Source organism: Streptomyces sp. SA15 (assembly GCF_002291145.1).
Lineage (GTDB): Bacteria > Actinomycetota > Actinomycetes > Streptomycetales > Streptomycetaceae > Streptomyces.
In genome coordinates this window covers 1-55,331 of record NZ_NTGE01000112.1, presented here as the reverse complement: position 1 = coordinate 55,331, position 55,331 = coordinate 1, and the positions used below count along the sequence as shown (strand labels likewise).

Sequence of the window (55,331 nt, the reverse complement as noted above, 5' to 3'; positions counted from 1 at the left end):
GCCGAGACAGAAGTGCGGGCCTCCGCCGCCGAAGCCGAGGTGGGGGTTGGGGTCGCGGGTGATGTCGAAGGCGTCCGGGTTGTCGAAGACCTCCGGGTCGTGGTTGGCGGAGGCGTAGAACAGCCCGACCCGGTCGCCCTTCTTGATCTGCTTGCCGCCCAGTTCCGTGTCCTGGGTGGCGGTGCGCTGGAAGGAGTTGACGGGGGCCGCCCAGCGGACGATCTCCTCCGCCGTCGTCGCCGGGCGCTCCGCCTTGTACAGCTCCCACTGGTCGGGATGGGTGAGGAAGGCGTGCATGCCGTGGGTGATGGCGTTGCGGGTGGTCTCGTTGCCCGCCACGGCCAGCATCAGCACGAAGAAGCCGAACTCGTCCGAGTTGAGGTTCCCCTCGTCCTCTGCCGACACCAGCGTCGTCACGATGTCCTTCGCGGGGCACTGCTTGCGGTCGGCGGCCATGTTCATCGCGTAGGCGATGAGCTCGGTGGCCGATTCCTGGCCGATCTCCTCGGTGATCGCGTACTCCGGATCGTCGTACGAGATCATCTTGTTGGACCAGTCGAAGATCTTGGCCCGGTCTTCCTGCGGGATGCCGATGAGCTCGGCGATGGCCTGGAGGGGCAGTTCGCAGGCGACCTCGGTGACGAAGTCGAAGGAGCCCGAGCGGGCGCGGGCGCTGCTGACGATCGCGTGGGCGCGGGCGCGCAGACGGTCCTCCAGCGCCCGTATGGCGCGCGGCGTGAAGACCCGCTGGACGATCTGGCGGACCCGGGTGTGTTCCGGCGGGTCCATGTTCAGCAGGATCAGCCGCTGCGCGTCGATCGCGTCGCGCTCGATGTGCTCGTTGAAGCGGATGATCGCCGTGTTGAGGTACGAGGAGAACAACTCCGGGTGCGTGGAGACGTACTTGACGTCCGCGTGCCGGGTGACGGCCCAGTACCCCTCGTCCTGGAAGCCGGCGAGATTGGACGGCTGGGGGACCCAGCGGACCGGTTCGGCCCGGCGCAGCTCGGCGAACTCCGGCAGTGGGACACGGTGTTGCAGCAGATCGGGATCGGTGAAGTCGAACCCGTCGGGGAGCGCTGGACAGGGCATCGGCAACTCACTCCAGCCTTCTGACGGTCCATCAGGAACAGAGCTGCCGTGAACGTAGTAACGGGTTCTACAAGTAGCAAGGGATGCAGCGCCCTCAATTGCCCGCACACCTCTTGCGGTTGCGGGTGGCCGGTCAGCAGACTGCATACAGAACTAGAACGCGTACTAGTTCCGAGGGCTGTTCGGAGGAGAGGACCCGCACCCATGGCCGCCGAACCCGTGATCGTCGAAGCCGTACGCACCCCCATCGGCAAGCGCGGCGGCGCGCTCGCCAACCTCCACCCCGCCTATCTCCTGGGCGAGACCTACCGAGAACTCCTCGGCCGCACCGGCATCCCCGCCGACTGCGTCGAACAGATCGTCGGCGGCACGGTCACCCACGCCGGCGAGCAGTCCATGAACCCCGCGCGCACCGCTTGGCTGACGATGGGCCTGCCGTACGAGACCGCCGCGACGACCGTGGACTGTCAGTGCGGGTCCTCGCAGCAGGCCTCCCACATGGTGGCCAACATGGTCGCGGCGGGCGTCATCGACGTGGGGATCTCGTGCGGCGTCGAGGCGATGTCGCGGGTGCCGCTGGGGTCGGGGTCGAAGCACGGGCCGGGAAAGCCGTTCCCCGACGAGTGGAATGTGGACCTGCCGAATCAGTTCGAGGCGGCGGAGCGGATCGCCCGCCATCGCGGGCTGACCCGGGAGAACGTCGACTCGCTGGGGATGATCTCCCAGGAGCGGGCCGCCGTCGCCTGGTCCGAGGAGCGGTTCAAGCGGGAGACCTTCGCCGTCCAGGTGCCGACCACGGAGGACGAGCAGCGCGCCGGGCAGGGCATGTGGCGGCTCGTGGACCGGGACGAGGGTCTGCGCGACACGTCGATGGAAGCGCTGGCGAGGCTCAAGCCGATCATGCCCACGGCCGTGCATACGGCGGGCAACTCGTCGCAGATCAGCGACGGCGCGGCGGCGATCATGTGGGCCTCGAAACGGATGGCCCGGGCGCTGAAGCTGCGGCCTCGGGCACGGATCGTCGCCCAGGCGCTGGTCGGCGCCGACCCGCACTTCCACCTCGACGGGCCGATCGACGCGACGCGCGCCGTGCTCGGCAAGGCCGGCATGTCCCTGAAGGACATCGACATCGTCGAGATCAACGAGGCGTTCGCGTCGGTGGTGTTGAGCTGGGCGCAGGTCTTCGAGCAGGACCTGGCGAAGGTGAATGTGAACGGCGGCGCGATCGCGCTCGGGCACCCCGTCGGAGCGACGGGGGCCCGGCTCATCACAACGGCCCTGCATGAACTGGAGCGCGCGGACAAGGAGTTCGCGCTGGTGACGATGTGCGCCGGTGGCGGCCTGGCCACCGGGACGATCATTCAGCGGCTGTAGCCGACGTCCACGTGACGAAGGTCGTGAACGCGGCGGGGTCGAGGGTGAGGATCGGTCCCGCCGGGTTCTTGGAGTCGCGGACGGCGATGGTGGAGGTGGGGGCTTCGGCGATCTCGACACATTCGCCGCCCTGGTCGCCGCTGTACGACGACTTGCGCCAGGTCAGTGGGCCGAGCGGGGCGCATTCGATGCAGGAGCCGCCCTGGTCGCCGCTGTACGACGACTTACGCCACTGAGTCCTCGTCGGAATCGCGTTGTTCTCCATAGCGTTCCTCCATCACTCGCCGGATCAGCTCCGCCGAGTCCTTGAGGGATAGTGCGGCGGCTCGGAGATGATCGTAACGGAGTGAGCAGTCCTTGACGGTGTCCGGGTTCGCGGTCGGATGTCCGGTGCCGTACCCCTCGGTGTAGACGATGGTCGGGTCGCTCGCGAAGCGGAAGAGGTCGAACGAGCCTTGCAGTCCCGAGTGCACTCCGGCTGTGAAGGGCAGGATCTGGATATTGATCCGGGGATTGTCCTCGAACGACAACAGCTGAGCCAGTTGACCTCGCATGACCTCCCGACCACCGATCTCCTGGCAGAGCGCGGCCTCGCTGATGACAGCCCAGAAGACCGGCGGCTCCTCCTTCTCGAAGATGCGTTGACGGGCCAGCCGTACGGCGGTGCGGTCATCGAGGTCGGCCTGGTTCAGCGCACCCAGCACGGCCCGCGCATACGCCGTTGTCTGCAGAAGACCGTGAACCAGGTGCGTATGGAACGTGCAGATCTCCGTCGCCCGCGCCTCCAACTCCGCGACCTTCTGAAACCAGGCCGGAAGTTGGCTGCGCATCACCAGGTCGACGAGCCGGAACAGCAACCCCCCGGTCCCCAGCGCGGCGTCCACCCGTTGGCTGAACTGCGGCGTCGGCAGTTTCCGTGCTGTCTCGATCTGGCCGATCATCGAGCCGGTGTAGTTGACGATGTCGCCGAGCTGCCGCTGTGTCAGCCCGGCGGCCTCCCGATGTCGCCGCAGCTCGTAGCCGTAGTAGTCGAGCGCCGATGCGCCGGGATCGAGAGCGTGGATGTTGGTCACGCGAGGCCCCCTCTCGGGCAACTCGGTCCACTGCGGAACCAGTTGTGTCCGTTCGGTAGCCCAGAGTAGTCAGGCGAGGTCACGCTCGTCTCGTGAACGCATACATTCCCCCCGTGCATGGGGGACCCGCCCCCGTCCAGTACCGGATGAGCCTCGCCGTGGGCGAACACTCCGCCGGCCACATCCGCAGTATCGTCCGCTCGCTGCTCGGCGAGTGGCGGCTGCCGCAGCTGTCCGCCGCCGCCGAGCTGGGCGTGACCGAGCTGGTCGCGAACGTCGTACGGCATGTCCCCGACCGGCGCTGTGTGCTGGTGGTGCTGCGGCTCGGGGCGGGGGAGGGGGTTCGGGTCGAGGTGGCCGACGGGTCGCCCGAACTGCCCTGTCTGTCGGCCGAGTTGTCGATGGAGGCGGAGGGCGGGCGCGGGCTCGTGCTGTTGGAGGCGGTGGCCGACAAGTGGGGGGTCGAGCCGAGGTCCGGAGGTGGCAAGACGGTGTGGTTCGAGTGTCTGAGGTCCGGAGGGTGACAGGGCGGGCGGCCTGGACGGCGGCGAGGCCCGCGCCGGTGAGGGCGCGGGCCTCCCAGCCCGGTGGTGCGTCCGGCGCTACTCGTTGATGGAGAGGCCGAGCAGGCGGGTGTTGTCCGGGATGCCGTGGGACTCGTTCTTGTCGAAGGACAGGTCCCACACCCGCTCTCCGGTCTGGAGGTGCAGGGAGCCGCGGTTGTTCGCGGTGTGGATCTCCCGGAGCTCGTACTGGTCGTCCTCGTTGGTGGCCCGGCCCGAACCGCTCCAGCAGACGCTGCTGTCGGGGTCAGGGTTGCCGCTCGTGTCGAAGTCGAGGACCAGCGAGCCGTCCGGCGCCTCCGCGCAGACCGGCCACCGGTCGACACTCTGAGGCTGCTGGGCCTCGGCGCCGGCCGGTGCGGCGGTCGCGCCGAGGGCACCGACGGTGGCCACGGCGAGCAGGGCGGCGGATGTCTTGCGACGAATGGCGAATGCCATGTGGGTGTTTCTCCCCGTAGATCGGGTGCATCGGTCGCCATCGAGTCTTGCGCCATCCCCAATGTCCAGGGAAGGGGCTTTTGATCGAAGGCGGGAGTGCATTGATAGCGTCGGAGCTATGGCTGCATCGGGAGGTAGCGCGAAGTTCGCGAGGTATCCGAGCATTCAGCAGTTACAGCTGTTCCTGATCCTTTCCGAGGAGCTGCACTTCGGCCGCGCGGCCCGGCGTGCCTACATGGCCCAGCCGACGTTCTCCCGTCACATCACCACGCTGGAGGAGCGGTTGGGCGTCAACCTGGTGGACCGGACGACGCGCAGGGTCGCACTGAGCGCGGCGGGTGAGACGCTCGTGGCGCGGGCGCGCAGCGTGGTGGAAGCGGCCGACGGGCTGTGCCGGGAGGCCGCGACGCGGGCGAACGCCGCCGCGGGCCGAATGGTGATCGGCTCCTTCGAGGCGATGACCTCGGTCGACCCGATCCCGGCCGTCCTGGACGAACTGCGCAGGACCCGGCCGCGGTTGGACGTCGAGGTGCTGCGCATCGGCTTCGACGCCGCCACGGCGATCCTGCGGGGCGAGGTCGACGCGGCGTTCGTGGCCCTGCCCGTCCCCGACGGCATCCAGACCCTGCCGCTGACCGGCGGGCCGCGCTGCGCGGCGATGTCCAGCGACAACGCGCTTGCCGACAGGGGCCCACTGACGCTGGCCGACCTCGCGCGCAAGCCCCACATCGGCTGGTCGGAGCGGGTGCCGAAGGTCTACCGGGACTTCTGGGCCGTGGACCCGCGACCGGACGGCGAACCGGTCCGGTACACCCCGCACGCGGTCGTCGACTACGAGAGCGCCCTGCCGCTGATCGCCATGGGCGAGGGCATCCAGCTGCCGCCGGACGCCGCCCGGTGGCTCTACCCACGCCCCGGTGTCTCGTACGTCGAGGTCACCGGCCTCCAGCCGTGGACGGCCGCGCTGGCCTGGCTGCCGGGCAAGCGCGACGAGCCGTTCGTGGCGGCGTTGCGGGAGGCGACGCGGGAGGTGTTGCGGCGGGGGCGGGGGTGGTTGATGTACCGGGAGGGCCTGTCCGGCGGATCAGGTCGAATATCGGCGGCGCCCCATTAACGCCGGTGAGCGGGGTCTGGTGCGTGCAGCTGCAAGGCGGAGGAGGGAGTCGACGGGGAGCGTCGGCGAGTGACGACAACGCGGCAGATGTGCGTGCCAGACCCCGCGTCTGCGGCATGATCCGCCGGACAGGCCCTAGATGACGCGGAAGAGGTCGGCGGCGGCGTGGACGTCGGTGAGGTCCTCGATGGAGCGGAGGTTGTCGCACAGGGCGTCCAGGACCGAGTCGGCTTCGGCGACGCGCGGGGCGCCGATGGCCACGCCGAAGACGCGGAAGCCCAGCAGGTGCTTGGCGTCGTTCCAGCCGCGCATCCATTCCTCGGTGACGCCGCAGTCGTCGTCGGTGAGCATCACGATGTCGCCACGCGTGCGGGCGGCGTCGTTGAACTCCTCCTCCAGCAGTTCGCCGGCCGCTGTCAGCGGCGTCTGGTAGCTGGTGCCGCCGCCGAGGAAGGTCTCCGCGAAGTCGAGGGTCCGGTCGATGCCGGCAGGCTGATCGGCCGGGAAGCGGAAGACCTGGAGCGTACATGGAGTGCGAGGTGTCCACGCACGCGATGATGGCGCCCCGGCCGGGTGAACTTCGACAGGAGGATCTCCCAATAGGATGCCCCCTCGACCCTGCCCGTGAGTTCCCGGGCCAGCTCGGACTTCGCCGTACCGGGCGGGCCGAGCACTAACGAGTGCTGTCCGGCCAGCAGCGTCACCACCAGCGTCCGCACCACGTCGGCCCGCTCGTAGAAACGGTCCGACAACTCGTCGCTGATCGCCCGCAGCCGCTGGGCCGTGTCCTGCGGGTCCGGTGCGTCCGGTGCGTCTTGTGCGCCCATATTCAACTCCTTGCCGGCGGCGCCCTGTTGGGCTGACGAGAGGGTGCTTCGCCCGAGCAAGATAACTTGGAGACCCGACCTGATCATCCCGACCGGCAGTCCGTAACGAGCTGCCGCTCAACAGCTACGACGCCGCCCCTCGACGCAGAACCGATTGCCTTCCGGGTCGGCCAGCACCACGTACGGCCGACCACCGGGCGGCAGGGTCTCGGGATAGTGCGGCCAGTCCACGTGCCGCGCCCCGAGCGCCACGAGACGGTCCACTTCCTCATCCAGATCGCGATCCCCCGCGTCCAGATCGAAGTGGATACGTGGATAGTCCTCGGCGGGACTCTCGCTCACGTCCATGGCGATGGCGACACCGGGCTCGCCCGGCCGCGGCTCGAGGACGATCCAGTCATCCCCCTCGAACCGCGGCGGCCGCCGCACGTATCCCAGCGCCCGGCGCCAGAACTCCCCCGCCCGCTCGTCGTCGTCCACACCCAACGAGATCTGCCGGATCGTCGCCATGGGCCACACTGTAGGCCGGGTTTTCTCAGAAGGAGGCGGCTGCCCACCGGACCCGTCCGGCGTCAGTGGGAACGTCTGCGGCGTCGGACGACGATGACCACGCCGCCCAGCAGAGCGGCGCAGCCTGCCGCGGTGGCGATGAGTGTCGTCCGGCCCGCGCCGGTGGCGTCCAGGGTGTCGCCGGACGGTACCGCCGCAGTCGGTGTGGCCGATGTGCCGAAGGCGAAGGTGACGTTGTCGTTGGAGGCGTCGGGGTCGTGGAGGGGGATGCCGGCCGGGCCGGGGCGCACGGTCGCCGTGCCCTTGGCACCGTCGTACGCCTTGGACGTCTTCACCCGCAGTTCGAACAGCTGGCTCTTGCCGGCGGCGACACCGAACGGCACGGTGCACACGTAATGCCGGTGGCCCGCCTCGAAAGGTGCCGTCCTGGTGCTGCCGTCCCGTAGAAGGCAGGGGCCGTACGGGCTGTCCTCCTCCTCATCGAAAATGATGCCGGTCGCGACCGCACCCTTGGGCAGGACGACATCGACCGTGGCGACAGACTTGTCGTCGATCCCGTACGCGGAGGCCGGGCCGTGGTTCAGGGCGCTGATGTCCAGGGCCCATCCGCCTGCACCACGCGGCTCCGTCGTGGCCTCGGCCGCGAGATCCGCGGAGTTGTCGGCCGCGACGGTGAATCGGCCCTCGGCACCCTTCTCGAATCCGCCTCCCGCTCCGGACGCCCGCACCAGGGTGAGCGCCGGCCCGGTGCCCTGGTGGCTGCCGCCGCCGGGCTCGACGCCGGGTCTCAGCAACTCGACCGAGTAGTCGGTCACAGCGGTCAGGACGTGCTCGCTGACCATGGCGGTCAGGGGGCTGCTCAACTCCATGGTGGCTCCCGCGGGCACGGAGTCCGGGCCGACAGGGAAGACGCAGGTGACGGATATCTGGCTGCCGGGGTCGCTGGGCTCATGATTTTCGCCGTACGCGCAGTTGGAGAACTCGCGGTCGAAGACCAGACCGCCCACCGATTCCCAGCGCAGCATGACGCGCCGGTCAGTGGCCAGATCCCCGGTGTTGCGGAGCCGGAGCGGAACATCGACCCGGGAGCCGATCCTGGCGTTGGTCACATCCGGCAGCTTGCCGACGATCAGGTTCGGGATGCCGACGACCACCTTCGCGTTCGCAGTGGTACCGGTGGCATGGTCGGCGCTGACGGTATATGTGATCGTGCCGTCGGCGCCGGGAGCGGCGCCCGCGTCCGCACGCAGGGTGAACTCGACCGAACGTGACTGCGAGGAATCCGTGTTGGCGCAGGTGATGACCTGCTCGTCGTCCTCGCACCTCGGGTCGTCGACCGTGAGGCTCGCGATGCCCGCCAGGTCACGCGCATCGATGACGAGTGTCTCGTTCGTGGGTACGGGGACCTGCGCTCCGTCGTCCCAGAACATCCAGCTCACATGGGCCGACTGCGCCGCCGACCCCACGTTGAGCTGTTTTTCGGCCTCGATCGTCGCGTAGGCCTGCGTCGGCAGGGGGGACGGTGTCGCGGACGGATCGTCGGCCACAGCGGCTGCACTGGGCGTCAGGGCGAGCATCACGGCAGCCGGCACTGCCCCGAACACCGTGCACTTGGACTTCATGCACATGTGATGCGCGCGCGGCCCGGAAGGTTGCCCTCCGGCAATGCGGCATGGAGAACGCTCAGCAACCGGCGCGCGGCAGCATTCGCGTGCGGGCGAGGTTGCCGAGCCAGGCGGCGGAATGTTTGGGGGTGCGTTCGAAGGTGTCGGGGGCGACGGAGATGAGGCCGAAGGTGGGCTTGTAGGAGCCCCATTCGTAGTTGTCGAGTGCACTCCAGTGCAGGTAGCCGCGTACGTCGAGGCCGTCCTCCAGGGCGGCGGAGACTTCCTGGAGGGCTCCGGTGGTGTAGTCGATGCGGCGGCTGTCGTCGTCGGTGGCGATGCCGTTCTCGGTGACGATCAAGGGGACGTCGCCCACTACCTCGGCGGTGTGGCGCAGGGCGTATCCGAGGGCTTGCGGGTAGTACTCCCAGCCGGTGAGGGTGCGTTCGGCGTCGTCGGGGGCGGGGATGGGACCGTCGGCGGTGATCCTGGTGCGGGTGTAGGACTGGACGCCGATCCAGTCGTCGCCTCGTGCGGCTTCGATGAAGACGTCTTCGCGGGGGTGGCTGTAGGCGGCGGTGGCGGCTTCGGCGCCGGGCAGGGCCTGGTAGACCTGGTTGGCGATCGACCAGCCGACCTGGATGTCGGCGGAGATCGCCTTGACGGCGGCCGTGGCGCGGTGGTGGGCCCGGATCAGAGCGTCGGTGGTGGCCTTGTCGGGGAGTGGGAGGCCCGCCGTGGGGGGTGCTTCGGTGCCCAGTTCGCGGATGGCGCCGGCGACCGCGATCATGTTGGGCTCGTTGATGGTGCACACGTGCCGTACGCCGGTGCCGATGACCGGCGCGGTCGCCCGCACGTACCGCTCGAACAGGTCCGCCGCCCCGTCCGCGGTCCAGCCACCGCGCTCGGCGAACCAGCGCGGGACGGTGAAGTGGTGCAGCGTGACCATGGGGCGGAGGCCGCGCTCGATGGCGCCGTCGACCATGCGCCGGTAGTGGGCGATCTCGGCGCGGGAGAAGTGTCCGGCGGCGGGCTCGATGCGGGCCCATTCGATGCTGAAGCGGTAGTCGGTGAAGCCGAGTTCGGCGAGCAGGTCCATGTCCTCGCGCCACCGGTGGTAGCTGTCGGCGGCGTCGAGGCTGGGCTCGGCGATGGAGCCGCCGCTGTGTTCCCTCTGCCACCAGTCGCTGTTGACGTTGTTGCCCTCGATCTGGTGGGCGGCGGTGGAGGCTCCCCACAGGAAGCCGTCGGGGAAGCGCAGACCGTCGGCGGTGACGTTCACGGCGGGCATGGCTGGGCCTTTCCGGAGGGGAGTTCGGGTCAGCGCGGTGACGGGCCGGGCCAGACGGCGGAGGCGTCGTCGCGATGAGGATCGGGCAGCCGGATCGGGCGGACAGGGACGGCGCACGCGTGGCCTTCGGTGACCGCCGTCCACGGGACGGGGTGCCCGGAGTAGCACAGGGTGGTCAGGGCGAAGACGTTGTCGGCGTACACCTCGACGTACTCGCCGATGGTGAGGATGCGCAGGGCGGTGGCGGGTTCGGTCAGGATGGTCTCGCCGAGTGAGATTCCGTCCTGGCCCGTGATCCAGAGGTTCTTGCCGTCGCAGCCGACGGCGAGGGCGGAACGGCCGCCGTCCGGGCCGTCGGTGCGCAGGGTGATGTCGACCGGCCCGGATATGCCGATGTCTCCGACCGCGTGCAGAGCGGGCTGGTCGGTCTCCTCGCCGAGCCAGGCGTCCAGGCCGGGCCACCATTCCAGGCGCGGGGCGGAATCACCTTGCACGACAAGGGCCTTGGGCTGGGCGAGCATGCCGCGGCAGCGCTCCCCGGTGTCGGTGAGGCCGACCTGGCGGGGCGTGGTGTGCAGGACGACGCGGGAGCCGTCGGGGGCGGGGATGACGCGGGGGGCGTACGAGCCGGTCGGCCCGAGAGGGCCGCGGCGCGTCCAGGGACCGCGCAACCGAGGGGCGGTCCACGCCTCGAACCCGCGGGTGGCGCCGATGGACCCGAGCAGCAGCCAGCTGCCGTCGTCGAGGCGTTCCAGGACCGGGCACTCCAGCTCGTCGACGTCGCCGGGGGAGATGAGCGGCGGGTGGACGGTCCAGTGCTCCAGGTCGTCGGAGGTGGCCAGGGCGACGCAGCCGCTGACCTCGACCGGGAGGGAGGCGTCGCTGGCGCAGACGACCATCGCCCATCCGTCCGTCTCGTCGTCGCGTACGACGAAGGGGTCGCGCCAGGCCATCTTCTCGCCGGTGCGGTACCAGCGCGGGTCCGCCTCGACGACCGGCCCGGTGCCGTGCCGCCGCCAGCCGGTGCCGTCGGTGCGGTCGGAGTGGGCGAGGCCGACGGACTGGAGCGGCCAGCCACCCGGCGTCAGCCCGCTCACGCCGGTGTAGAACATCGCCATTCCGGCGCCGTGCCGGACGGGGTGCATGGTCCACACCGCCTGCTGGTCGAAGCGGCCGGGCAGGCCGTTACCGAAGACGGGGCCCTGCGGCTGCCAGTCGACCAGGTCGGTGGACGTGGCCCGGCCGAAAGAGGTCTCCATCCGCAGATGGTCGAACTCGGCCGTCCAGGGCCCCTGCAGATGCAGCACGGCGTACGTACCGTCCTCGTCGCGCAGGAGGGCGAAGTCGTTCACGCAGAGGCCGGGCGGGGCGTATCGCATGTGCGGTTCCTGTCGGCTCACAGCGCCCAAACGCGTGCGCTGACCATCGATCCAAAACGGAGTCTGTTGAGAATCGGCCCAAGTAAATCTGAACGCAAACGCTTGCGCAACAACAGGGTCGGGTTTACGGTCACGTCACCCACAGATCACACCGACGTGAAACCAACGGGAGGAACCGCACCGTGACGGCCAGCATCAACGACGTCGCCCGCGCCGCCGGCGTCTCCGCGTCCACCGTGTCCCGCGCCCTGCGCGGCCGCCCGGGCGTGTCCGAAGAGGTGCGGGACCAGATCAAGGCCGTCGCCGCACAGCTCGGCTACACCGCCTCCCGCTCCGCCTCCAGCCTGGCCAGCGGCCGGACCTACACCATCGGCGTCCTGGTCCCTTACGTGGGCCGCTGGTTCTTCGGCACCGTGCTGGACGCCGCCGAGAAGGTGTTCAGCGCCGCCGGGTACGACGTCCTGCTGTACAACCTGGGCTCACCGGAGACACGCAAGCGTTTCTTCACCAGGCTGCCGGTCCGCAAGCGAGTGGACGCGGTGCTGTCGCTGCTCATCCCCGACGAGGAGGAGTCCGCCGCCCTGCGCTCCCTGGGCGTGCCGCTGGCCACCACGGTCGGCGGCCCCCGGCCCGGCTTCACCGTCGTCGGCATCGACGACCGGGCCGGCACCGAGAGCGCCGTACGGCATCTGGTGAACCTCGGCCACCGCCGCATCGGCATGATCAGCGGAGCCAGCGGGCCGCTGCACTGGACCACACCCATCGAGCGGCGCCAGGCGTACCTGGACGTGCTGGCCGATGCCGGGATCGAACACGACCCGGCCCTGGAGGCGGACGGCGACTACACCGTCGAGGGCGGCGAGCGCGCCATGACCGAACTGCTGGCCGCCTCGCGCCCGCCGACCGCCGTGTTCGCGCAGTCCGACGAGATGGCGATGGGCGCCCTGCGCGCCCTGCGCAGGCACCGGCTGAGGGTCCCGGACGACGTGTCCGTCGTCGGCTTCGACGACCACGAACTCGCCGACGTGGTCGGCCTGACCACCGTCGCCCAGCCCGTCGCCGGCCAGGGCGCCGAGGCCGCCCGGCTGCTGCTGCGTCACCTGGACGAGCCGGACGCCGAGCAGCCCGGCCAGGTGCAGATGCCCATCCGCCTCGTCCTGCGCGAGACGACCGCGCCGCCCAGTCCGCGCGGGCCGCAGTAACCCCCCAACCATCTTGAGCCCAGCCCCTACTACGAACCCTCGCCACAGCACGGAGGCACAGACATGAGCTCGACCAACAGAAGGCTCCGCCGCACAGCCAGTACGGGCCTGGCGCTCGCCCTGCCCCTGGCGGCACTGGCCGCCTGCGGCGGGGGTGGCGGCACCGACGCCTCCGCGGAGGCCGGCAGCGGCAAGGGCACCATCAGCGTCTGGGCCCACCAGGGCCAGAAGAGCGAGGACGCCGCGGTGCAGAACGCGGTGAAGTCGTTCAACTCCTCGCAGAGCGACATCAAGGTCGAGCTGAAGCTGATACCCGGCAACGACTACACCAAGACCATCACCGCGACCGACGCCTCCGAGCTGCCGGACGTGATGGAGTTCGACGGCCCGACCATGGCGAACTTCGTCTACAACAAGAAGCTGGCCCCGATCGACGACTACGTCTCCTCCAAGACGATGGCCAACGCCACCGACGCGAGCAAGTCCCAGGGCGAGATCGACGGCAAGCACTACGGCCTCGGCATGTACGACTCCGGGCTCGGCATCTACGGCAACAAGAAGCTGCTGGACGCGGCCGGCGTGAAGTACCCGACCGGCCTGTCCGACGACTGGACGGCCGACGAGTTCACCGCCGCGCTCAAGGCCCTGAAGGCCAAGGACTCCGACGGCAAGACCCTCGACATCCAGGAGAACAACGGGCTCACCAACGAGTGGGGCACCTACGGCTTCACCCCCGTCGTCTGGTCGGCCGGCGGCTCGCTCCTCAAGGACGGCAAGGCGGAGGGCGCCCTCGACACCCCGGCCGTGGTCTCGGCGCTGAAGACCTTCCAGTCCTGGAAGACGTACGTCGACCCCAACACCGACGGCAACGCCTTCGCCAAGGGCCGCGTCGCCCTGAGCTGGGTCGGCCACTGGATGTACCCCACCTACAGCAAGGCCCTCGGCGGCGACCTCGTCGTCCTGCCCCTGCCCGACTTCGGCAACGGCCCCAAGACCGGCCAGGGCTCCTGGGCGTGGGGCATCGGCGCCGACAGCAAGAACGCCAAGGCGGCGGGAGCCTTCCTCGACTACCTGCTCAACGACACCAACGTCACCGCCATGACGACGGCCAACGGTGCCCCGCCCGCCACCAAGAGCGCGCTCGCCGCGAGTCCCCTGTACAAGCAGGGCGGCCCGCTCCAGCTCTTCTCCGACCAGCTCGCCAAGCCCTGCGGTGACAGCGACATCACCAAGAACTGCGTCGCCGTCACCCGCCCGGTGACCGCCGGATACCCCACCATCACCGCGAAGTTCAGCGAGGCCCTCAACTCCGTCTACGGCGGCGCCGACCCCAAGGCCGCCCTGTCCAAGGCCGCCCGCTCCATCGACCAGGACTTCTCCGACAACGCCGGCTACGAGATCCCGTAGGACCATCGGCCGGGGGCGGGCCCGCTAGGGCCTGTGTCGGAAGTGGCGCCTGCCCCCGCCGGGAAGAGGACCCATCCGTGAAATCCATCGAACCGGCGCACGCCGCGCCGCACGCCCGGGAACAGGCCCCACCCGTGACCGCAGTCGAGCCCGCGCGTCCGGCGCGCGCCGTGCGCTCCGTGCGCAAGAACCGCGACTGGTTGCACGGACTGCTCATGTCCACGCCCGCCGTCGCCGGACTCATCGCCTTCGTCGGCATCCCGTTCGGCTACGCCGTCGTCCTCTCCTTCTACAACGTCCGCCTCGGCTCCCCGCTGGAACCGACCTGGTTCGGGATCGAGCAGTACCGGCGGCTGTTCACCGACCCCGACCTGTCCGGCCCGTTCCTGCGGGCACTGCTGAACAACCTGACCTTCGCCGTGGTCGTCGTCCCGGTGCAGACGGGCCTGGCGCTCGGGCTGGCGATCCTTCTCAACCGCAAGCTCAAGGCGATCGGCCTGTTCCGGTCCTTGTTCTTCATGCCGGTCGTCTTCCCGATGGCGCTGGTCGCCGTGATCTGGCGCCTCATCCTCGCCCGCAGCGACCAGGGCATGCTCAACTCCGCGCTCGACGCGGTGAGTTTCGGCAACTGGGGAGCCTTCGACTGGCTCGGCGACTCCGCCACCGCCATGGCCTCGATCATCGTGCTGTCCGTCTGGCAGGGCGTCGGCTTCCAGATGGTCATCCTGCTCGCCGGCCTCCAGCAGATCCCGGGCGAGCTCTACGAGGCCGCCCAGCTCGACCGAGCCTCCCGCTGGCAGCAGTTCCGCCACGTCACCCTGCCCGGCATCCGCGGCACGCTCGTGTTCGTCGCCCTGCTCACCTCGGTGTTCGCCTTCCGGATCTTCGACCAGGTCTACGTCCTCATCGACGGCGGCGGCCTCAACGAGGACGCCGCCCGCACCGTGATGTACCAGGCCGTCACCACCGCCTTCGACCAGAACAACGTCGGCCAGGCGTCCGCGATCACCGTCGTCTTCTTCCTGATCGTCGTCGCCCTGACCCTCATCCAGCGCCGCGTCGTCCGGCCCGACAACGAGGACTGAGGACTGATCATGAGCACGAACACGGGCCTCACCCGCACGCCCCTGCGCCGCTTCCTCGACTACGCCGTCCTGTCCGTGCTGGCGTTCCTCTTCGCGCTGCCGGTCCTCTACCTGTTCCTCGGCAGCCTCAAGCCGTCGGACGAAGTGCTCAACGGCCTGTCCGGCTTCCTCCCCACCCACCTGTCCTTCGACAACTACACAGCCGTCCTGGACAGCCTCAACTCCGACAGCACCGGCTATTTCTGGCGCTTCATGGGCGTCTCACTGCTGCTGGCGTTCGTGGTCGTGACGGGCGGCCTGTTCGTCAACTCCATGGCGGCGTACGGGCTGACACGGCTGAAGTGGCGTGGCCGCAACGTCGTCTTCACCCTCATCCTGCTGCTGATGCTGGTCCCGTTCGAGTCGGTGGCCGTGCCGCTCTTCTACATGTTCAACGACCAGCGCAACACCCTCTACATCCTGGCGATCCCCTTCATCGCCAACGCCTTCTCCGTCTACCAGTTCGCCGCCTTCTTCCGCTCGATCCCGCCCAGCATCGAGGAAGCCGCCCGCATCGACGGCGCCGGCCCCTGGCGCACCTTCTTCGCGATCATCGTCCCCATGTCGAAGCCGGCCTTCGCCTCCGTGGCGATCCTGACCTTCCTCACCCAGTGGGGCTCGTTCCTGTGGCCGGTGCTGATGGTCTCCGACCCGTCGGTACGCCCGCTGCCGCTGGAGATGAGCGTCTTCCAGGCCCAACTGCCGCCCGACTGGGGGCAGATCCTCGCCTTCGGTGTGCTCCTGGTGCTGCCCGTGCTGATCGTGTTCGCGTTCTTCCAGCGATGGTTCGTCCAGGGCGTCGCCAGCTCGGCCGTCAAGGGCTGAAGGACCGTTCCGCGATACGGCGAAGGCGGCGGCCCCGGGGATCGAGGACCGCCGCCTTCGCGACAAGGGGGGCTGGGTGCAGTTGTGTTGGCGTACATGACAGGCTGGTGGATCTACGGCCCGGCCTCGTAGGTGACCTGGGTCATGTGGGGTGGTTCACGGACTGGCGGCGTCAAATGTGACCGGCGTCTCGAAGGCCGCCCGGCGAGTGGCCCGGCGCAGCGCCCGGAGGAGCGAGGGGCCGAGGAAGAAGGTCAGGACGACGGTGACGAGGGCACGGCCCAGGTCCCAGCCGAGCGAGGTGGCCAGGCAGTAGAGGACGAAGCGGGCCAGGTTGGCCGGGGGTGACGCCTCCGGGTCGAAGGCGATGTTCGAGGCGAGCGTGCCCATGAAGGGCCAGCCCGCCAGGTTCATCACCGTGCCGTAGGCGAAGGCCGCGAGGAAGCCGTACGCGGCCAGCAGTCCCAGCTCGCCCCGGCCGCGCAGACGGTCCGGGCCCGGCAGCAGGCCCGCGCCCATCGTGAACCAGCCCATCGCCAGCATCTGGAACGGCATCCACGGGCCCACCCCACCCGTGAGCAGCGCCGACGCGAACATCGTGACCGAGCCGAGCACGAAGCCGAAGCCGGGCCCGAGGACGCGTCCGCTCAGCACCATCAGGAAGAACATGGGCTCGATGCCGGCGGTTCCGGCTCCGATGGGGCGCAGGGCGGCACCGGTGGCCGCCAGCACGCCGAGCATCGCCACCGCCTTCGGGCCGAGGCCGGCTTCGGAGATCGTCGCGGCGACCACGGCGACCAGGAGGACCAGCAGGCCCGCGAAGAGCCAGGGGGCGTCCTGGGCGTGTGCGCTGACCTGGGAGGCGGGCGGGGCGAGGAACGGCCACCCCAGGGCGGCCACGCCCACCGCGCTCACCAGGACGAGCGCGGCTATGGAGCGGGGGCCGAGGCGGACGGCACGCGCCTGGCGAACGGTCGTCATGCCAGCGCCTCCCTCACCTGCGCCACCGTCAGCCACTTCTGCGGCGCCAGGATCTTGGTGACCTGCGGGGCGAAGGACGGGGAGGCGACCACGACGTCCGCCGTCGGGCCGTCGGCGATCACCTCTCCATCGGCCAACAGGACCACGCGGTGGGCGAGTTCGGCGGCCAGTTCGACGTCGTGCGTGGCCAGCACGATCGCGTGCCCCTCGGCCGCCAGATCGCGCAGCACGGCCACCAGGCGGGCCTTCGCCGCGTAGTCCAGGCCGCGGGTCGGCTCGTCGAGGAGCAGAAGGGGAGGACGGGCCGTCAGGACGACGGCCAGGGCGAGGGCGAGGCGCTGGCCCTCGGAGAGGTCGCGGGGATGGGTGTCGTCGGTGATGCCGGGGAGGAGGCCGCGGACCAGGGCCCGGCACGTGCCGGGTTCGGCTCCGGCGTCCCGGTCGGCGGCCTCGCACTCGGCGGCGACCGTATCGGCGTACAGCAGGTCACGGGGCTCCTGCGGGACGAGCCCCACGCGGCGTACGAGGTCACGCGGGGGCGTGCGGTGCGGTACCGCTCCGCCGACCCGGACCGCTCCGGCGGAGGGTTCCACCAGGCCGACGAGCGCGGAGAGCAGCGTGGACTTTCCGGCGCCGTTGCGGCCCATGAGGGCGATCGTCTCGCCGGGGGAGACGGTGAGGTCGACGTGGAGCAGGGCCTGGATTCGGGCACGGCGGACGGCGAGGGAGTGGACTTCGGCCGGGGGAGCGGGAGTTGAGGGGATGGCCGCGGGCTTCTTGCGGAGGCGCCAGAGGGAGGTGCTGACCGGCCTGGGAGAGGGTGGTGTCGGCGCGGCGGCGGCCGGTGCGCCGCGCGCTTGCTCCGGACCGGTCAGCCGTTCCCGACCGGTCAGCCGTTCCCGACCGGTCAGCCGCTCCCGCAAGGCGTCCGCCCTGCGCCGCGCGTCCCGGACCGTCAGGGGCAGTGGGGACCAGTCCGCGAGGCGGCCCAGGTCCACCACAGGCGGGTACACCGGCGATACGGCCATGATCTCGGCCGGGGGACCGAGGACCGGAGCCGCCCCGGGGGACGGCAGAAGGGCGACCTGGTCGGCGTACTGGATGACGCGTTCCAGGCGGTGTTCGGCCAGGAGGACCGTCGTACCGAGGTCGTGGACGAGGCGCTGGAGGACCGCGAGGACCTCCTCCGCGGCCGCCGGGTCCAGGGCCGAGGTCGGCTCGTCGAGGACGAGGACCCGAGGGTGCGGGGTGAGGACCGAGCCGATCGCGACCCGCTGCTGCTGGCCGCCGGAGAGCGTGGCGATGGGGCGGTCGCGCAGGTCGGCGAGGCCGAGGAGGTCGAGCGTCTCCTCCACGCGGCGCCGCATCACTTCGGGCGGAAGGCCCAACGACTCCATGCCGTAGGCGAGTTCGTCCTCGACGGTGTCGGTGACGAAGTGGGAGAGGGGATCCTGGCCGACCGTCCCCACGACGTCGGCGAGTTCGCGCGGCTTGTGCGTGCGCGTGTCCCGGCCGGCGACCGTGACCCGGCCGCGCAGGGTGCCGCCGGTGAAGTGCGGGACGAGACCGCTCACCGCGCCGAGAACCGTGGACTTGCCGACGCCGGACGGGCCGACGAGGAGGACGAGTTCGCCTTCGGGGACCTCGAAGTCCACGCCCTGGACGGTGGGTTCGGTGGCGCCGTCGCCACCGCCGTCGCCGTCATACGTCACGGAGACGTTCTCGAAGCGGATCACGACGGCTCCTTGGGGGCGATGAATGCCGGCAGCAGGCCGAGGAGTACGGCCGCCGCGGGCCACAGGGGGAGGGTGGGGGCGACGAGGGGGACCACGCCGGGGTGCAGGGCCTCGGGGTCGCGGGTGGAAGCGAGGGTCAGCAGGGCGGCGACCGCGACGCCGGAACCGGTGACCAGCCAGGCGCGGACGTCCCAGCGGTCGGGGCGGTACCGCGTGCGCAGGGAACGGCGGCCGCCGAGGTGCAGTCCGGCGAGGGCGGCGGCGAGTCCGGCGAGGAGCACGGGGAGGCCGTAGGCGCCGCCCTCGGCGGTCAGCAGTCCGTACGTTCCCGCGCAGACGCCGAGCAGGCCGCCGAGGGTGAGGGCGGCGGTCGTACGGCGGACGGGGGCGGGCACGTCGGCGGTACGGCCGTAGCCGCGGGCGTCCATCGCGGCGGCGAGGGTGACGGAGCGTTCGAGGGCGCCTTCCAGGACCGGGAGGGCGACCTGGAGGAGGCCGCGGATGCCCTTGTCGTGACGGCCGCGCAGGCGGCGGGCGGCGCGCAGGCGTTGGACGTCGGCGATGAGGTTGGGCGCGAAGGTGAGGGCGACGACCACGGCCACGCCCATCTCGTAGAGCGCTCCGGGGAGGGACTTGAGGAGGCGGGACGGGTTCGCGAGGGCGTTCGCGGCGCCGACGCAGATGAGGAGCGTGGCGAGTTTCAGGCCGTCGTAGAGGGCGAAGAGGAGGCCCTCGGCGGTGACCCGGCCGCCCAGGCGGATGCCTTGGGCCCAGTGGGGGAGGGGGACTTCGGGGAGGGTGGCCATCACGTGCGTGCCGGGGATGGGGGAACCGAGGACCACGGCGAAGGCGAGGCGGATGAGGAGGACGGCCAGGGCGAGTTTGAGGAAGGCGGTGTAGGAGCGGGCGGTGGGGGTGTTGGGGCGGTGGGTGGCCACTACGTAGGAGGAGGTGGTGATGAGGAGGGTCAGGAGGAGGGGGTTGGTGGTTCTGGTGGCGGCGGTGCCGAGGGACAGGGACCAGAGCCACCAGGCGCCGGGGTGCAGGATCGTGGCCCTTGGCTGGTGCCTTGGGGTGGGTGCGCTTACCGGCACTGGAAGGGCGCCGGGCATGGCTCGGACGCGTTCGTCGTCGTTACGACGCATCCCTGCGCCGCCTTGCCTGCCACACCGCTGCCCCACCCAGCACTGCCACGACCGCCACCCCGGCGAGCAGGCCCAGAGAGGGGCCGTCCTCGTCCTTCGTGCCCGCATCCTTCTTCTCCGCCGTCACCTGCTCCCCGCACCCCGTCCGCGGATACCCCGCGATAGCGCACAACAGCGCGTTGGTGTCATAGCGCAGAGGCTTGGCGACCGATGCCAAGGCATCCGCCGTCGTCGCGTCGGGGGTGACCACCGCGCACGCCGTGCGGGCCGTCGGCGGGGTCTCTCCCGACGGCGCGTCCGTCGTCGTACCGAAGTCGATGACCAGAGCCACCCGCTTCTTGCCGTCCCGCGCGGGCGTCTTCGCGCAGATCGTCGTGAAGTCCGTCGCGCCGCGCGGCCTCGTCGCGTCGCCGGAGTCCTCGCTCACCGAGAAGCGGAAACCCTGGACGTCGCCGTCGGAGGGGCGGGTGTTCGACGGGCCCTGCGTCGCGTACGTCCACCGGTTGCCGTCGCGCTCCCAGAAGGACCAGTAGCGGTAGCCGGCGGCCTGTGCCTGGCCCACGCTCCCCAGCAGAAACGGGAGCAGAAGCAGCAGTGCGGCGGCACGGCGGCGGATCACGGCTTCCGCCTCTTGTTGCGGCCGCTGATCAGGAAGCCGATGCCGGCCCCGGCGGCGAGGCCCGCGCCGACCATCCACCAGATGTCGCTGTCGCCGGAGTCGTCTGTGCCCCCGACGGACCCGGCGGAGTCGTCGGTGACCGTCTTCGGGGCGGGCCCCGTCGCGTTGAGCTGCTTCACCAGGTCCGCCCCGCCGAAGTCCCGCGGGTCCGTACCCGTCGCGTGCGCGGCGAAGACCAGCTGGGCGTAGGCGGCGGGGCCGCTCTTCGCCGCCCAGGTCGCGGAGTTCTGCTCCAGCCATCGCAGGGGCTTCTCGGCCTGCGCGGCCCGGCCCTGCGCGGCGAGCGCGACGACGGCGTCCGCGGTGTTGCCGTAGTCGGGCTGGTCGGTGGAGCCGGGGAGGGCGGACTTGAGGTAACCGTCCTTGGCGAGGGCCTCGGTGAGGTAGGCGGCGCCGTTGGCCGCGGCCTGCCACGGGGCGGGGGAGCCGGCGTCGGCGCAGGTCTCTGCGTGCGTCTGCGACCCGGAGCCGGGCTTCACGACCAGCCCCTTGCCGAGCGCGCCCACGACACCCGCCGCCGTGGCGTCGGCGTTGGCGGCCAACTTGCCCTCCTTGTCCGGCTGGAAGGCGAAGGCCCCCGCACCGTCCCCGTCACACGGCAGGGCCAGCTTCCGCAGGGCGTCGTACGGCGTCCGGTCACCCTTGCGCACGTCCGCCGGCTTCTCCCCTACGGCGGCCAGCGCGCCGATGACGACGGAGGTCGAGTTCGTGTCGCTGGCGCCGCCGGGCGCGTAGCCCCACCCACCGTCCTTGTTCTGCACGGACTTCAACCAGGCGACGGCCTTGTCGGCGGCGGCGTCGTGGCCGCCGAGCGCGGCGAGGGCCTGGACGGCGGCGGCCGTGTTGTTCGTGTCGACCATGAGCTTGGGGCCGCAGGACTCGGAAGGGTCGGCGCGGTAGGGCGCGAAGGCACCGTTCGCGCACTGCTGCCCGGCCAGCCAGTCCACGGACTGGGCGGGCGGCCTCACGCCCACGGTGTGCTGGGCGAGCAGGGCGAGGGACTGACGCCAGACACCGTCGTACGTCGGGTCCGTGTCGCCGTACAGCGCGGAGGGGAAGGCCTGCGACGCGGACGCGGACGGGGACGGGTCGGCGGCGACGGCGGGCGCGGCGGCGCCGATCACGGCGGTGGCGGCGGCCAGGGCCGCGGCGCTGCGGCGGACGTTCATGATCGGCGGGTGCCTCTCCCTGCGAGGGAGCCGGGCAGCACGGGACACCCCGGGCGGCTCGGCTCCGTAGACCTCGACGGTGCCGCACACCGGCCGGTTGCCGGTGCGCGTGAGCCGTTCACGATCCGTCCGGGGCAGTCCGGCTCACCACGGTGGTGGTTCACGGTTGCGGGTCAGCGCCGGAATTGCACCGGCTTCCCCCCGTACGGGTGCGATGACGACGCGGCCACTCTACTCGCCCGTAAGGAAGCGGCTGAGGACTGCCTGTGCGTGCGGGTACGTTCGGGCCATGTCCATGACGGGGAATCCATGACGGGGAGACTGCTCGGCTCCGGCCGCGCCGCCGACGTGTACGAGATCGACGAGGCGTGGGTGCTGCGCCGCAACCGGGAGGGGTGGGGGGACGCCCTCGCCGAGGGCGCGGTGATGGAGCACGTGCGCCGACACGGCTACCCCGCGCCCCGGGTACGGCTCTCCGCATCCACGCGCACCGATCTGGTGATGGAGCGGCTGTCGGGGCCGACGATGCTGGAGGCGCTCGGCTCCGGGCGGACCGACGCGCGCGAGAGCCTGTGTCACATCTCCGGTCGGATCAGCGCACGTCGTCTGGTGCGTGCGATCGCAAGGCGCCGGAGCGCCCTCGTGGCGGAGCCACGTGGGCGGTTCGGCAACGCGGCGAGCGTGCGTGCCAGGCGGCGTGCGCCCGGCCGGGGATGTGACACAGGCTCTCAGGCGGGGGACGTCCTCGCCGGCCTGCTACGACGGCTGCACGCCATCCCCGCCCGCCACCCCTCCACCCGACGCGTACTCCATCTCGACCTGCATCCGGACAACGTGATTCTCACGCCCGACGGCCCCTACGTGATCGACTGGACCAACACCGAGGAGGGCGACCCGGGCCTGGACTGGGGCATGTCAGCGGTGATCCTGGCCCAGGTCGCCGTCTCCGCCGAGGCGCTCGCCGGAACGGCCCGCGCGCTGCTGGCCGCGCTGCTCGCCGACGCCTCCGACCTCACGGGGGAGGGGCTGGCCGAGGCACGCCGGCGGCGCGCGGCCAATCCGACGATGAGCCGACGGGAGGTCGAACTCCTGGGTGATGCCGAGGAGTTGGTCCGGGCGTACGTCGGGTAGGGCGGCCTGTCCGGCGGATCAGGTCGCGTCGGCCAGGGCGACGGTGAGCCGGGTGACGGTGCTCGAGGGGCCGCAGTTGACGGCCGTATTGCCCGTGCCGGACCGGGTGCAGCCCGGGCCCGCTGTGATACCCGAAGAGTCCTCGACGATCAGGTTGCCGCCGGAGTCGACACGCAATTTGACGGGGTTCGGCGTCGCGCCCCGGACGCTGACCGTGACGGCGTTGTCGACGCGGGTCGCCGTGGAGTCGGACGGAGCCTGGGCCGCGGCGGGGGCGGCGAACGCGGCCAGGAGGAGACCCGCGGCCAGAGACGGAACGGCCGCGCGTTTCAGGGTGTTTGTGCTCACGATCCTCATGCTGTTCTTCTCTCGTTCGAGCAGGGTCGAAAGAGGGCGCCGTGATGGACGGCCTCGGCGCCAGCTAAACAGTGAGTGATCGGGTGCGCGCGATTTGTTACGCCAACCTCTCTAGACCGCCATGTACATCACCGGCTCGCTCCCCGCCACCGCCTCCGCCCGCCCCAGCTTCACCAGTCGCCGCAGATGCGCCTCGGCCTCCGAGACGGCGATGTTCTTCGATCCGTACGGGATTTGGTCCCAGGGGCGGTTCCACTCCATGCGCACGGCGAGCTGCCAGGGGGTGAGGGGCTCGGTCAGGAGGGAGAGGAGGCCGGTGAGGCGGTCCTCGTGGTGGGTGAGTAACTCCCGTACGCGTGCGGCCGCGTCGGTGAACACGTGCTGGTGTGCGGGGAGCACCTCGGCGGGGGCGAGACGGCCGACGCGTTCCAGGGAGTCGAGGTAGTCGCCGAGGGGGTCGGTGACGGTGGCGTCGTCCGGATCCTCGTACAGGCCGATGTGCGGGGTGATCTCGGGGAGGAGATGGTCGCCGGAGAACAGGCGGCCGTGGCCCGGGAGTCGGGCCGGGTGATCTTCCTCCAGGTGCAGGCAGACGTGGCCGGGGGTGTGGCCCGGGGTCCAGATCGCGCGCAGCCGGCGGCCGGGCAGGTCGAGGAGTTCGCCGGGGACGATCTCGCGGTCCGGCAGGGCGGGGGCCAGGCCGGGCAGGGTGCGGGGGCGGGCGGCGCGCAGAGGGGCCACGTGCTCCTCGGGGGCGCCGGCGGCCTCCAGCTTGGCCGTCATGTAGGTGAACCAGCGCTGGGGGCGGGTCGAGCGGGTCCGCCGTACGATCGCCCCGTCCGCCGCGTGCATCGCGATCCACGCCCCGGACGCCTCGCGCACCCGGCCGGACAGGCCGTGGTGGTCGGGGTGGTGGTGGGTGACGACCACGCCGTGGATCTCGCCGACCGAGGTGCAGCAGGCCGTCAGTCCCTCCGCGAGGGTGTCCCAGGACGTCGGGTCGTCCCAGCCGGTGTCGATCAGCACCGGTCCGCGGTCGGTGTCGACGACGTACACGAGCGTGTGGCCGAGGGGGTTGTCCGGGATGGGGACCTGGAGGGAACGGACGCCGCCGCCGTGGTCGTACACCTGCGCCATGGGCTCCCCAATCGCCGCGTTCAGACCACGCTCCGGCCACTATAACTAGAACGGGTTTCGATGGGAGCCCGAGTCATCCGTCCCGTGGAACCCGACTCGCACGGCCCGTGGACTCCTCGGAGTGGAACTGGTATCAGTTCCGTATCTGATGAACCGTCAGAGACGGTAGCTCCGGGGAGGCACTCGCCATGGCCGAACTCGTAGAACCCCTAGAACCCATAGAACCCATAGAACCCATAGAACCCATAGAACACGGACAGCTGTTCATCGGCGGGGAGTTGACCGACCCCCTGGGCAAGGACGTCATCGAGGTGATCTCGCCGCACACGGAAGAGGTCATCGGACGTGTACCGCACGCCTCGACGGCGGACGTGGACCGGGCGGTGGCCGAGGCGCGCAGGGCGTTCGACGAGGGTCCCTGGCCTCGCATGACCCTCGACGAGCGGATCGGGGTCGTCACCAGGATCAAGGACGGGATCGCCGCCCGGCACGAGGAGATCGCCCGCGTCATCTCCTCCGAGAACGGGTCGCCGTACTCCTGGAGCGTCCTCGCGCAGGCGCTCGGCGCGATGATGGTGTGGGACGCGGCGATCACGGTCGCGCGGGACTTCACCTACGAGGAGACACGCGACGGAGTCCTCGGGCGCATCCTCGTGCGCCGCGAGCCGGTCGGGGTCGTCGCGGCCGTCGTCCCCTGGAACGTCCCGCAGTTCGTGGCCGCCGCCAAACTCGCGCCGGCGCTGCTCACCGGCTGCACGGTCGTCCTCAAGCCGTCGCCCGAATCACCCCTGGACGCGTACATCCTCGGCGAGATCGCGAAGGAGGCCGGGCTGCCGGAGGGCGTGCTGTCGATCCTGCCCGCCGACCGCGAGGTCAGCGAGTACCTCGTCGGGCACCCGGGCGTCGACAAGATCTCCTTCACCGGCTCGGTGGCGGCCGGCAAGCGCGTGATGGAGGTGGCCGCCCGCAATCTGACCCGCGTGACCCTGGAACTGGGCGGCAAGTCGGCGGCGGTGGTCCTGCCGGACGCGGACCTGGACACCTCCGTTCCCGGCATCGTCTCCGCGGCCTGGATGAACAACGGCCAGGCCTGCGTGGCCCAGACCCGCATCCTGCTGCCGCGCTCGCGCTACGACGAGTTCGCCGAGGCCTTCACGGCCGCGGCCGGCGCCCTGGTCGTCGGCGACCCGCTGGACCCGGCGACGCAGGTCGGACCGCTGGTGGCGCGGCGACAGCAGCGGCGCAACCTGGACTACATCCGCATCGGCCAGGAAGAGGGCGCGAAGATCCTCACGGGCGGCGGGCGCCCGCCGGGGCTCGACCGGGGCTGGTACGTGGAGCCGACGCTCTTCGGCGACGTCGACAACTCCATGCGGATCGCCCGGGAGGAGATCTTCGGCCCGGTGATCTGCCTGCTTCCGTACGGCGACGAGTCCGAGGCGGTGAAGGTCGCCAACGACTCCGACTACGGGCTCAGCGGCAGCGTGTGGACCGCCGACGTCGAGCACGGCATCGAGATCGCCCGCCGGGTCCGTACCGGCACGTACTCCGTCAACACCTTCAGCCTCGACATGCTCGGCCCCTTCGGGGGCTACAAGAACTCCGGGCTGGGGAGGGAGTTCGGGCCGGAAGGGTACGGCGAGTACCTGGAGCACAAGATGATCCATCTGCCGGCCGGCGGGGAGGTGTAGCGCGTGGGCGACCGCTGGCAGGTCGAGGTCGACCGCTCCCTGTGCATCGGCTCCGCGAGCTGTGTCCACCACGCCCCGGACGGCTTCCGCCTCGACACGGGACGCCAGTCCCACCCCGTCGAACCGGAGACCGACGCCAACGAGAAGGTCCTGGCGGCGGCGGAGGCCTGCCCGGTGGAGGCCATCATGATCACGCTGCTGGGGAGCGGGGAGCCGGTGTTTCCGCCGGAGGAGTAGGCGGGGGAGTAGCAGGGGCTACCCAGGGGCTACCCCGGGGGCTACCCAGGGGAGCAGGGGCCCAGGCTACCCAGGGGAGCAAGGGCTCAGGATGCCCTAAAAAATCACGATCCGGGGGGTTCCATGCCGGGGCGAATGTCCTATTATGGGAAGTGCCTACGGGACGAGTGAGGGAGTTCGACCGGAGTAGCCGACTTCGGCGAGATGCTTCGGCATCCGCCGGGGCCGACAGCGACGGTCGGGCTGAGAGGCCGGAAAGTCGGAAGGCCGAGAGGCTGGAAGACCGGAAGGCGACCCCCAGTCACCTGATCCGGGTAATACCGGCGAAGGGAACCCGTCTCGTAGGTCTTTTGTGTGCCTAGGGCCTGGTGTCCGGACCCCGCGTGTCCGGATCCGTCAGGTCGATCAACCGGCACACCGTCTCGATGTCGATCTTCACCTGGGCGATGGATGCGCGCCCCGACAGCCAGGTGATCAGGGCCGAGTGCCAGGTGTGCTCGATGACGCGGACCGCCGAGAGCTGGTCGGGGGTGGGGTCCTCCAGACCCATCGCGTCCAGAATGATCGCCGTGGTCTGGCGGGAGACCTGGTCGACCTCGGGCGAGACGCTGCGGTCGGCGAAGGTCAGGGCGCGGACCATCGCGTCCGCCAGATGCGGTTCGCGCTGCAGCGCGCGGAAGGCCCGCATCAGCGTCTCCGCCACCCGCTCCGCCGCCGTCTCTCCCGACGGCGGCTTCTTGCGCAGCGTGCCGTGCATGTGCTCCAGCTGGTCCTGCATCGTGGCCACCAGCAGATGAATCTTGGACGGGAAGTAGCGGTAGAGAGTGCCGAGGGCGACCTGCGAAACCTCCGCGACCTCCCGCATCTGCACCGCGTCGAAACCGCCCCGGCTGGCCAGTTGCGCGCACGCGTGCAGGATGCGGCGGCGGCGCGCCTCCTGCCGCTCGGTGAGGGGCGGGGAGGCGGGGTGTGCGGTACCGGCGTCCATCTTGACCACCTTGTCCCCCTTGCTGCCCTTGGCTTCCGCCCTGTCGGACCTGGCTTCCGCAGGCATGGATCCCGTTCCGTGACAGTCAGCCGTGACAGTCGGTGAGGCGTCCGATTACACAGCATGGATCATCCAGCATGGCAGGACGTCCGCCGTGGCGTGAATCACCCGATCCACCGCTCACAGCGGCCTTACCTGCCGGTAGATTCAGAGCCTCTTGAACGATCAAGTCTGAAACTTGTTCTAGATTAGCGTCCCGGCGTAATCTCGCGGGACAGAGCAGGGAGAAGGGGGCCCAGAGTGACCGCTGAGGCCAGTCAGGCGGGGTCCTCCGAGGACCTGGCCGCCGACGGCGAGCGACCGCTCCGAATCGCACTCCTCACCTACAAAGGGAATCCGTTCTGCGGGGGGCAAGGTGTCTACGTACGGCATCTCTCGCGCGAGCTGGCCCGCCTCGGCCACCGCGTCGAGGTCATCGGCGCCCAGCCCTACCCCGTCCTCGACGAGGGCTACGACGGCCTGAGCCTGACCGAGCTGCCCAGCCTCGACCTCTACCGCCACCCCGACCCCTTTCGCACCCCGAAGCGCGCCGAGTACCGCGACTGGGTCGACGCGCTGGAAGTGGCGACGATGTGGACGGGCGGCTTCCCGGAGCCGCTGACGTTCTCGCTCCGGGCCCGCCGCCACCTGCGCGCCCGACGCCGCGAGTTCGACGTCGTACACGACAACCAGACCCTCGGATACGGCCTGTTGGGCGATGTCGGCGCCCCGCTCGTCACCACCATCCACCACCCCATCACGGTGGACCGCCAGTTGGAGCTGGACGCGGCACAGGGCCTGCGGCGGCGGATGTCCATACGGCGGTGGTACGCCTTCACCCGCATGCAGAAGCGCGTCGCCCGACGCCTGCCCTCCGTACTCACCGTCTCCGGCACGTCCCGCCAGGAGATCGTCGACCATCTCGGCGTACGGCAGGACCGCATCCACGTCGTCCACATCGGCGCCGACACGGACCTGTTCTCGCCGGACGAGTCCATACGGCGCGTCCCTGGCCGTATCGTCACGACGTCCAGCGCCGACGTACCGCTCAAGGGCCTGGTCTTCCTGGTCGAGGCCCTGGCGAAGGTCCGCACCGAGCACGCCGACGCCCACCTCGTCGTCGTCGGCAAGCGGCCCGACGAAGGGCCCGTCGCCCAGGCGCTCGAACGCTACGGCCTCCAAGGCGCCGTCGAGTTCGTCAAGGGCATCTCGGACGCCGAACTGGTCGACCTGGTCCGCTCGGCCCAGGTCGCCTGCGTGCCGTCCCTGTACGAGGGCTTCTCCCTGCCGGCGGCGGAAGCCATGGCCACCGGAACGCCCCTGCTGGCCACGACGGGCGGCGCGATCCCGGAGGTCGCGGGGCGCGACGGGGAGACGTGCCTGGCGGTACCGCCGGGTGACGCCGGGGCGCTGGCCGCCGGGCTGGGCCGGCTGCTGGGTGACGCGGAGTTGCGTGGACGGCTCGGCGCGGCGGGGCGTGAGCGAGTGCTGGAGCGGTTCACCTGGGCGCGGGCCGCCGAGGGGACGGTCGCCAGATACCGCGAGGCGATCGGCCGCTCGGCCGTTCAACCATCGGCCCCAGGAAAAGCGTCCGTACAACCAGCCACAGTCGTACCCCGGATCACAACCCCGGAAGAACTCCCCGAAAGCAGGGCCACGTGCTGACCGTCGACTTCTCCCGGTTCCCGCTCGCCCCGGGGGACCGTGTTCTGGATCTCGGCTGTGGTGCCGGCCGGCACGCGTTCGAGTGCTACCGGCGGGGTGCCCAGGTCGTGGCCCTCGACCAGAACGGCGAGGAGATCCGCGAGGTCGCGAAGTGGTTCGCGGCGATGAAGGAGGCGGGGGAGGCACCCGAGGGAGCGACCGCGACCGCCATGGAGGGCGACGCCCTGGCCCTCCCCTTCCCCGACGAATCCTTCGACGTCGTGATCATCTCCGAGGTGATGGAGCACATCCCGGACGACAAGGGTGTACTCGCCGAGATGGTACGGGTGTTGAAGCCCGGCGGCCGCATCGCGATCACCGTCCCGCGCTACGGCCCCGAGAAGGTCTGCTGGACGCTGTCCGACGCCTACCACGACGTCGAGGGCGGCCACATCCGCATCTACAAGGCGGACGAGCTGCTGGCGAGGATCCGCGAGGCCGGGCTGAAGCCGTACGGCACGCACCACGCCCACGCCCTCCACTCGCCCTACTGGTGGCTGAAGTGCGCGTTCGGCGTCGACAACGACAAGGCGCTGCCGGTGCGGGCGTACCACAAGCTGCTGGTCTGGGACATCATGAAGAAACCGCTGGCCACGCGGGTCGCCGAACAGGCCCTGAACCCGCTGATAGGCAAGAGCTTCGTGGCGTACGCGACCAAGCCGCATCTGCCGCGTCTCTCCGAGGCCGACGCCAAGCCCGAGGCCGGGGCGGCCGCCAAGTGACCACCCCCCGGACAGAACACCTCGTCCTGCCCGGGGTCCTCACCGCCGGGCAGGCCGCCGCCACCGTCGCCGGGATCCTCGCCGTGCAGCGGGAGGACGGGGCGATCCCGTGGTTCCGGGGGCACCACCTGGACCCGTGGGACCACACCGAGGCCGCGATGGCGCTGGACGCGGCCGGGGAGCACGAGGCCGCCGAGCGGGCGTACGACTGGCTGGCGAGGCACCAGAACGAGGACGGGTCCTGGTACGCGGCCTACGCCGACGGGGACTTCGACGACGTCACCGACCGGGGCCGCGAGACGAACTTCGTCGCCTACACAGCCGTAGGCGTCTGGCACCACTACCTCTCCACCGGCGACGACACCTTCCTCGACCGCATGTGGCCGACGGTCTACGCCGCGATCGAATGCGTCCTGCGTCTCCAGCAGCCGGGCGGACAGATCGGCTGGAAGAGCGAGGACGACGGCACGGCCACCGCGGACGCGCTGCTGACCGGCTCCTCCTCGATCCACCACGCCCTGCGCTGTGCGCTCGCCATCGCCGAGCAGCGCGAAGAGCCGCAGCCGGACTGGGAGTTGGCGGTCGGGGCGCTGCGGCACGCGATCCGGCGCCACCCGGAGCGGTTCCTCGACAAGGACCGCTACTCGATGGACTGGTACTACCCGGTGCTGGGCGGCGCGCTCACAGGCGCGGAGGCCAAGTCCCGTATAGAGGCGGACTGGAACCGTTTCGTCGTCCCCGGCCTCGGGGTGCGGTGCGTCGTCCCCAACCCGTGGGTGACGGGCGGCGAGTCCGCCGAACTCGCCCTCACCCTCTGGGCGATGGGCGAGTCCGACCGGGCCCTGGACATCCTCCAGTCGATCCAGCACCTGCGGGACGCGGAGTCAGGTCTGTACTGGACGGGCTATGTCTTCGAGGACGAGGCCGTCTGGCCCCGGGAGCTGACCACGTGGACGGCCGGCTCCCTCCTGCTGGCTGTGGCAGCACTCGGCGGCCACGAGGCGACCTGCAGGGTCTTCGGCGGCGACCACCTGCCCCGCGGCCTCGACCCGGACTGTTGCGTCTGACTGCTCAGTGCCGGTGCACGCGGTTGGCGATCGCGTGCCCCACGAACAGGTACACCACCGCCGCGAGACCGTATCCGGCCACGACCCGCGCCCAGGCCTCGTCGAACGTGAACAGGTCGTGGGACCAGCCCGCCAGCCAGCGGGCCGCGTCGTGGATGAACTGCACGAAGTCGTTCGCGCGGTTCGCGTCCAGCAGGTACATCAGGATCCACAGGCCCAGGATGAGGGCCATGACGTCGGCGACGACCGCGATGATTCTGCCGGCCTGATGGGCACCGTTGCGATAATGAGGGGACATGTCCACCGGGTTGCCGCTCAACCCTGGATGAAACCCGAACGGCTCCGTCCTAGGAGTTGAGCTCCGCCAGCACCCGCAGCGACTCCCGGTCCGGCGCCAGCGCCAACAGGTCCGTCACCGGCCCTTTGCGCCACAACTCCAGCCGCTCGGCGATGCGTTCACGCGGCCCGACGAGGGAGATCTCGTCCGCGAAGGCATCGGGGACGGCGAGCACGGCCTCTTCCTTGCGGCCGGACAGGAACAGCTCCTGGATGCGCCGGGCCTCCTCCTCGTACCCCATGCGCGCCATGAGGTCGGCGTGGAAGTTGCGGGCGGCGTGGCCCATGCCGCCGATGTAGAAGCCGAGCATCGTCTTGACGGGCAGGAGACCTTCGCCGACGTTGTCGCAGACCCGCACCTGGGCCATGGGGGCGACGAGGAAGCCGTCCGGCAGATCGGCCAGTGCCTCGCCGTAGACCTCCGGCCGGGTCGGCGACCAGTACAACGGCAGCCAGCCGTCCGCGATCCGGGTCGTCAGCGCGACGTTCTTCGGCCCTTCGGCGCCCAGCAGGATCGGCAGGTCGGGTCGGAGCGGATGCGTGATGGGCTTGAGCGGCTTGCCCAGGCCGGTGGCGTCCGGGCCGCGGTAGGGGTGCGCGTGGAAACGGCCGGCGAGCTCCACCGGCGCCTCGCGCCGCAGCACCTGCCGTACGACGCCGACGTACTCCCGGGTCGCGGTCAGCGGCGACTTCGGGAACGCCCGTCCGTACCAGCCCTCGACCACCTGCGGACCGGACAGCCCGAGCCCGAGCGTCATGCGTCCGCCGGAGAGGTGGTCCAGGGTGAGGGCGTGCATGGCGGTGGTGGTGGGCGAGCGGGCCGCCATCTGGGCAACCGCCGTGCCCAGCTTGATACGGGACGTCTGCGCCGCGATCCAGGTGAGCGGCGTGAACGCGTCCGAACCCCACGACTCCGCGGTCCACACGGAGTCGTAGCCGAGCCGCTCGGCCTCCTGCGCCAGCGGTACGTGGTCCGCGGAGGGGCCGCGGCCCCAGTAGCCGAGGGCGAGACCTAGCCGCATGGCGCCTCCAGATGTCTGACGGCATGTCAGTTGCTGGTTTCGGGCTGCGACTGTACGACAACGGCCCCCCGCCCGGAAGGGCGAGGGGCCGTTCGGCAAAGACAGCTGGCCGGCCTCAGCCGCGCTGGATCCCCGTCGTGTCCTGAAGTACGCCACGACGACCGTCCTGCGTCTGCGCGACCAGCGCCGGACCGCGCTGCTCGACCGCGAGGTACCAGGTGCCGGGGGCGAGTTCGGCGATCGGCGTCGGCGAACCGTCCTCCGCGAACAGCGGCCGCGGCACCGGCACTGCGAACCAGAACGGCGAGAAGTCCGCGGCCGGCGGCTGCGGTTGCGGCTGCGCCTGCGGAGCCTGCTGCGGCTGGCCGCCCGGCTGGGCGCCGAAGGGCTGCCCCGGCTGCGGCTGACCGCCGTACGGCTGGCCCGGCTGCGGGGCGCCGGGGTAGCCGTAACCACCCTGGGGCTGGGCGCCGTAGGGCTGGGGGGCCGGGGGCTTGGGGGCGGGGATGAGGGAGCCCTTGAGGGCCGGGACGAGGGGGGTGGCGATGGCGGCGGCGGCCATGAGCAGGGTGGCTACGAGGGCGAGGATCAGGCCGATGCCGGCGTCGATGCTGTCCGCGGCACCCTCCAGGTTGTTCATGGCGCTCATCGGGTCGAAGACGTTCCCGAGTGCGCTCCATGCGGCGAAGACCGTGAACGCGCTGCCGAACTGGCCGAGGTCGAGCCCGGCCACCTTCGGCACCTGCGGAAGGCCGTGGGCGACGACGACGAGCGCGGCACCGATGATGCCCGCCAGCACCACGCCCATCAGGACGGGGCCGCTTCCCCAGGCGTTGGGGAAGTCGAAGCCGTCCGGGGCCTCGTCGGCCGAGTAGATGTCGAGGAATGACGCGATGAACAGCAACACCGCTGCTCCGATCACCACGCCGTCGCCTCGAGTGAGGGAGCGGATATTCACTTCGTGTCCTTCGTCAATCGTCTCATCGTCGGCATCGCTGGAGGCACCGCTCTCACCATGTCGCCCTCGGGCCCCGGTGTGAAGCGCGGGGGTGGCCCCTCATCGTAGGGACGACACTATCGTCCGCCAGAACAGGGTGTCCGCCCGGATCCGTGCGCTGATCACTACCCGCGCAGGAAACTCACGATTCCCTCAGAGATCCCTTGCGCCGCTTTCTGCCGCCAGGCGCCGCTGGTCAGCAGTGCCGCGTCCTTGCTATCGCGCATGTTGCCGCACTCGATGAACACCTTGGGAACCGTTGACAGATTGAGACCGCCCAGGTCCGTGCGGATGTCCAGTCCGGTGCCGTCGCCGACGTAGTTGGAGGGCGCGCTGCCCGTTACGCGCACGAAGTTGCCCGCGATGCGCTCGCCGAGTTCGCGGGAGGCGGCGACGATCGGGCGGGTGTCGGCGGCGCCCGCGTGCACGCTGCCCGGGAGGATGACGTGGAAGCCGCGGTTTCCGGCCCCCGAGCCGTCCGCGTGGACGGAGACGACGGCGTCCGCGCGCGCCTCGTTGCCGAGTCGGGCGCGCTCGTCCACGCACGGGCCGTAGGGCCGGTCGTTGTCCTGGGTCAGCTTCACCGTGGCGCCCTGCTTTTCCAGCAGAGCGCGCATCCGGTGAGCCACGTCGAGGGTGAACTTGGCCTCGGTGTAACCGGAGTTGGTGGACGTTCCCGTTGTGTCGCATTCCTTCCGGTTCGTACCGATATCCACCTTGCGGTTGATCTCGGACGTGTGCTGGAAGTTGCCCGGGTTGTGGCCCGGGTCGATGACGATCACCTTGCCCTTGAGAGGGCCGGAGGCGGCGGGGGCCGAGGGTGAGGGTGTCGGTTTCTCGGAGGCGCGCGGCTGCTTGCCGTCGCTGGTGGGGGAGGAGGTGGTAGCGGGGGAGACGGCTGGGCTGCTCGACTGCGCGGTGGCGGTCCCGACCGCCACACCCGCCTCTCCGCCCGAGCCGCCCGTTCCGCCGACCGCCTCGAACACCAGCCACCCCAGCAACGCACCCGGCACCAGCGCGGCGAGGGCGACGGTCAGCGGGCGGCGCCGGGGACGGCGGGGCTGGGGCGGTTCGAAGTCCGGGCCTACGTACGACACGACAGCGACTCTAACCGCGCCCTCAGATCCCCGTCCCCGTCCGCCGCAGGACGCGTAGCGAGTCGGTCACCGAGACCTCCGTGAACGCGTCGGAGGCGAGAGCCCTGAGGTAGACGCGGTACGGGGCCTGGCCGGTGAGCTCGTCCACCGGGTCCGGGAACACGTCGTGGATGACCAGCAGCCCGGCCTCGGCCACGTGGGGCGCCCACCCCTCGTAGTCGGCGTTCGCGTGCTCGTCGGTGTGGCCGCCGTCGATGAAGACGAGCCCGAGGGGAGTGCCCCAGACCTTCGCCACCTGCGGCGAACGGCCGACGAGGGCGATGACGTGCTCCTCCAGGCCCGCCCTGTGGAGCGTGCGGCGGAAGGTCGGCAGCGTGTCCATCAGGCCGATCTCGGGGTCGACCGTCGCCGGATCGTGGTACTCCCAGCCCGGCTGCTGCTCCTCGCTGCCCCGGTGGTGGTCGACCGTGAACGCCACGACCCCGGCCTCGCGAGCCGCGTCGGCGAGCAGGATCGTGGAGCGGCCGCAGTAGGTACCGACCTCCAGCAACGGCAGCCCGAGCCGCCCGGCCTCCACGGCCGCCGCGTACAGGGCGAGGCCCTCACCCGTGGGCATGAACCCCTTCGCCGCCTCGAAGGCGGCCAGGATCTCGGGCTTGGGGGCCGCGGGCATGGGGACCTGCCTTTCCGAAAGCAGTCGTACGTGCGTCTCGGCGCCCCATGCTGCCGTACCCCCTGGTCGGCGGGCGACAGGGGGTACGGCGGCGGTTGACGGGTGGATCAGGGTGCGTCGGAGATGTCCAGCTTGTTCACCTTGATCCGGGAGGTGTCGAACTCCCAGGCGACATAGAACTTGCCCGGGGCGTACTCGTCGGCCATCGGGTACGTGTCCCAGCCGGCGCCCGTGGTGCCCTGCTGATCGGGGTCCAGGTCGGCCGCCGCGCCGTTGGCGAAGAACTTGCCGGTGCTCCAGGCCGCGCCGGGGCGTTTGGTCTTGTAGTTGAGGACGTCACGGTTCGTGGCGGTGTTGTAGAGGGACAGGTACTGGCCGTTGCTGTCCTTGATGAACTGGACCTTGGAGTTGAGGCTCGGCAGGTTGGTGTCGAGCGTGAAGGGCGTCCAGGTCAGGCCGCCGTCGGAGCTCGTGGCCGTCGCCGCGCGGGTCTGGGTGCCGATGCTGCGGGCGACCATGACCAGCTTGTTCGGGTCGTCCTGGGAGACGGCGATCTGGGGTTCGGCGGCGTCGAGGTTGTTGGGGTCGGGCACGATGCCGCCGGCCGTCCAGGTCTTCAGGTCCGAGGAGATCAGCACGCCGTTCTCGCGGCCGGAGGCCCAGAACGGGATGACGTGCTTGCCGTTGGCCAGCTGGAGCGGGCGACCGGCGAAGATGAGGTTCGCGAGTCCCTCGTCGGCGGTCGTCGCCGGCAGGTCGAGCGGCATGGTGACGGGGTAGTCCTGCCAGGTGTGACCCTCGTCGGTGCTGCGCTTGACCACGATGGCGTCGATCGGGAGGCCGGAGTTGTTGGTGCTCGACGACTTGGTCCGGCCGAGGTAGGCGAAGAGCTCGTTGCCCGTCTGGTAGAGGACGACGTAGTGCCAGGAGTACTCGCTGGTGTCCTGGGCGAGGACCTGGGGGTGGGCCCAGTTCGTGCCACCGTTGGTGGTGTACGCGTACCGGATGTAGCCGTGGTCGACCTGGCCCGGGACGATGCCCTCCCGCCAGGCCACGACCGCGTTGTTCGCGCTGGTGGCGATGATGTCGGGGGTGCGGGGGCCGTCGCCCTCGGTGGCCGTGTTGATGTGGGCGCTCGACTCGCCCGACGTGCCCTCGGCGGAGGCCGGGCCCGGCAGGAGCAGGCCGGTCAGGACGGCGAGGACGACTGCCGTCAGGAGTACGGGCAGGGCCCGCTTGCGGGTCACCACAGCCATTGCTGGTCCTTGTTGTCGTTGCAGCCCCACTGGATGGCCTCGGTGCCGGCGGTCGTGCTGGTGTTGGGGATGGCGAGGCACAGGCCGGTCTTCGCGTTCCTCAGCCGCTCGGTGCCGTCGTGGACCCAGACCTGTTCGTCGCCGACCTCGGTGCCGCAACCCCACTGGATGGCCTTGACGCCGGGCGTCGTGCTCCCGCTGGGGATGGCCAGGCACTTGCCGCTCGCCTTGTTGACGACGTGGTAGCCGCCGGTCACGGGCTGGAGCGACCAGTAGTTGCTGTCGCTGTAGCTGCACGTCCACTGGATCATCACGGTGCCGTTGGTCGTGCTGGAGCCGGGATTGGCCAGACAGAAGCCGGTGCCCTGGTTGTAGAGGCGGGCGTCGACCACGGCCTCGGCGGCCGCGGCCTCAGGCGCCGAGCCGGTCAGGGACGAGCCCGTGAGTACGGGCGCGCCGATAAGGGCGGCGGCCGCCAGAGTGGCGGCCGCCTTTCTTCTCAGGTTCATGACAGGAGAGATTTCTTCATCACTTCAACGGCCGGATGTCACCAGGTCCACCGCTGGTTGAAGTTTTCGGTGCGGGTCCACTGGATGATCTCGGGTGGTCGCGAGCAGTCCCGGCCCGAGCTGGGCTACCGATGCCGTTGGCCGTGCTGGAGTTGGGTACGGCCAGGCACTTGTCGGCCCCACTTCGTTCCTGAATCCCCATCAGACGCCTTCCACCGATCTCCGCTCACACGAAGATCGGCGGAGGCGGAGATCACAGGGAGGGATGGTGCGTCGGCGAACCCTGCTCATCGTGAACGCCGGGTGGATTCGAGGGGAAGAGATCTCCTCGGATTGCTCAGGACGCGGATTGATCAGGATGCGGATTGATCAGGATGCGGAGACCGTCTCACCCGGCAGCGAAAGGTCCATGTCGACCGCCCGGTCGTCCCCCGCGTGGGTCGCCGCGGAGGCCAGCGGGGCGTGGCCCGTGGCGCGGGCCGCCAGGACGTACGGGCCACGGGCCGGGACGGCGAGGGCATAGCTGCCGTCCTCGGCGGAGAGCGTCGCGCCCGCCTGCCGGCCCCGGGGGTCGATCAGGGTGACCTTGGCGCGGGCGACCGGGGTGCCGGTGGCGTCCAGGACGCGGCCGCGGAAGCCGCGCAGCACCTCTTCCGCGCGCTGCACGTTGGCGTCCTCTTCGCTGCTCGCGCGCAGCTGCGGCCTGGCTGCCGGGCGTCGGCCGGGCAGGAAGAAGGCCAGCAGCAGGCCGACCGCCACCGCGCCCGTCGCGATCAGGAAGGAGACCCGGAAGCCGTGCATGGTCGGGATCTCGACGCCGCCCACGTCGTTCGCGGTGTTGGCGAGGACCATGCCGACCACGGCGCTCGACACCGACGTACCGATGGACCGCATCAGGGTGTTGAGGCCGTTGGCCGCACCCGTCTCCGAGGCCGGGACCGCGCCGACGATCAGTGCGGGGAGCGAGGAGTACGCGAGGCCGATGCCCGCGCCCAGGACCACCGCGATGACGAGGCTCTGCCAGGCGGCGCTCATCAGGCCCAGGCCGGCGCCGTAGCCGATCGCGATGATCAGCAGGCCGAGGATCAGGGTGACCTTGGGGCCGTACTTCGCCGACAGGCGGGCGTAGACGGGCGCCGTGAACATCATGGTCAGGCCGAGCGGCGCCACCAGCAGACCCGCGACGACCATCGACTGGCCGAGGCCGTAGCCGGTGGCCTTGGGCAGCTGGAGGAGTTGCGGAAGGACGAGGGAGACGACGTAGAAGCTGACCCCGACCATGATCGAGGCGAGGTTGGTGAAGAGGACGGCCGGGCGGGCCGTGGTGCGCAGGTCCACCAGCGGGGCCTTGACGCGCAGTTCCATCACGCCCCATAGGAGGAGTACGACGGCGGACGCGGCGAACAGACCGAGCGTGGTGGCGGAGGTCCAGCCCCAGTCGCTGCCCTTGGTGATCGGCAGCAGGAAGAGCACGAGACCGGTGGAGAGGCCGAGGGCGCCCAGGACGTCGAAGGAGCCCTTCGCGCGCATCGGGGACTCCGGTACGACGAGGAGAGTGAGGGCGATGGCGAGGGCGCCGATGCCCGCGGCGCCGTAGAAGAGGGCGTGCCAGTCGGTGTGCTGCGCGACCAGGGCCGCGGCGGGCAGAGCGAGGCCGCCGCCGACGCCGATCGAGGAGCTCATCAGGGCCATCGCCGAGCCCAGCTTCTCGCGGGGCAGCATGTCGCGCATCAGGCCGATGCCGAGGGGGATCGCGCCCATTGCGAAGCCCTGGAGGGTACGGCCGACGATCATGGGGAGGAGGGCGCTGGTGAAAGCGCTGACCAGCGCGCCGACCACCATCACCGTGAGGCTGGTGATCAGCATGCGCCGCTTGCCGTACAGGTCGCCCAGCCGGCCCATGATCGGCGTGGCCACGGCGCCGGAGAGCAGGGTCGAGGTCAGGACCCAGGTGGCGTTGCTGGGGGAGGTGTCCAGCAGTTGCGGCAGGTCCTTGATGACCGGGACGAGCAGGGTCTGCATCACCGCGACCACGATGCCCGCGAAGGCGAGGACCGGGACGACGGCTCCGCTCGCCCTGGGTGCGGGCTGGTCGGTCGACGTGTGCGTCATGAAGTGAGGCCTCCAGGCCTGGGGGGTGTGCTGGTTGAGCCGTGCGGGATACGTGCAGCTTGAACCCCGTGCGCCTGGGCAACTATTCCGATGCTTCGGGGCCCTAACGAATTCTTTGTCTTCTCTTGGGGAAGGGTCTGGGTCTCGGGCGGCAAGGGTCCAGGCCTCGGGCAGTGGCCTACGCCGCTGCCATGGCCTACGCACGTGCCATGGCCTACGCACTGCCATGGCCTACGCCGAAATGCCGATGCAAGGAGCGTCGGCTGGTTGAGAGCATGACATCCATGCTCGGAGCCGCTGACGTCACCCGCCTGTCCCGCCGCCCCGCCCCGCCTCCCACCTGGCTGGTCGTGGCGCTGGCGTGCGCCGGACAGTTCCTCGTCGTGCTCGACATCTCCGTCGTCAACGTGGCGCTGCCGTCGATGCGGACCGACCTGCGCCTGAGCGAGCAGGGCCTGCAGTGGGTGGTGAACGCCTACACCATCGCCTTCGCCGGGTTCATGCTGCTCGGCGGGCGCGCCGGTGACCTCTACGGCCGCAAGCGGATGTTCCTCGTCGGCCTCGGCCTGTTCACGCTGGCCTCGCTCGGCGGCGGGCTGGCCCAGGAGGGCTGGCAGCTGCTGGTGGCGCGGGCCGCGCAGGGACTGGGCGCGGCGGTGCTCGCCCCGTCGACGCTGACGATCCTCACGTCCGCCGTCCCGGAGGGCGCCGCCCGCGCACGGGCCATCGCGACCTGGACGGCCGTGGGCGCGGGCGGCGGCGCGGCCGGTGGACTCGTCGGCGGTCTGCTGGTGGACGCGCTGTCGTGGCGGTGGGTCCTGCTGATCAATGTGCCGGTCGGGGCGGTGGTGCTGCTCGGCTCCGTGGTGTGGCTGGTGGAGAGCCGCGCGGGGGACGGGCGACGGCTGGACCTGCCGGGCGCGGTACTGGTGACGGCCGGGCTCGCCACCCTGGCGTACGGCATCTCGCAGACCGAGGCCGCGGGATGGACGGCCGCGGCCACACTGGTGCCGCTGCTCGCCGGGCTCGCGCTGGTCGGCTGCTTCCTCGCCGTCGAGGCCCGTACGGCGGCTCCGCTGATGCCGCTCGGGCTGCTGCGGGTGCGGTCGGTGTGGTCGGCGAACGTGGGGATGTTCCTGAGCGGCTCCGCGATGTTCTGCATGTGGTTCTTCATGACGCTGTACGCGCAGAACGTGCTGGGCTACTCGCCGCTGGACGCCGGACTCGCCCTGGTGCCGAGTTCCCTGGCCGTGGTCGTCGGATCGAAGGTCGCGCCGCGGCTCATGCGGATGACGGGAGCGCGTGCCGTGGCGGTGCTGGGGACCGTGGTGGCGGTCGTCGGCTTCGGCTGGCAGTCGACAATGAGCGCGGACGGGGCCTATCTGACGTCGATCATGTTCCCGGGGATCCTGATGATGCTGGGCGCGGGCCTGGCGGGGACACCGCTCGCCGCGCTGGCCACGTCCGGGGCGGCGCCCGGGGAGGCCGGGCTGGTGTCGGGCCTCGTCAACACCTCGCGCACGATGGGCGGTTCGCTGGGACTGGCGGTCATGTCGACCATCGCGGCGGCCCGCACCGGGGACGGCCACAGCCCGCAGGCCCTGACGGAGGGCTATGCGCTGGTGTTCCGGGTGGGGACCGGGGTGCTGGCGGGCGGTGTGGTGTTGATGCTGGTGTGGCTGCCGCGGAAAATATCCGCGAGTTGAGGCAACGGTCCGGGCGGTCCGTGGACTCCTTTGTTCATCTAGGAGGTGCCCATGGGGGATCGCAAGGAGGCTCGGGACGAGGAGTTCCAGAGCTTTGTCACCGGCCGCTGGCCGCGGCTGATGCGGACGGCATTTCTCCTCACGGGGGAGCAGCACGCCGCGGAGGACCTGGTCCAGTCGACGCTCGAACAGGTCTATGTGGCCTGGCGCAAGGTCGGCTCGGCGGACGAGCCGGAGGCGTATGTACGGCGCGTGATGATCAACGCGCACGCGCGCAAGCACCGCAGAAAACTCAGGGAGTTCCTGGCGCCCAAGGACGACTCGGGACTCCTGCGCGAGGTCGCCGACACCGGTGACCGCATCTCCCAGGCCGACGACCGGGGCGTCCTGCTGAAGGCGCTCGCCCAACTGCCCGCGCGGCAGCGGGAAGCGGTGGTCCTGCGGTACTGGGAGGACCTGACCGAGACCCAGACCGCCGAGGCGATGGGGTGTTCGGTCGGCGCCGTGAAGAGCAACGCGGCGAAGGGGATCGCGAAACTCCGCGCCATACCCGGCCTGGCGGAGATGGTGACGAGCGGAGGGCGGACGCGATGAGCGCGAACCGGGAGACGAACCACGACATGACCAACAGCGACATCGCCCTCCTGCTGGCCGACGCCGCGGACGAGGTCGAGATCGGCATAGCCCCCTACCAGGCGGTGCTCCGCGGCGGCCGCCGCCGCAGGGCACGCCGCTGGGCACTGGCGGCGGCCACGGCCCTGGTACTGGCCGGCTCCTCGGCGACGCTCGCGGTGGCGGGGCTGCCGGGCGGGGACGGGGGGCGGGGAGGGTCGGTGGCCACGCAGCCGTCGCCATCGCCGACCGCGTCACCGGACGTGTTCACGGCCCAGCGGACGACGCTGGCGATCGGGTGGGAGAACGGCAAGGAGTGGCGGGTCCTGATCGACGTGTGGGCGGCGCCGCGCGACGAGGCGGAAGCGCAGGGCCAGTTGGCAGCGATGGGCGAATACGGGGAGACGCCCTCGGACGTCCGCGAGGCCTCCCAACTGGTCGGCAAGAGCTCCTTCTTCGTGCGCCGGGGCGACGGTGACCGGGTCCAAACGGTGATCGAGGACGTGTTCACCGCGGACGACACCATGTCGGGCAGGGACGTCGAAGCCGCCGCGATCGCCCTGAACAGCGGCTCCGACGACCCCTACCGACTGGTCATCGGCCAGGTCGCCACGACGGCCCAGCGCGTCGTGTGCACCTGGAAGAACGGCACGACGACCGAGGTCGACAGGGCACCCTCGAACACCGAGATCAACAGCGACGAGATGGCGATCCGCAGTGCCGAGGGGTCCCCGCACGACTGGTTCGTGTGCGTGGCGCCGAAGGGTACGGAGTACGAGTCGGTGGAGGTGACGAAGTAGGGACAGGGGTCTCGTGCGCTGCTGAGGCGGGCCGGCGATGCGCGCCGGCACCCGCGACCAGGGCGGGCTGGCACACCACCGGGTTCTGATGCGGGGTGCCGTCGGGGGCCGCATCCCGTGTCCACTGGGCGATGACCCATGTCATGGTCCGCCGCCTCACCGGCGCGAGCACCCCCACCTGGCGGGACCGGGATGCGGGCCCGTCACCGGTGCTGCGCCTTGCTCAGCTCGTCGGTGAACCGGGCGAGGGCGTCCTCGGCCGTGGGGACGGGGCCGAACAGCTGTTCCTGCCGGCGGGGGTCGGCGACGTAGCGGCCCCTGTCGAACCAGCGGAACATCGCGGCCATGTCCTTGACCAGGGGCATGAAGCGGCCGGTGACGGCTCCCGCGGCGCGGGTGACGGCGGAAGGGACGGTCCACACCTTGATCTTCTTTCCGGCCCGGCTGCCCATCAGGTCGGCCACCTCGCGCATGCTGACCGGACGGTCCCAGCCGATGTCGATGCGCTCACCGTCGTCGGCCTCGGCGTCGACCGCGGCCGCCAGGTAGGCCGCGAGATCGGAGGTGCGGACGAAGGTCAGCGGGACGGTGGGCTTGCCCATCCAGATCAGGCGGCCCTTGTCGATCGGGTTGCCCGCCATGCTCGCGATCTGGTCGAGGAACGCCCCGGGGCGCAGTGCGACGAACGGGACGCCGAGCTGTTCGAGCTTGTCCTCGGCGACTTTCTTGTGCCAGAAGTGCGGGACATCGGGCGTCTGGTCACTGGTGAGGATGCTGGTCAGGACGAACCGCCGGATGCCGGCGCGGTGGGCGGCCTCGGCGAGGTTGGCGTTGCCGACGGTGTCGATGTCGTACGCGTTCTTGCCGCCGCGGGTGTAGCCGGCAGCGGTGGTGATGACGGCATCGGCACCGTTCATGGCGGCTACGAGCGAGTCGAGGTCGAGCATGTCGCCGCGGGCGATCTCGACACCCCGGCTTTCGAGCCTGCTCGCGTCGGTGGTCGGCCGGACCAGGGCGCGGACGTTCTTACCGCGCCCCAGCAGTTCGTCGACGACCTTGCCCCCGAGGGAGCCGGTCGCGCCGACGACGAGGACCGGGAGGGCGGTGGAGCGGGTGGTGGTCATGGGGGTCTCACTTTTCCAACAGGTCAGTAGTGGAGGGATTGGGTGGGCGGGGCAGTGGTGGCCGCGGACGTGGGCGCCGTCGGCCCGGGTCGCTCAGGGGGCGGGCCTGTGGTGGGTGCATCCGCGGCGCGGGTCACCGCCGGCCTGCAGGAGCTTGCCGAGGTCGAAGGCGACCCGGACGCGGGTGAAGCGGCCGTCCTCGATGTGCAGCCGGCCGGCGACGGGGAAGGGCTCGCTGTCCTCGCGGGGGTGTTGCCCTTTCCCCCGGACGAGTTCCGCCTGCCCGCACCGGGACAGCTCGCGGTTGCCCATGACGCTGAGGCCCCGCAACCGCCCGTTCTCCCAGGGCGGAACCGGGGGGCGAAGGGGGAGTTACTCGGACTCTTCTTGCGGAAGAGCGCGGCTGTTGATCGCGTCGGCGATGGCGTAGGCGGTGCGGACGAAGGACTCTGCCTGCTGCGCCGACAGGTTCCGCGCGGAGGTCTCCTCCAGGGCCCGCCACATGGCTGCCAGGGGCTCGCGCATGGCACGGCCCTTGTCGGTGAGGTGGACGACCATGACGCGCCGGTCGTGTTCGGCCGGCTCGCGGATGACCAGGCCGGCGTCCTGCATACGGCGTAGGGACTTGGAGACGGTGGAGTGGTCCAGGCCGACGCTGTCGAGCAGCTCGGACTGGGTCTGGCCGTCCCGGTCCAGGAGGTGCATCAGCAGCAGTTCCTGTCCGGGGTGCAGGTCCATCTCGCGGAGCATGGCGGCGGCGCGGGCGCGGTGAGCGCGGGCGAGCTGGAAGATCGCATAGCTCATCGGCCCCTCGCTGGCCGTAGTGGGGGTGCGGGGTGTGGGGGCGGGCATGGTTGGGTTCCTCAGACGGTGTAGGTGGGGTAGTCGGTGTAGCCGGCCACTCCGCCGCCGTAGAAGGTCGCCGGGTCGGGGGTGTTCAGCGGCGCGTCAGAGCGTAGCCGCTCGACCAGGTCCGGGTTGGCGAGCGCGAGGGCGCCGACGGAGACGAGGTCGGCCGTGCCGTGGTCGATGTCCTTGGCGCGGGTGGGCAGATCGGCGCCGGCCCGGTTGAGGATCAGCGTGGTCGGCCACAGCGCGCGCAGGGTGCCCAGCAGCTCCTCGTCGCCCGCGTGCATCACGTGGAGGTAGGCGAGGCCGAGCGGGCTGAGGGCGCGCAGGAGAGCGGGATACAGCTCGGCGGTGTCGGACTCGGCGATGTCGTTGTAGGGGTTGCCGGGGGAGATGCGCAGGCCGGTGCGGTCGGCGCCGATCTCGTCGGCCACGGCAGCGGCCACCTCGACGGCGAAGCGGATGCGGTTGTCGAGGGAGCCGCCGTAGCGGTCGGTGCGCTGGTTGGTGTTGTCGGACAGGAACTGGTGCACCAGGTAGCCGTTGGCGGCGTGGATCTCCACACCGTCGGCGCCTGCGACGACGGCAGCCGCTGCGGCGCGGCGGAAGTCGTCGACGGTCGCCGCGACCTCCTGCGTCGACAGAGCACGGGGTGCCGGCATCTCCTGGGGCCCGGACGCGGTGAACATCACGCCCTGCGGCCGGATCGCCGAAGGGGCGACCGGCCGGCGCCCGTGGGGGGTGTTGTCGGGGTGGGAGATGCGTCCGGTGTGCATCAGCTGGATGACGATCCGGCCGTCGGCCGCGTGCACGGCGTCGGTGACCTTGCGCCACCCGGCGATCTGCTCGTCATTGTGGATGCCGGGGGTGAGGAGGTAGCCCTGGCCGTCGGTGCAGGGCTGGGTTCCCTCGGTGATGATCAGCGCGTGCGAGGCCCGCTGGGCGTAGTACTCGGCGTTCAGTTCGGTCGGTACGCCTTCGGGTGTGGAGCGGTCACGGGTCATGGGGGCCATGACCACGCGGTGGGGGAGGGAGATGTCGCCGACGGTGGTCGGTGTCCACAGGGCGTTCAGCATGAGTGTTCCTTCGGTGCGGTGATGACCAGGTGGTGATCGGGAAAGCGGGGGCGTGGCGGAAGGAGAGGCGGGCGTGATCAGTCGACGGTGAGGACGAGCTTGCCCCGGACATGCCCGGCGTCGCTGACCTGCTGGGCCGTGGCGGCCTGGTCGAGCGGGTAGGCGGTGACGGTGGTGACGACCTTGCCGGTCGCGGCATCCTGCGCCAGGGCGGCCAGGCGGGCGGCCGAGCGTTCCTGGGGGCCGTTGGCGAAGGTGATGCCGAGCTGGTTCGCGCGGAAGTCGGCGATGGTGACGATGCGCTCGGTGCCGCCCCGCAAGGTGATGGAGTCCTCAAGGGCTCCCTTCCCGGCCAGGTCGAACACCGCGTCCACGCCTTCGGGGGCGAGCGCCCGGACCCGCTCGACCAGGCCCTCGCCGTAAACGGTCGCGGTGGCGCCGAGCGAGGCGAGGTAGTCCTGGTTCGCGGGGCCGGCGGTGCCGATGACACGCGCTCCGCGGGCCGTGGCGAGCTGGACCGCCAGGGTGCCGACCGCTCCGGCCGCGCCGTGCATCAGCACCGTCTCCCCGGCGGCGACGCCCAGCAGGTTCAGGACCCGCTCGGCCGTCTCGCCCGCCACCGGCAGCGCGACCGCGTGCTGCCAGTCGAGGCCGGCCGGCTTCAGGGCCACGATGGTGGCCAGCGCGTACTCGGCGTACGAGCCGGTGTCCGACCAGCCCAGCACCTCGTCACCCACCTGCACGTCCCGCACGCCCTCACCCAGGGCGTCCACCACGCCGGCGAGCTCGTGACCGGGGACGGAGGGGAGCGGGGTGGGGAACACGGCCTCCAGTGCCCCGGAGCGGATCTTGCCGTCCAGCGCGTTCAGCCCGGCCGCCTTGACGCGGACGCGGACCTGGCCGGGGCCGGGCTGCGGGACCTCGATGTCCGCCTCGTGCAGCACTTCCGTGCCGCCGAAACGGTCGAACAGGATGGCTTTCATGACAACTCTCCTCACGTCTCACCAGCCCATTAGGTGGCTGGCCACGTAAACATAACAGCAATTCTGTGGCTAGCCAAGTATTTCGGTGGGCTGCTGTCCGAGGGCATCACGGACCGCGGGGACGACCTCGGCGGCGGAAGGGGCGCGGATCTGCTGTTCGTGGTCGCGTTCGGGCCAGGGGGCGAAACCCTGGGCGGTGCCGCCCCCACTCGCCGCATGGGAAGCGCCCCGCGGCGATGGGGATGAGGACGGTTACAGCCACCCCTGCTGCCGGGCCTCCCGCATCGCTTCCATGCGGTTGCGGGTGCCCGTCTTGCCGATGGCGGAGGAGAGGTAGTTGCGGACCGTGGACTCCGAGAGGTGCAGCTTTGCGGCGATGTCGGCGACCGTCGCGCCGTCCGCCGAGGCCTTGAGGACGTCGCACTCGCGGGCCGTGAGCGGGTTCGGGCCGGCACTGAGCGCGGCCGCGGCGAGGGCCGGGTCGATCACGGTCTCGCCGGTCAGCCCCCGGCGGATCGCGGCGGCCAACTCCTCCACAGGGCCGTCCTTGACGAGGAAGCCGGTGGCTCCCGCCTCCATGGCCCGGCGCAGATAGCCGGGCCGGCCGAAGGTGGTGAGGATCAGCACCCGGCAGTCGGGTACCTGGTCGCGGAGTTCGGCGGCGGCGTCCAGGCCGCTCATGCCGGGCAATTCGATGTCGAGGAGGGCGACGTCCGGGCGGTGGGTCAGGGCCGCGTCCACGATCTTGTCGCCCGCTGCCACCTGGGCCACCACCTCGATGTCCGGCTCCATCCCGAGCAGCAGGGCGAGCGCGCCACGCATCATGCCCTGGTCCTCGGCGAGCAGAACTCTGATGGATCTGGCGGGCCGGTGGTCCCGCGGCATCTCGTTCACGACCCAAGCGTAGGGCGCGAGGCCGGTCCCGGCCCGCTGCGGGCATCACAAGGCCGGCGTACCCACGTCACGCACCGCACCCGTCAACTCCGCCGACCCCATCGGCAACCGCACCGACCCCGCCCGCAGCTCCACCGACCCCGCCCGCAGCTCCACCGACTCCACCGGCAATTCCGCCGTCACCGCGAACCCGCCCCGCGCTCCCGGCCCGGCCGTCAGCGAGCCTCCCGCCGCGGCCAGACGTTCCGTCAGCCCTTTGAGTCCGGTGCCGGGGCCGGTGCCCGACCCGGCGCCGAAGCCCTCCCGAAGCCCGGCCCCCGCGCCGCCCCCGGTGGCGTCGCCGGTCGCCCCACCCGTGCCGTTGTCCGTCACCATCAGCCGTACGCGCTCCGCCGCGCTCCCCACGCTCGCGACCGTGATCTCGCAGCGACTCGCCCCACTGTGCCGGACGACGTTGGTGACCGCCTCGCGTACCACCCAGCCCAGCAAGGACTCCGTCTGCGCGGGGAGCGGGGTGCCCGACCGGCTCAGGACCAGCTCGACGCCCGCCGCGGACAGGGCGGAGCGCGCCCGGTCGAGTTCCGTGGTCAGGCTGCCCTCGCGGTAGCCGGTCACGGCCTCGCGGATCTCGGCCAGCGCCTGGCGGCCGACGGACTCGATGTCGGTGATCTGGTCCAGCGCGGCCGCCAGGTCGCGGTCGGCCAGCCGCCGCGCCGCCTCCGCCTTCACCACGATCACCGACATCGTGTGACCGAGCAGATCGTGCAGATCGCGGGAGAAGCGCAGCCGCTCCTCCTCCACCGCGCGGAGCGCCAGTTCCTCGCGGGCCGCCCGCAGCTCCCGTACGGCTTCGGACAGGGACAGGATCGCCGCCGTCACCATCGAGGAGATCCACGTGGCGTACGCGATGTCGAGGCCGCCCCAGCCGTCACGGAAGACGGCGGCCGCACCGGCGAGCACCGCCACGGCCGTACCGGCCCAGCGCAGGTGCGGCATCCGTACGACCGCGCCCGTCGCGAGGCCGAACAAGGGGAAGAACAGCAGCCAGTTGCCGCCGTACCCCATGGCCAGACCGCAGGTCACCAGGCCCAGCAGGACCAGCGCCACCCGGGTGGAGGTCGCCTCCCGCGTCTCCTTCACGAACGCGCGGAACGACACGTAGATGTAGAGGGAGTTGAAGGCGAGCAGCCCCAGGCCGCCGATCCACGGGTTCGGGGTCTCGCCCTGGAAGAGGTTGGAGAAGGCGCCCATACCCATGAGCAGCCACGGCAGCAGGCTGAAGCCGGTGGGGGGCGGGCCCGGGTGCGGAGGGACCTCCCCCTGGTAGACCTGCCGCTGCTCGTGCGCGTGCTGGTGCACCGGCTGCCACGCGTCCATGCGGCACGAGATCCTGCGCAGCCAGGGCCTGGACATGTTCCTTCGCTGGGACATGGACACGACGCTACGCACCCGCCCTCCCGCCCGGCAGATGCGCGTGTACGGACTCCGGCAGGACAAATGTCACGGCGCACCGATCCGACACCGGCAACCTGACACCCCGTCAGGAGCCTTCACAACTCCCGAACGCTGGGCTATACAGAGGGCGCCGGACTGGAACGCGTTCTAGATCGGCCCGTGTCGACCTCGGTGCGGCCGACGGTGCGGACGGCCGTACCGAGGTCTCTGAGAGAACAAGCGAACAAGCGAACAAGCGATCAGTGATCGAGTGATCGAGTGATCAGGAGCCCCATGCCCATCGACGCAGCCAAGGCCATGGCCGCAGAGCCCCGTACCGGCGAGATCGCCTGGAGTCAGAAGGATGTCCAGCTCTACCACCTCGGCATCGGCGCCGGCGTCCCCGCCACCGACCCCGACGAGCTGCGCTACACCCTGGAGTCCCGGCTGCACGTCCTGCCCAGCTTCGCCACCGTCGCGGGCGCCGGCTCGCCCGGCGTGATCGGCGGCCTGTCCATGCCCGGCGTCGACGTCGACCTCGCCCGCGTCCTGCACGGCGGCCAGAGCCTGACCCTGCACCGCCCGATCCCGGCCGAGGGCACGGCGACAGCGACCTCCCGCATCGCCGCCGTGTACGACAAGGGCAAGGCGGCCGTCCTCGTCATGCGCACCGAAGTCGCCGACGCCGAGGGTCCGTTGTGGACCAACGACGCCCAGATCTTCGTACGGGGAGAGGGCGGCTGGGGCGGGGACCGCGGGCCGTCCGGGCGACTCGAACCGCCCGCCGGCGAGCCCGATCGGGTCGTCGAGCGGCCGATCCGCGAGGACCAGGCGCTGCTCTACCGCCTCTCCGGCGACTACAACCCCCTGCACGCCGACCCGGAGTTCGCCAAGCTGGCCGGATTCGAGCGGCCCATCCTGCACGGGCTGTGCACCTACGGCATGACGCTCAAGACGGTCGTCGACACGCTGCTCGGCGGCGATGTGACGCGGGTGCGGTCCTACGGCACACGCTTCGCCGGGGTCGTGTATCCGGGGGAGACGCTCCGTATCCGCATGTGGCGCGGGGAGGGCCGGGCCCAGGTGGCCGTCACCGCCGTCGATCGGGACGACGCACCCGTCCTCGCCGACACCATCGTCGAACACTCCTGACACTCATGAGAGCCGAACACTCCTGAGAGCCGAACACTCCTGACACTCCTGAGACCGGCGCAACGACCGGCGATACGCCTGAGGGGAGCCGCACCATGCGCGCAGCCGTACTGCACGAGATCGGCCAGGACAAGCTGGAGGTCTTCGACGACGTCGAGGCGGTGGGCTTCGGCCCCGGCAGGGCGAGGATCCGGGTGCGGGCCACCGGGCTGTGCCACTCGGATCTGTCCGCGATGGGCGGCGTACTGCCGCAGCCGGCGCCGTTCGTGCCCGGTCACGAGGGAGCGGGCGAGATCATCGAAGTGGGCGAGGGCGTGAGCCACTTGAAGCCCGGCGACCGGGTGGTCGTGTGCTGGCTGCCCACCTGCGGCGCCTGTCCCGCCTGCAAGCGCGGGCAGACCGAGCTGTGCCTGGCCGGGTTCATGAACGCCGGCACCCCCAACTTCAAGCGCCCCGGCGGTGAGGTCTTCGGTTTCGCCGGCACCGGCACCTTCGCCGAGGAGGTCGTCGTCGACGCCGGGTGCGCGGTGCCGATCCCCGACGACGTGCCCTTCGACATCGCCGCCCTCATCGGCTGCGGCGTGACCACCGGACTCGGTGCCGCGCTCAACACCGCGGATGTGGAGGCCGGTTCGTCGGTCGCCGTCATCGGCTGCGGAGGCGTCGGTATCTCCGCCGTACAAGGGGCGAGGCTCAAGGGCGCCGCCGAGATCGTCGCCGTCGACCCGGTCGCCTCGCGCCGCGAGTCCGCGCTGAAGTTCGGCGCGACGAAGGCGATTTCGCCCGACGAGCTGGCCGACGCCAAGCAGCAGATCACCGGCGGCGAGGGCTTCGACTACGTCTTCGAGGTCGTCGGCAGGTCGGCCACCGCACGGACGGCGTACGAGACCACCCGGCGCGGTGGCACCCTCGTCATCGTCGGGGCAGGCGCCATGGACGACTTCCTCCAGCTCAACATGTTCGAGCTGTTCTTCGACGAGAAGCGGATCCTGCCGTCCATGTACGGCGGCGGGGACGTTCTGCGCTCCTACGAGCGGACCATAGCCCTGTGGCGGGCGGGCCGCGTCGACCTGGCGGGCCTGATCACGCACCGGGTGCCGCTGACCGAGATCAACGAGGCCCTCGACCAGATGCGTACGGGGACCTCGCTGCGTACGTGCATCGAGATCTGAGGACCTTGTATGTCACTGCCACATAGGTCACTGCCACATGGGTCAATGCCACATGGGTCAATGCCACACAGTTCACTGCCACTTGAGGGACGCGCCGCGATCGTCACCGGCGCCGGACGCGGACTCGGGCGGGCCGAGGCGCTGGAGCTGGCCCGGCTCGGCGCGGCTGTCGTCGTCAACGACTACGGGCAGCCCGGCCGGGACGGCTCGGGCGAGTCCTCCGCCGCCCCCGCCGAACAGGTCGCCGCCGAGATCCGGGCGGCGGGCGGCACGGCCCTCGCCCACACCGGGGACGTCGCCGACTTCCAACAGGCGGAGCGGCTCGCGGAGTTGGCGACAGAAGAGTTCGGTCGACTGGACATCCTGGTCAACAACGCCGGCATCCTGCGCGACCGGATGGTCTTCTCCATGACGGAGGCCGAGTGGGACGCGGTGATCCGCGTCCATCTCAAGGGCCACTTCAACACCACCCACTTCGCGGCCGCACACTGGCGCGAGCGGTCCAAGGCGGCCGGCGGGCCGGTGTACGGGCGGATCGTGAACACCTCCTCCGAGGCCTTCCTCGCGGGATCCGCCGGGCAGCCCAACTACGCGGCGGCGAAAGGCGGAATCGTCGGGCTCACGACGTCGACGGCCCTCGCCCTCGCCAAGTACGGCGTGACGGCGAACGCCATCTGCCCGCGCGCCCGCACCCGTATGACCGAGGACGTCTTCGCGGACTTCGAACGGCCGGTGGAGGGGCTGGACCCGCTGGCCCCCGAGCATGTCGCGCCGCTCGTCGGCTACTTGGCCTCGCCCGCCGCCGAGCGGGTCAACGGGCAGGTGCTCGTCGTGCACGGCGGCATGGTGGCGGTTGTCGAACGGCCTCGGGTGCAGGCCAAGTTCGACAGCAAGCAGGAGACGTTCACGTACGACGAGCTGGACGCCGTACTCACTCCGCACTTCGCGCAGCGGCCGCCGGGGGAGACGTTCGCGGCGGCGGAAGTGCTGGGGCTCAAGAGGCAGTAGGCACGGCAGGCATAAGGCACGGCAGGCATAAGGCACGGCAGGCATAAGGCACGGCAGGCATAAGACACGGCAGGCATAAGACACGGCAGGCATACGGAAGGGGCCCGCGCGTCGGCTGACACGCGGGCCCCTTCGGCATACCGTCAGGCAGCCGCCTCGGTTTCCTCGACCGGCTTGCGGTGACGGCCACGAGGGGCCGTCCCGCTGTCGTGGTCCGAGACCGGACCCCGATGCCGGCCGTGGCCGGCGTCTTCCTGGGTCTCGGTGGGCAGCGGCTCCATGGTGCTTGTGTCGCTCATCGGAAAGGTTCACCCCGTCAACATGATCTTTCTAACAGCCGGGCGAGTTTAACCGGCAGCCCACGGGGCGAATCCAGACGGGCACGCCAACCGGCACTAGTTCGTTACAAGACGTGCCAGGGGTGCTTGCTGCAACGGCACGGGGCGGGGTGCCACGGGAGCCGGAGGGTCCGGTTCATCGGGGTCATCATCCAGTTCTCCTGGTCCCTCCGGCTCCCTTGGTTCTGCTGCGGGCTGTGCGGCCGCAACGTCCGGCACCGTCACCCGAGCCACTCCGCACGGCACCTCGGCCGTGGCATACGGCAGTTGGAGCACCCCGTCCCCGGTCCACAGCCCGGCTCCCGTCAACCACCCCTGCGGCGCGGGGAGATGACGCATCTGCCGCTCGGCGGGCCGCCACACCCCGACCCAGCTGCCGAGCGGGCCGTCGACGCGCAGGGCCACCGCGCAGTTCTCCGGCGTCAGCACCTGCCCCGGCTGGATCGCGAACGGCGTGACCCGGCAGTGCGCCGGGCGCAGGCACTCCGGGAAGCGCACCGGCAGTGTGCTGCCCAGCACGCCCCAGCCCACCCGGTCCTGCCCCGGCGACGGCGCGTCCGAGCGGATCAGCAGCAGTCCGCTGTCGGGGTCGGCGAGCAGCAGCCGGTCGTCGCTGTCGGCCGCGATCTGCAACAGGGGCGAGACCTCGCCGCCGCGCTCCAGATCCACCACGACCGTCTTGGTCCGGCCGCCGGCCTCCCGGTCGAGCGCGAGCATCCGTCCCGTACGGTCCAGCCACACCCCGCCCGAGCAGCGCCCCGGTACCTCGGCGAGGTGCTCGGGCCCGAAGGCCCCGCCCGCCACCAGCCACACCGCGCTGGACAGCCGGCCCACGGCGAGGGCGTACGCCCTGCTGCCGCCCGGCGCGGGCGGCAGCAGCCGCAGCCGGGTGCCCTCGTCCGGGCACTCGACCGCGCCGAGCGGCAGTTCGCCGGTGCCGGGGCCGGTCGGGTAGAGCAGCGAGAAGCTGTGCCGCCCGTCCGCGAGCCGCCGGATGAGGACCCGCCCGTCGCCCATCGGCTGCACCTCGGTGCCGGGCTCCTCCGGCTGATGGCCGGGCAGCGGCACCGCGTACGGCTCGGGGCCGTCCAGCGTCCAGCGCTCCGGGAACCAGCAGTCTCCGGCCGGCGCGAGGCGGGCGGCGTAGGCTCCGTCCGCGGTGATGGTGCAGCCCGGTCGCGCGGTCCGGTCGTCCTCGTCTCCCGCGGCAGGCTCGATGGCACAGGCCGTCATCGTGCGGTCACCTCCAGCGACGAAGCTAGTTTTCGTACGCACAGACGGGGGACCGGCCGACGGCCACTTCACACATAAGGGTGGCCAAGGAACGATTCGCCTGAGGAAACCGCGGCAGATGTGCTGGGCGGGGCGCCCGGGCACCGGCAGCGGTTCAGTGGCGGGGAACGGCCAGGTAGCCTTTTGGCGTGCCCCGTCTGTCTGAAGTCATCACCGCGCTGGAGAACCTGTGGCCCGCCGAGCGGGCCGAGTCCTGGGACGCGGTCGGCACCGTCGTGGGCGACCCCGACCAGGCGGTCACCCGGGTCCTGTTCGCCGTCGACCCGGTCCAGGAGATCGTCGACGAGGCGGTCGAGCTGGGCGCCGACCTGCTGGTCACCCACCACCCGCTCTATCTGCGCGGTACGACGACGGTCGCGGCCTCCACCTTCAAGGGCCGCGTGGTGCACACCCTGATCAAGAACGACATCGCGCTGCACGTGGCCCACACGAACGCGGACAAGGCCGACCCGGGCGTCAGCGACGCGCTGGCCGGGGCCCTGGACCTTCGTGTCGTACGACCGCTGGTGCCGGACCCGAACGACCCGGAGGGCCGACGGGGCCTCGGCCGGATCTGCGAACTGGACCACCCGATGAGCGTCCGTGAGCTCGCCGCCCGGGCCGCCGAGCGCCTGCCCGCCACCGCGCAGGGCATCCGCGTGGCCGGCGACCCCGAGGCGACCGTCCGCACGGTCGCCGTCAGCGGCGGCTCCGGCGACAGCCTGTTCGACGACGTCCGCGCGGCCGGCGTCGACGCCTTCCTCACCGCGGACCTGCGTCACCACCCGGCCTCGGAGTTCACGGCGGCTGTCGCCCCCAGTCCCCTCGCGCTGCTCGACGCGGCGCACTGGGCCACCGAATGGCCCTGGTGCGAGCTGGCCGCCGCCCAGCTCGACGAGATTTCCGACCGGAACGGATGGGACCTGAGGGTCCACGTCTCGAAGACGGTCACCGACCCCTGGACCGCCCACGCGGCCTCTGCCCCTTCTGATTCATCTGGAGCCCCCAACTGAACGCCGCGCCCGCAGACCAGATCCGACTCCTCGACGTCCAGGACCTCGACGTGCGCCTGCAGCAGCTCGCGCACAAGCGGAGGTCGCTGCCCGAGCACGCCGAGATCGAGTCGCTGACGAAAGATCTGACTCAACTGCGCGACCTCCTGGTGGCCGCGCAGACCGAGGAGAGCGACTGCGCCCGCGAGCAGACCAAGGCCGAGCAGGACGTGGACCAGGTGCGCCAGCGCGCCTCCCGCGACCAGCAGCGCCTGGACTCGGGAGCGGTCACCTCGCCGAAGGACCTGGAGAACCTCCAGCACGAGATCGCCTCGCTCGCCAAGCGGCAGGGCGACCTGGAAGACGTCGTCCTGGACGTCATGGAGCGCCGCGAGTCCGCGCAGGAGCGGGTCGCCGAGCTGACCGAGCGGGTCTCCTCCGTCCAGTCGAAGATCGACGACGCCACGGCCCGCCGTGACGCGGCCTTCGAGTCGCTGGACGGCGAGGCGGCCTCGGTGACGAAGGAACGCGAGGTCATCGCGGGCGCCGTCCCCGCCGACCTGCTCAAGCTCTACGAGAAGCTGCGCGAGCAGCAGGGCGGCATCGGCGCGGCCAAGCTGTACCAGCGCACCTGCCAGGGCTGCCGCCAGGAGCTGGCGATCACCGACATCAACGAGATCCGCGCGGCGGCGCCCGACACGGTCGTCCGCTGCGAGAACTGCCGCCGCATCCTGGTGCGGACCTCCGAGTCCGGCCTGTAAGGGCGTACGCGGTGCGGGAGTTCATCGTCGAGGCGGACGGCGGGTCGCGGGGCAACCCGGGGCCCGCGGGCTACGGCTCCGTGGTGCTCGACGCGGCGACGGGTCAGACCCTGGTCGAGGCGGCCGAGTACCTCGGCGTCGCCACGAACAACGTGGCCGAGTACCGGGGCCTGCTGGCCGGCCTGCGCGCCGCCCACGAACTGGACCCCTCCGCCACGGTCCGCGTCCGCATGGACTCCAAGCTGGTCGTCGAGCAGATGACGGGCCGCTGGAAGATCAAACACCCCGACATGAAGCCCCTGGCGGCGGAGGCCGCCCGGGTGTTCCCGCCGGACCGGGTCACCTACGAGTGGATCCCCCGCGAGCAGAACAAGCACGCGGACCGCCTCGCCAACGAGGCGATGGACGCGGGGAAGAGGGGAGAGCGGTGGTCGGCGTCGATGTCGACCGCAGAGCTGGACGCGCGCGCCGCGAGGACTGCGACTCCCGAGCCGTCGGGCCCTCCGGGCGACGCCACGGCCGGCGCGGCACGGGCGCGGGCGGCCATGGC

General features: G+C 70.8%; 55 protein-coding genes, 3 pseudogenes and 1 riboswitch (1 of these 59 running past the window's edge). Of the genes and pseudogenes, 23 read left to right on the top strand and 35 right to left on the bottom strand.

All coding sequences use genetic code 11. The features are described 5' to 3' along the window. Nucleotides 1–1,092, bottom strand: partial view of a cytochrome P450 gene (locus CLM62_RS26355; RefSeq protein WP_095752399.1) — the 5' portion only. Its footprint begins 144 nt before the window's first position; the window shows 1,092 of its 1,236 coding nt (coding positions 1–1,092); it begins with the start codon at nt 1,090–1,092; its stop codon lies off the left edge, out of view. A 204-nt stretch (nt 1,093–1,296) separates the two neighbouring features. Between CLM62_RS26355 and CLM62_RS26350 the strand changes: the two genes are divergently transcribed. After that, entirely contained in the window at nt 1,297–2,466 is a 1,170-nt protein-coding gene (locus CLM62_RS26350; RefSeq protein WP_095752398.1) for a steroid 3-ketoacyl-CoA thiolase, read from the top strand. Here the strand turns inward: CLM62_RS26350 and CLM62_RS26345 are convergent. Together CLM62_RS26345 and CLM62_RS26340 are read right to left on the bottom strand one after the other, a co-directional pair. Next, on the bottom strand, nt 2,450–2,731 hold the full coding sequence (locus CLM62_RS26345) for a DUF397 domain-containing protein (RefSeq protein ID WP_095752397.1): 282 nt from the start codon (nt 2,729–2,731) through the stop codon (nt 2,450–2,452). The genes CLM62_RS26350 and CLM62_RS26345 overlap by 17 nt on opposite strands. After that, a complete protein-coding gene (locus CLM62_RS26340; RefSeq protein ID WP_095752396.1) occupies nt 2,691–3,539 on the bottom strand; it encodes a helix-turn-helix transcriptional regulator in 849 nt (282 codons plus the stop codon). The genes CLM62_RS26345 and CLM62_RS26340 overlap by 41 nt, the downstream gene beginning before the upstream one ends. Before the next feature lie 92 nt (nt 3,540–3,631). Here CLM62_RS26340 and CLM62_RS26335 point away from each other — a divergent pair, with 92 nt between their 5' ends. Next, the gene (locus CLM62_RS26335) at nt 3,632–4,063 is read left to right on the top strand and encodes an ATP-binding protein (RefSeq protein WP_373559188.1); all 432 of its coding nucleotides are present in this window, start codon (nt 3,632–3,634) and stop codon (nt 4,061–4,063) included. 78 nt (nt 4,064–4,141) lie between these two features. Here the strand turns inward: CLM62_RS26335 and CLM62_RS26330 are convergent, their stop codons facing one another. Beyond that, complete coding sequence (locus tag CLM62_RS26330) at nt 4,142–4,540, bottom strand: hypothetical protein (RefSeq protein WP_143659151.1); 399 nt, start codon at nt 4,538–4,540, stop codon at nt 4,142–4,144. 118 nt (nt 4,541–4,658) lie between these two features. Here CLM62_RS26330 and CLM62_RS26325 point away from each other — a divergent pair, with 118 nt between their 5' ends. Beyond that, nucleotides 4,659–5,654: a LysR family transcriptional regulator gene (locus CLM62_RS26325; protein ID WP_179382236.1), complete on the top strand. Its 996-nt coding sequence runs from the start codon at nt 4,659–4,661 to the stop codon at nt 5,652–5,654. A 135-nt stretch (nt 5,655–5,789) separates the two neighbouring features. On the opposite strand, the pseudogene CLM62_RS26320 reads toward CLM62_RS26325, so the two are convergent. The 6 genes and pseudogenes from CLM62_RS26320 to CLM62_RS26295 form a co-directional block, all read right to left on the bottom strand. Next, a pseudogene (locus tag CLM62_RS26320) lies at nt 5,790–6,246 on the bottom strand (hypothetical protein); the annotation flags it as partial. Beyond that, a pseudogene (locus CLM62_RS26315) lies at nt 6,215–6,481 on the bottom strand (AAA family ATPase); the annotation flags it as partial. The pseudogenes CLM62_RS26315 and CLM62_RS26320, both read right to left, overlap by 32 nt. A 117-nt stretch (nt 6,482–6,598) precedes the next feature. Next, nucleotides 6,599–6,991 (bottom strand): VOC family protein, encoded by a 393-nt coding sequence (locus CLM62_RS26310; protein WP_095752392.1) that lies wholly within the window; start codon nt 6,989–6,991, stop codon nt 6,599–6,601. Nucleotides 6,992–7,053: 62 nt separating this feature from the next. Continuing rightward, a complete protein-coding gene (locus tag CLM62_RS26305; protein WP_095752405.1) occupies nt 7,054–8,613 on the bottom strand; it encodes a hypothetical protein in 1,560 nt (519 codons plus the stop codon). Between the two features lie 61 nt (nt 8,614–8,674). Then, the gene (locus tag CLM62_RS26300) at nt 8,675–9,886 is read right to left on the bottom strand and encodes a glycoside hydrolase family 1 protein (protein WP_095752391.1); all 1,212 of its coding nucleotides are present in this window, start codon (nt 9,884–9,886) and stop codon (nt 8,675–8,677) included. Nucleotides 9,887–9,915: 29 nt separating this feature from the next. After that, complete coding sequence (locus tag CLM62_RS26295; RefSeq protein WP_095752390.1) at nt 9,916–11,265, bottom strand: mucin-1; 1,350 nt, start codon at nt 11,263–11,265, stop codon at nt 9,916–9,918. A 182-nt stretch (nt 11,266–11,447) separates the two neighbouring features. Here CLM62_RS26295 and CLM62_RS26290 point away from each other — a divergent pair, with 182 nt between their 5' ends. The 4 genes from CLM62_RS26290 to CLM62_RS26275 all read left to right on the top strand — a co-directional run bounded on the left by CLM62_RS26290 (nt 11,448) and on the right by CLM62_RS26275 (nt 15,823). Then, nucleotides 11,448–12,467 carry a LacI family DNA-binding transcriptional regulator gene (locus CLM62_RS26290; protein ID WP_095752389.1) on the top strand — a complete coding sequence of 340 codons (1,020 nt, stop codon included), beginning with the start codon at nt 11,448–11,450 and terminating at the stop codon, nt 12,465–12,467. Between the two features lie 63 nt (nt 12,468–12,530). After that, nucleotides 12,531–13,874 (top strand): sugar ABC transporter substrate-binding protein, encoded by a 1,344-nt coding sequence (locus CLM62_RS26285; protein WP_095752388.1) that lies wholly within the window; start codon nt 12,531–12,533, stop codon nt 13,872–13,874. A 77-nt stretch (nt 13,875–13,951) separates the two neighbouring features. Then, nucleotides 13,952–14,959: a carbohydrate ABC transporter permease gene (locus CLM62_RS26280; RefSeq protein ID WP_095752387.1), complete on the top strand. Its 1,008-nt coding sequence runs from the start codon at nt 13,952–13,954 to the stop codon at nt 14,957–14,959. A gap of 9 nt (nt 14,960–14,968) precedes the next feature. Further along, the gene (locus CLM62_RS26275) at nt 14,969–15,823 is read left to right on the top strand and encodes a carbohydrate ABC transporter permease (RefSeq protein WP_095752386.1); all 855 of its coding nucleotides are present in this window, start codon (nt 14,969–14,971) and stop codon (nt 15,821–15,823) included. 156 nt (nt 15,824–15,979) lie between these two features. Here the strand turns inward: CLM62_RS26275 and CLM62_RS26270 are convergent, their stop codons facing one another. From CLM62_RS26270 to CLM62_RS26250, 5 genes are read right to left on the bottom strand one after another with little or no spacing between them, the layout of a single operon-like run. Beyond that, the gene (locus tag CLM62_RS26270; protein WP_095752385.1) at nt 15,980–16,804 is read right to left on the bottom strand and encodes an ECF transporter S component; all 825 of its coding nucleotides are present in this window, start codon (nt 16,802–16,804) and stop codon (nt 15,980–15,982) included. Then, nucleotides 16,801–18,540, bottom strand: coding sequence for an ABC transporter ATP-binding protein (locus CLM62_RS26265; protein ID WP_095752384.1), 1,740 nt, complete (start codon nt 18,538–18,540; stop codon nt 16,801–16,803). Before CLM62_RS26265 ends, CLM62_RS26270 begins: the two co-directional genes overlap by 4 nt. After that, nucleotides 18,537–19,652, bottom strand: coding sequence for an energy-coupling factor transporter transmembrane component T (locus CLM62_RS26260; RefSeq protein ID WP_095752383.1), 1,116 nt, complete (start codon nt 19,650–19,652; stop codon nt 18,537–18,539). The genes CLM62_RS26265 and CLM62_RS26260 overlap by 4 nt, the downstream gene beginning before the upstream one ends. 22 nt (nt 19,653–19,674) lie before the next feature. Beyond that, entirely contained in the window at nt 19,675–20,304 is a 630-nt protein-coding gene (locus CLM62_RS26255) for an SCO2322 family protein (protein WP_095752382.1), read from the bottom strand. After that, the gene (locus CLM62_RS26250; RefSeq protein ID WP_095752381.1) at nt 20,301–21,533 is read right to left on the bottom strand and encodes a prenyltransferase/squalene oxidase repeat-containing protein; all 1,233 of its coding nucleotides are present in this window, start codon (nt 21,531–21,533) and stop codon (nt 20,301–20,303) included. The genes CLM62_RS26255 and CLM62_RS26250 overlap by 4 nt, the downstream gene beginning before the upstream one ends. A 132-nt stretch (nt 21,534–21,665) precedes the next feature. Next, nucleotides 21,666–21,734, bottom strand: a riboswitch (cobalamin riboswitch). Between the two features lie 108 nt (nt 21,735–21,842). On the opposite strand from CLM62_RS26250, the gene CLM62_RS26245 reads away from it, so the two are divergent. Further along, nucleotides 21,843–22,664: a phosphotransferase family protein gene (locus tag CLM62_RS26245; RefSeq protein ID WP_095752380.1), complete on the top strand. Its 822-nt coding sequence runs from the start codon at nt 21,843–21,845 to the stop codon at nt 22,662–22,664. An 18-nt stretch (nt 22,665–22,682) separates the two neighbouring features. On the opposite strand, the gene CLM62_RS26240 is transcribed toward CLM62_RS26245, so the two are convergent. Together CLM62_RS26240 and CLM62_RS26235 are read right to left on the bottom strand one after the other, a co-directional pair. After that, nucleotides 22,683–23,012 carry a hypothetical protein gene (locus CLM62_RS26240; protein WP_143659150.1) on the bottom strand — a complete coding sequence of 110 codons (330 nt, stop codon included), beginning with the start codon at nt 23,010–23,012 and terminating at the stop codon, nt 22,683–22,685. 120 nt (nt 23,013–23,132) lie between these two features. After that, nucleotides 23,133–24,158: an MBL fold metallo-hydrolase gene (locus tag CLM62_RS26235; protein ID WP_095752378.1), complete on the bottom strand. Its 1,026-nt coding sequence runs from the start codon at nt 24,156–24,158 to the stop codon at nt 23,133–23,135. A 188-nt stretch (nt 24,159–24,346) separates the two neighbouring features. Here CLM62_RS26235 and CLM62_RS26230 point away from each other — a divergent pair, with 188 nt between their 5' ends. Next, complete coding sequence (locus CLM62_RS26230; protein ID WP_095752377.1) at nt 24,347–25,849, top strand: aldehyde dehydrogenase; 1,503 nt, start codon at nt 24,347–24,349, stop codon at nt 25,847–25,849. Between the two features lie 3 nt (nt 25,850–25,852). Beyond that, nucleotides 25,853–26,086 carry a ferredoxin gene (locus tag CLM62_RS26225; RefSeq protein WP_095752376.1) on the top strand — a complete coding sequence of 78 codons (234 nt, stop codon included), beginning with the start codon at nt 25,853–25,855 and terminating at the stop codon, nt 26,084–26,086. A 358-nt stretch (nt 26,087–26,444) separates the two neighbouring features. Here the strand turns inward: CLM62_RS26225 and CLM62_RS26220 are convergent, their stop codons facing one another. Further along, complete coding sequence (locus CLM62_RS26220; protein WP_095752375.1) at nt 26,445–27,140, bottom strand: TetR family transcriptional regulator; 696 nt, start codon at nt 27,138–27,140, stop codon at nt 26,445–26,447. A gap of 234 nt (nt 27,141–27,374) precedes the next feature. Between CLM62_RS26220 and CLM62_RS26215 the strand changes: the two genes are divergently transcribed. Genes CLM62_RS26215 through CLM62_RS26205 form a run of 3 tightly spaced genes read left to right on the top strand, consistent with a single transcriptional unit; the run spans nt 27,375 to nt 30,606 of the window. Next, a complete protein-coding gene (locus tag CLM62_RS26215; RefSeq protein ID WP_257004093.1) occupies nt 27,375–28,778 on the top strand; it encodes a glycosyltransferase family 4 protein in 1,404 nt (467 codons plus the stop codon). Continuing rightward, nucleotides 28,772–29,539, top strand: coding sequence for a class I SAM-dependent methyltransferase (locus CLM62_RS26210; protein WP_095752374.1), 768 nt, complete (start codon nt 28,772–28,774; stop codon nt 29,537–29,539). The genes CLM62_RS26215 and CLM62_RS26210 overlap by 7 nt, the downstream gene beginning before the upstream one ends. Then, nucleotides 29,536–30,606, top strand: a complete 1,071-nt coding sequence (locus CLM62_RS26205) for a prenyltransferase/squalene oxidase repeat-containing protein (RefSeq protein ID WP_095752373.1) — start codon at nt 29,536–29,538, stop codon at nt 30,604–30,606. The genes CLM62_RS26210 and CLM62_RS26205 overlap by 4 nt, the downstream gene beginning before the upstream one ends. Nucleotides 30,607–30,610: 4 nt before the next feature. On the opposite strand, the gene CLM62_RS26200 is transcribed toward CLM62_RS26205, so the two are convergent. The 8 genes from CLM62_RS26200 to CLM62_RS26165 all read right to left on the bottom strand — a co-directional run bounded on the left by CLM62_RS26200 (nt 30,611) and on the right by CLM62_RS26165 (nt 38,608). After that, the gene (locus tag CLM62_RS26200; protein WP_095752404.1) at nt 30,611–30,904 is read right to left on the bottom strand and encodes a hypothetical protein; all 294 of its coding nucleotides are present in this window, start codon (nt 30,902–30,904) and stop codon (nt 30,611–30,613) included. 49 nt (nt 30,905–30,953) lie between these two features. Continuing rightward, nucleotides 30,954–31,964 (bottom strand): LLM class F420-dependent oxidoreductase, encoded by a 1,011-nt coding sequence (locus CLM62_RS26195; RefSeq protein ID WP_095752372.1) that lies wholly within the window; start codon nt 31,962–31,964, stop codon nt 30,954–30,956. A gap of 115 nt (nt 31,965–32,079) precedes the next feature. Beyond that, a complete protein-coding gene (locus CLM62_RS26190; RefSeq protein ID WP_095752371.1) occupies nt 32,080–32,922 on the bottom strand; it encodes a DUF5336 domain-containing protein in 843 nt (280 codons plus the stop codon). Between the two features lie 164 nt (nt 32,923–33,086). Continuing rightward, nucleotides 33,087–34,058 (bottom strand): N-acetylmuramoyl-L-alanine amidase, encoded by a 972-nt coding sequence (locus CLM62_RS26185; RefSeq protein ID WP_095752370.1) that lies wholly within the window; start codon nt 34,056–34,058, stop codon nt 33,087–33,089. A 22-nt stretch (nt 34,059–34,080) separates the two neighbouring features. Continuing rightward, entirely contained in the window at nt 34,081–34,731 is a 651-nt protein-coding gene (locus CLM62_RS26180) for a class I SAM-dependent methyltransferase (RefSeq protein ID WP_095752369.1), read from the bottom strand. Between the two features lie 107 nt (nt 34,732–34,838). Next, on the bottom strand, nt 34,839–35,987 hold the full coding sequence (locus CLM62_RS26175; protein ID WP_095752368.1) for a sialidase family protein: 1,149 nt from the start codon (nt 35,985–35,987) through the stop codon (nt 34,839–34,841). Then, nucleotides 35,975–36,496 carry an RICIN domain-containing protein gene (locus CLM62_RS26170; RefSeq protein WP_095752367.1) on the bottom strand — a complete coding sequence of 174 codons (522 nt, stop codon included), beginning with the start codon at nt 36,494–36,496 and terminating at the stop codon, nt 35,975–35,977. The genes CLM62_RS26175 and CLM62_RS26170 overlap by 13 nt, the downstream gene beginning before the upstream one ends. Before the next feature lie 369 nt (nt 36,497–36,865). Then, nucleotides 36,866–38,608, bottom strand: a complete 1,743-nt coding sequence (locus CLM62_RS26165; RefSeq protein WP_095752366.1) for an MFS transporter — start codon at nt 38,606–38,608, stop codon at nt 36,866–36,868. 275 nt (nt 38,609–38,883) lie between these two features. Between CLM62_RS26165 and CLM62_RS26160 the strand changes: the two genes are divergently transcribed. The 4 genes and pseudogenes from CLM62_RS26160 to CLM62_RS52750 all read left to right on the top strand — a co-directional run. Next, nucleotides 38,884–40,314 (top strand): MFS transporter, encoded by a 1,431-nt coding sequence (locus CLM62_RS26160; RefSeq protein WP_095752365.1) that lies wholly within the window; start codon nt 38,884–38,886, stop codon nt 40,312–40,314. Between the two features lie 51 nt (nt 40,315–40,365). Next, a complete protein-coding gene (locus CLM62_RS26155; protein WP_095752364.1) occupies nt 40,366–40,908 on the top strand; it encodes a SigE family RNA polymerase sigma factor in 543 nt (180 codons plus the stop codon). Further along, nucleotides 40,905–41,726, top strand: coding sequence for a hypothetical protein (locus CLM62_RS26150; protein ID WP_095752363.1), 822 nt, complete (start codon nt 40,905–40,907; stop codon nt 41,724–41,726). Before CLM62_RS26155 ends, CLM62_RS26150 begins: the two co-directional genes overlap by 4 nt. A 98-nt stretch (nt 41,727–41,824) precedes the next feature. Next, a pseudogene (locus CLM62_RS52750) lies at nt 41,825–41,923 on the top strand (IS5/IS1182 family transposase); the annotation flags it as partial. A gap of 6 nt (nt 41,924–41,929) precedes the next feature. Here CLM62_RS52750 and CLM62_RS26145 read toward each other — a convergent pair. From CLM62_RS26145 to CLM62_RS26115, 7 genes are all read right to left on the bottom strand, one after another. Continuing rightward, nucleotides 41,930–42,850, bottom strand: a complete 921-nt coding sequence (locus CLM62_RS26145) for an SDR family oxidoreductase (protein ID WP_095752362.1) — start codon at nt 42,848–42,850, stop codon at nt 41,930–41,932. Nucleotides 42,851–42,943: 93 nt separating this feature from the next. Beyond that, nucleotides 42,944–43,162, bottom strand: coding sequence for a hypothetical protein (locus tag CLM62_RS26140; RefSeq protein ID WP_095752361.1), 219 nt, complete (start codon nt 43,160–43,162; stop codon nt 42,944–42,946). 60 nt (nt 43,163–43,222) lie between these two features. After that, on the bottom strand, nt 43,223–43,702 hold the full coding sequence (locus CLM62_RS26135; RefSeq protein WP_095752360.1) for a MarR family winged helix-turn-helix transcriptional regulator: 480 nt from the start codon (nt 43,700–43,702) through the stop codon (nt 43,223–43,225). Between the two features lie 11 nt (nt 43,703–43,713). Continuing rightward, nucleotides 43,714–44,775, bottom strand: coding sequence for an alkene reductase (locus CLM62_RS26130; RefSeq protein WP_095752359.1), 1,062 nt, complete (start codon nt 44,773–44,775; stop codon nt 43,714–43,716). Between the two features lie 77 nt (nt 44,776–44,852). After that, on the bottom strand, nt 44,853–45,758 hold the full coding sequence (locus CLM62_RS26125) for an NADP-dependent oxidoreductase (RefSeq protein ID WP_095752358.1): 906 nt from the start codon (nt 45,756–45,758) through the stop codon (nt 44,853–44,855). A 252-nt stretch (nt 45,759–46,010) separates the two neighbouring features. Then, a complete protein-coding gene (locus tag CLM62_RS26120) occupies nt 46,011–46,643 on the bottom strand; it encodes a response regulator transcription factor (RefSeq protein ID WP_095752403.1) in 633 nt (210 codons plus the stop codon). 54 nt (nt 46,644–46,697) lie between these two features. Then, nucleotides 46,698–48,083 (bottom strand): sensor histidine kinase, encoded by a 1,386-nt coding sequence (locus CLM62_RS26115; RefSeq protein WP_257004092.1) that lies wholly within the window; start codon nt 48,081–48,083, stop codon nt 46,698–46,700. 297 nt (nt 48,084–48,380) lie between these two features. Between CLM62_RS26115 and CLM62_RS26110 the strand changes: the two genes are divergently transcribed. From CLM62_RS26110 to CLM62_RS26100, 3 genes are all read left to right on the top strand, one after another. Beyond that, nucleotides 48,381–49,238 (top strand): MaoC/PaaZ C-terminal domain-containing protein, encoded by an 858-nt coding sequence (locus CLM62_RS26110; protein ID WP_095752356.1) that lies wholly within the window; start codon nt 48,381–48,383, stop codon nt 49,236–49,238. Between the two features lie 95 nt (nt 49,239–49,333). Then, entirely contained in the window at nt 49,334–50,410 is a 1,077-nt protein-coding gene (locus CLM62_RS26105; RefSeq protein WP_095752355.1) for a Zn-dependent alcohol dehydrogenase, read from the top strand. 60 nt (nt 50,411–50,470) lie between these two features. Continuing rightward, entirely contained in the window at nt 50,471–51,418 is a 948-nt protein-coding gene (locus tag CLM62_RS26100; protein WP_095752354.1) for a 3-oxoacyl-ACP reductase, read from the top strand. A gap of 143 nt (nt 51,419–51,561) precedes the next feature. Here the strand turns inward: CLM62_RS26100 and CLM62_RS50225 are convergent, their stop codons facing one another. Next, a complete protein-coding gene (locus CLM62_RS50225; protein ID WP_095752353.1) occupies nt 51,562–51,717 on the bottom strand; it encodes a hypothetical protein in 156 nt (51 codons plus the stop codon). Nucleotides 51,718–51,813: 96 nt separating this feature from the next. Further along, entirely contained in the window at nt 51,814–52,989 is a 1,176-nt protein-coding gene (locus tag CLM62_RS26090) for a hypothetical protein (RefSeq protein WP_095752352.1), read from the bottom strand. Between the two features lie 188 nt (nt 52,990–53,177). Between CLM62_RS26090 and CLM62_RS26085 the strand changes: the two genes are divergently transcribed. The 3 genes from CLM62_RS26085 to CLM62_RS26075 form a co-directional block, all read left to right on the top strand. Then, nucleotides 53,178–54,041, top strand: coding sequence for a Nif3-like dinuclear metal center hexameric protein (locus CLM62_RS26085; protein WP_095752351.1), 864 nt, complete (start codon nt 53,178–53,180; stop codon nt 54,039–54,041). Next, nucleotides 54,038–54,781 carry a zinc ribbon domain-containing protein gene (locus CLM62_RS26080; protein WP_095752350.1) on the top strand — a complete coding sequence of 248 codons (744 nt, stop codon included), beginning with the start codon at nt 54,038–54,040 and terminating at the stop codon, nt 54,779–54,781. The genes CLM62_RS26085 and CLM62_RS26080 overlap by 4 nt, the downstream gene beginning before the upstream one ends. A gap of 11 nt (nt 54,782–54,792) precedes the next feature. Further along, nucleotides 54,793–55,331, top strand: a 539-nt coding sequence (locus CLM62_RS26075) for a reverse transcriptase-like protein (RefSeq protein ID WP_143659148.1), incomplete at its 3' end; no start/stop codon positions are given.

Coding starts and splice junctions, on each gene's coding strand:
- CLM62_RS26310 (WP_095752392.1), bottom strand. CDS start 6,991: ATGGCGACGATCCGGCAGATCTCGTTGGGTGTGGACGACGACGAGCGG.
- CLM62_RS26130 (WP_095752359.1), bottom strand. CDS start 44,775: ATGCTGAACGCCCTGTGGACACCGACCACCGTCGGCGACATCTCCCTC.
- CLM62_RS26135 (WP_095752360.1), bottom strand. CDS start 43,702: ATGCCCGCCCCCACACCCCGCACCCCCACTACGGCCAGCGAGGGGCCG.
- CLM62_RS26230 (WP_095752377.1), top strand. CDS start 24,347: ATGGCCGAACTCGTAGAACCCCTAGAACCCATAGAACCCATAGAACCC.
- CLM62_RS26275 (WP_095752386.1), top strand. CDS start 14,969: ATGAGCACGAACACGGGCCTCACCCGCACGCCCCTGCGCCGCTTCCTC.
- CLM62_RS26245 (WP_095752380.1), top strand. CDS start 21,843: ATGACGGGGAGACTGCTCGGCTCCGGCCGCGCCGCCGACGTGTACGAG.
- CLM62_RS26220 (WP_095752375.1), bottom strand. CDS start 27,140: ATGCCTGCGGAAGCCAGGTCCGACAGGGCGGAAGCCAAGGGCAGCAAG.
- CLM62_RS26325 (WP_179382236.1), top strand. CDS start 4,659: ATGGCTGCATCGGGAGGTAGCGCGAAGTTCGCGAGGTATCCGAGCATT.
- CLM62_RS26305 (WP_095752405.1), bottom strand. CDS start 8,613: ATGAAGTCCAAGTGCACGGTGTTCGGGGCAGTGCCGGCTGCCGTGATG.
- CLM62_RS26090 (WP_095752352.1), bottom strand. CDS start 52,989: ATGACGGCCTGTGCCATCGAGCCTGCCGCGGGAGACGAGGACGACCGG.
- CLM62_RS26350 (WP_095752398.1), top strand. CDS start 1,297: ATGGCCGCCGAACCCGTGATCGTCGAAGCCGTACGCACCCCCATCGGC.
- CLM62_RS26165 (WP_095752366.1), bottom strand. CDS start 38,608: ATGACGCACACGTCGACCGACCAGCCCGCACCCAGGGCGAGCGGAGCC.
- CLM62_RS26330 (WP_143659151.1), bottom strand. CDS start 4,540: ATGGCATTCGCCATTCGTCGCAAGACATCCGCCGCCCTGCTCGCCGTG.
- CLM62_RS26110 (WP_095752356.1), top strand. CDS start 48,381: ATGCCCATCGACGCAGCCAAGGCCATGGCCGCAGAGCCCCGTACCGGC.
- CLM62_RS26195 (WP_095752372.1), bottom strand. CDS start 31,964: ATGCGGCTAGGTCTCGCCCTCGGCTACTGGGGCCGCGGCCCCTCCGCG.
- CLM62_RS26120 (WP_095752403.1), bottom strand. CDS start 46,643: ATGCCGCGGGACCACCGGCCCGCCAGATCCATCAGAGTTCTGCTCGCC.
- CLM62_RS26260 (WP_095752383.1), bottom strand. CDS start 19,652: ATGCCCGGCGCCCTTCCAGTGCCGGTAAGCGCACCCACCCCAAGGCAC.
- CLM62_RS26150 (WP_095752363.1), top strand. CDS start 40,905: ATGAGCGCGAACCGGGAGACGAACCACGACATGACCAACAGCGACATC.
- CLM62_RS26170 (WP_095752367.1), bottom strand. CDS start 36,496: ATGAACCTGAGAAGAAAGGCGGCCGCCACTCTGGCGGCCGCCGCCCTT.
- CLM62_RS26105 (WP_095752355.1), top strand. CDS start 49,334: ATGCGCGCAGCCGTACTGCACGAGATCGGCCAGGACAAGCTGGAGGTC.
- CLM62_RS26295 (WP_095752390.1), bottom strand. CDS start 11,265: ATGCGATACGCCCCGCCCGGCCTCTGCGTGAACGACTTCGCCCTCCTG.
- CLM62_RS26345 (WP_095752397.1), bottom strand. CDS start 2,731: ATGGAGAACAACGCGATTCCGACGAGGACTCAGTGGCGTAAGTCGTCG.
- CLM62_RS26200 (WP_095752404.1), bottom strand. CDS start 30,904: ATGTCCCCTCATTATCGCAACGGTGCCCATCAGGCCGGCAGAATCATC.
- CLM62_RS26155 (WP_095752364.1), top strand. CDS start 40,366: ATGGGGGATCGCAAGGAGGCTCGGGACGAGGAGTTCCAGAGCTTTGTC.
- CLM62_RS26250 (WP_095752381.1), bottom strand. CDS start 21,533: ATGAACGTCCGCCGCAGCGCCGCGGCCCTGGCCGCCGCCACCGCCGTG.
- CLM62_RS26160 (WP_095752365.1), top strand. CDS start 38,884: ATGACATCCATGCTCGGAGCCGCTGACGTCACCCGCCTGTCCCGCCGC.
- CLM62_RS26180 (WP_095752369.1), bottom strand. CDS start 34,731: ATGCCCGCGGCCCCCAAGCCCGAGATCCTGGCCGCCTTCGAGGCGGCG.
- CLM62_RS26235 (WP_095752378.1), bottom strand. CDS start 24,158: ATGGCGCAGGTGTACGACCACGGCGGCGGCGTCCGTTCCCTCCAGGTC.
- CLM62_RS50225 (WP_095752353.1), bottom strand. CDS start 51,717: ATGAGCGACACAAGCACCATGGAGCCGCTGCCCACCGAGACCCAGGAA.
- CLM62_RS26115 (WP_257004092.1), bottom strand. CDS start 48,083: ATGTCCCAGCGAAGGAACATGTCCAGGCCCTGGCTGCGCAGGATCTCG.
- CLM62_RS26100 (WP_095752354.1), top strand. CDS start 50,471: ATGCCACACAGTTCACTGCCACTTGAGGGACGCGCCGCGATCGTCACC.
- CLM62_RS26270 (WP_095752385.1), bottom strand. CDS start 16,804: ATGACGACCGTTCGCCAGGCGCGTGCCGTCCGCCTCGGCCCCCGCTCC.
- CLM62_RS26285 (WP_095752388.1), top strand. CDS start 12,531: ATGAGCTCGACCAACAGAAGGCTCCGCCGCACAGCCAGTACGGGCCTG.
- CLM62_RS26175 (WP_095752368.1), bottom strand. CDS start 35,987: ATGGCTGTGGTGACCCGCAAGCGGGCCCTGCCCGTACTCCTGACGGCA.
- CLM62_RS26140 (WP_095752361.1), bottom strand. CDS start 43,162: ATGGGCAACCGCGAGCTGTCCCGGTGCGGGCAGGCGGAACTCGTCCGG.
- CLM62_RS26145 (WP_095752362.1), bottom strand. CDS start 42,850: ATGACCACCACCCGCTCCACCGCCCTCCCGGTCCTCGTCGTCGGCGCG.
- CLM62_RS26300 (WP_095752391.1), bottom strand. CDS start 9,886: ATGCCCGCCGTGAACGTCACCGCCGACGGTCTGCGCTTCCCCGACGGC.
- CLM62_RS26125 (WP_095752358.1), bottom strand. CDS start 45,758: ATGAAAGCCATCCTGTTCGACCGTTTCGGCGGCACGGAAGTGCTGCAC.